The following is a 57,671-nucleotide window of genomic DNA, read 5'->3' on the forward strand; positions in this document are numbered from 1 at the left end:
ACAAATAATTGAAGAATCAAATGAATCTAATGATTTACCGAATCTTAAACAGAATTCACCTAACCCTTTTAATAAGATTACTAAAATAGGCTATTTTTTGCCTGAAACTATTAAAAAAGCATCGCTTTTTATATATGACATGAACGGTAAACAAATTAAAAATATGCCTATATATGAAAGAGGAAATGGATATATTACCATTAATGAATCTGACTTGCAACCTGGCATCTATATTTATTCATTAATTGTAGATGATAAAGAAGTAGATACAAAGAAAATGATTTTGACAAATTAACATTTATAAAAGCAAGCAATTTTAATTATTGCTTGCTTTTATTAGTTTTGTCATAAATACACATTTGAGTTTAACGCTTAATTTATAATTTATTTATTCAAAAATGATTAATAATAAGATTATTACAGTTGTACTTCCTGCATATAATGCATCAAAAACGTTGGAGATCACTTATTCTGAAATTCCATTTGATATTGTAGATAATGTTATACTCGTTGATGATTGTAGTAAAGATAATACACATGAAATTGCTGAAAGGTTAAATATTCAGCATGTTATAATACATGAGGAGAATAAAGGTTATGGTGGAAATCAAAAGACATGTTATAATAAGGCATTAGAATTAAATAGTGATATTGTTATTATGCTTCATCCTGATTACCAATACACACCTAGGTTAATTCATTCTATGGCGTTTTTAATAGCAAACGATTTGTACGATGTTGTTTTTGGATCACGTATTTTAGGTAAAGGAGCATTGAAAGGTGGAATGCCAATTTATAAATATATAGCAAATCGTATTCTTACATTTATTCAGAATCTGTTAATGAATCAAAAACTATCTGAATACCATACGGGTTATAGAGCGTTTTCACGCAAAGTTTTAGAATCTATAAATTATCAAAATAATTCTGATGATTTTATTTTTGATAATGAAATAATTGCTCAAATATTTTTTCAAGGCTATGATATTGCAGAAATTACATGTCCAACAAAATATTCTGAGGGCTCATCATCAATTAACTTATCTCGGAGTATTAAATATGGATTTGGTGTTCTTCGTGTATCTTTCTTGTATTTTTTTCAGAAAAAGAAGTTGTTTAAAATTAAACTATTTACATCCAAATGATTTTTCAGTAATTGGAAGTCAATTCTTAAACCTTTGATAAAAACATTTTTAAATATATTGAAATCATAATGTTTACAAAATATAAAAAATGAATAATTACAAATTCAAATGGTATAAAGAAAGCAACATTTTTTACTTTGTTTTTATTGTAAATCTTATTTTAATCTTTACTGTAAGGTTTTATCCATCAATTGATGGGCCTTCGCATTTATATAATGCGAATATTATAAGTCACTTAGTAAGTGGCAATAATACTCCTTTGAATGATTTTTATATTCTTAATAAAATTCCTACTCCAAATTGGTTAAGCCATTTTTTGTTGTCATTATTTATATTTGTTTTCCCTGCATGGTTGGCCGAGAAGTTATTGCTGATTATCTATTTAACAGGATTAGTTTTTTCATTTCGATTACTAATTAAAGAATTAAGCCCTGATAATGTTGGTTTGAGTATATTTATTTTTCCATTTGCATATTCGTTTTTATTTTATTTGGGTTTTTATAACTATTGTTTATCCTTTATACTCCTGTTTTTTTCACTTTACTATTGGTTAGGAACCAGAGATAAAAAAGGCTATAGAAAGCATATTGTTATGTTTTTACTGCTAACAATAACATATTTTTCTAATATCCTAACATATGCGTTTACAGGCTTTTGTTTAGGTTTATTTATTGTTGCATTTTCAATATCAAACTATTTAAAGAACCAAGATAAGTGGTTTGTAATTAAGTCAACTTTTAAAGAGTTACTATTTTTATTTATATCTGCTATACCAAGTTTGATATTATTTATAATTTTTTATAGTAATATAACTTTTTCCTCGTCAGATCACAAATATACAACAGATGACCTTTTCAATTGGATAGATGTTGTAAGACCTTTGATTATTTACGATGGGAGCGAAGGAAAAATATCGTCCCAATTTCTTCATCTAATTATTATTATTGTATCGATTTCTGTTTATAGAAGGTTTAATAACCCGTTTAAAAGCTATTTTTCACTTATAAACAAAAATGATGTTTTGCTGCTACCTATTCTTTTATCCTTAGTATTACTTTTTATTGTTCCAGATGGTTCAGGTGCAGGTATGATGTCGGATAGATATTGTATTATGTTTTATATGCTACTTATAATTTGGGTTGCATCACAACCTTTAAATGATAAAATTAGGCAGCTAATTGTTCTGATAATTGTCTTTCTCCATTTTGCCTTACTTTTTAAGCACACTTTTGGTGTTTTAAAAATGCTAGATAAAGAAGCAATTTGTATTTATAAAACTTCCGATTACATAGAACCAAATACTATTGTTTTACCTGTAAACTTCTCGGATAATTGGCTTGAACCCAATTTCTTTAACTATTTGGGTGTGGACAAACAAATTATTTTACTTCAAAATTATGAAGCAAGTATTGGTTGGTTTCCAGTTAAATGGAATATGGAAAAAATGCCTAAAGTACTACTTGGTAATAGAACAACGATTTCTTCTCTTCACTGGTTGAGCAATACAGAATCTAATAAGGTAAGAAAGATTGATTATGTTTTTTTATATGGAAATACCTTGATGCTCAACGATCCAAGATGGAAAGAACTAAAAGAAATATTAATATCTGATTATAAATTGATTTATATCTCAGATAATAAATGGATTGAACTTTATAAACTGAGATGATTTGTTATGTGGTAGTATGATTTTTGATTCCGCTCAATGTTTGGCTTTTACATATCTGATTTTATTAGAAAGTACTCATGGTTTAGTTTGTTATTCAACTCCCTTCGGGTGGGGTGTAAGAAAGGTTGTTTTTTGAATAATAAATATCACCCTATTTTGCAAACATTTCCTTTCTTCGCTTCAGAAGGGTCTTGCCAATATTGGCATTCCCCCATTGTCTTAACTCCTTAATGGATATGGTTTCTAGGGCTTTTTTTATTTCGCTTTTGCATCCAAGGTCAAATGTAAAAGCAGGTATACACAAAGCAAGGTCTGTTATCCCAATCATTTTGTTACTACTTAAATAATTTTTGTATTTACCGAACGAGGATTCAATTATATCGCTTGTTATTACCAATGTTTGTTTGGTTACTCTGTCAACTACCATATCAAAATATTCTTGCACTTTTTGTGCGAAAACTTTGAGCCTCCCTGACGTGAAAGTTTTTAACTCGTTCATGCTTTTCTTCATAGTCTTATGGGTTAGACCATTATGTTTTAAAATTTTCATTATCAAATTATTTGCCCGCATAATTTTATCAATTTCCTTGACTAAATCTCGCTTCTCCACCAGCCAAGATAGCTCCTCTTTTATCTGCTGGTTGATGCTGGAAAGCTCCCCTGTCAGCTGATCGTACGTTTTCATTGCGGTCATTGCCCAATCAGATAGGAACTTGATATTCATAAACCTAGAATCAATTCTTTGTTTTGGGGGTATTATGTGAGCAATTTGTGAACAACAAAGCCTAAAACGCATCTGTGATAGGGATTTGGTAAACTCTTCAAATTCCGTGTTGTTTGCATAAATACTTTTAAGTATGGATGCGAACCAATGTGAGATATCTGGAACATGCTCTATTTCCTGGAGACATGCGGTTTTTTTCAAATTGTTGCCACAATCCGACAACAGGTATACTATTTCCCCGATTTCATTCTTCAGCTCATCAATGATTACAGAGATATCTTCCGCTTTCCATTTTGATCTGGCCATGCTGCACAGCGGAGTTAAATCTCCGTATTGTAAAGGTTTTTTAAAATCAACCCTGCTCAGCTGTACTCCCATTATAATAAGAAGCTTCTCTTGCCCAATCTGTATGCTCTCATCAATAATAAGGATCCAATCGTTCGATCTTTCCTTACTCTTATTCAGCTGGTAAACTCCAATTTTCTTTACCCAGGAAAGTATGGTAGAGTGGGTTGGTTTGCGTGTGGTGGTATTTATATATATGTTTATAATCACTCCAACCTTAGCTACAGCACGAAAGCTTGCGGATGTTTGTAGCTTTATCATCAATAGTACTTGAATTAAAGTACAATCAAATCGGCTATATCTGGGGTTGTTATTTTTATCCGCTACGCAAGTATATTCTCTACCTTTTTTTTTATAGCTTCAAGTTCTCGCTGAAGGCTATCAGCCTTATGTTTATGTAAGAATGCTTTTGCCTTCCATTTTTCCCTACCTGCTTTTGTTTCTGACAAACGCTTGTTTAACTCCTTATTTTCAAGCCTTCTTGAAATAGCTAGTTTCTTCCAGTTGATAGTTTGTGATGGTTTAGTGTCTGTGGATTTCTTTGCCATAATGTTTTTTTGGGCAAGATAAGAATAATAAATGGGGTGATAATATATTTACATATATTAACCTTTCTTACACCCCACCCTTCGGGCTTTTACTCCCCTTTGGCTTTTGTGTTTAAGCCTTTTGGTAACTTTTACAATTTTATTTTCAAATATATAAAAATAAAGGTTTTCATTTATAATCCCAAAGGGATTGAATTTGAATAGCCCTGCATTGTATGCGGGGTGTGGTATTATATAAAAGCAACCACGGAGTGGTTGAATGTTATTGGTATAATGAAACCTGAGAAAGTAGGGTTTTTGTTAATTTGAGTTGGGGGTCTGGATATCTCTGTTTATTTCCGACGTAAATAGGCTTCACTATTCTACGACGAGTGGGTTAAGAACTGAACATCTATCAAACGTTAGAACTTTAGTTAAAGGTAATAAAAATGCTACATCTGCAATGTCAAACCCCCAATATTTTTTGCTACGGTTTAGGCAAAGTAACTTTATCTTTTTTAAATGTTTTCCAATCTAAATATTTACTAAGACCTTCTAAATCTGGGAAAATAGAATAACTATTTATTCCAAAGGTATTTAATTGGGATAAAATTTCATTGCTAAAACTATCTGATTTGTCTTGAAATGTAATTTTATATAAATGTTTCCAATGTTTAGATAGGTTATTCAAGGCAGAATATCTATTTTTTACATCACCATAATAATGACTTGTAAACCATCCTGTTTGATTTGTAATTCGTTTAGTTACATGATTTGGTTGATAAACAATAGTGCGCTTGTGAGTAAAAAAATCAGCATTTGTCGGTTTTAATATATCAGATTTATTAAAACCAAAGCACCATATAACCCTTTCAGTATCTTTATTCATTTTTTCATTAAATGCAAACCATAATGCAATTAATGGATTTTCTGTCCAATCTAATAATCTTGTTGGTAAGTAGTAATGTTGCGCAAGAGCAAGCATTTCCCAGTCAGATATTTTAATATTGTCTAAATGTGGAAGACAAAGCCTTTTAAATTCTTCGAAAATATCTTTTTCTAGACTAAGCATATCGGGCTGGATATATTCTTCTCTTCCAATTTTTGGTAACAGGTCTTTATCTAATGGTTGACCCCTGAAAATTAAAAAATCAGCATTACCATCAAGTTTTATATATCGTTCAGCGACTTTAATCTCTTCAAGAAATCCAGAGAAGTCTTGAACTTTAGTTGATTTAATATTTTTTGAAATTCCAATCATCCCTTTGTTATTTTGACTAATTCGTTTATATGTATGCTTTTTGTAATCTTTATCTCAAAGTTAGCCAAAATAATTTATAATCATAGGTATTCTATTATAGAATTATAAAACATTCCATTGCCCTATTCTTTAATTCACATTGATATTATGCCTTATGTGCAAAAATCCAAATAATCACCAGCCCGCACCCCAAAACAATCTTTTTGACGGAGATAATTGACGATTATTTGGTTTGAAGGAAAAATATATTACTTTCGATATGGAAATTATAATTGTGGAGAAATGAAGTATTTATCGGTTGTTTTGGTGGTGCTATTATCATTTGGTTTTCTTAATGTTCGGGCACAAAGTGATTGTTTGAAAGGGTTTAAAGCCAATAGGGTATTTACAAATGAGGTTGAGTTTAAGAAGTGGTTATCCGCATATAAAAATGATACCGTGGCTGTTCTGGAATGCTTAAAGTCTAGTGTTTCGGATAGTATTGTGGTTGATGATTTTACAGGTTGTATTTGGGTTTTAAAGGGTTTGTCGACAAGTCAATCGAGTGCAAAGGTTAAGAAAGCAGCTATTAAGCTACTGTTAACCCTGAGTAGATCAAAAATCTCATCTTTATCTACATTATCAATTAATTCATCAAAAAGTTATCCTTCAAAGTGTTTTGATGATTCTGACTTGGATTCTATTTCATCTTTAATTATAAAAAACAGGGCTGTTTATAAAGAGTCCGTTGAGCTTGCGGGAGGTATAGGTGATCCGAGGTTTATATCGGTTATACAACAGGTGTTTCCTAATTCTAGGGATTTTTCAAAACCCGAAAGGTGGGCTTCATACAAAGCCCTTGCCCGACTTGGCGATAAGGATGCTTTGGATTATTGTATTCAGCGGGTTTCATCGCTGCCATTGAACGATCAGGTGGTTGATGTTCTGTATCCCGATCTGATTTATATTGGCAAAAAGGAGGCGTTTGATTTAATGATTAAGGCGTTGAATTCTGATGAAACACTTTGCTCATCGAGTAATCCTAACTCGGATAGTAAAATTGTGTGTGGGTATAGAATTATGGAGCTGCTTGCACATGCAATAAAGGATTTTCCGGTTAAGGTTCTGCCAAGTGGCGATTTGGATTCAAAGGATTATAAGAAAACGCTACAGGATGTAAGGGCATGGTTTAATAAAAGAGGCGATAACTACGAAATATTGAATGATTTTTAATAACGTAAGTTTGATGAAAGAAGCAATGTATTAGTCTAATATCAATCAATTTATTTTATTTGAAACAATGGAAAAATGGAAAAATGGAAAAATGGAAAAATGGAATGATGGAATGATGGAATGATGGAAAAATGGAATGATGGAAGACATAAGCAAAAATTTAACCTCTTGTTCTCCATTATTCCATTATTGGCTTCGCCGAACTCGTAAACTCGGTTCCAACCTTCCATTATCGCACTAAATAATTATATATATCTGCAAATGAATGTATTATTACATTTCTTATATCGAACTGACGTTATAATATGCACAAGTTTATCGTCCGCCTATCATTGCTTTTAGGTATTGTTTTAATTACGGGGAAGGCCTTCAGTCAGGATCTTTCAACTATTCTTGAGCAGAAACCATTCGTGTTTTCGGGATCGCTGAATGTTAACCAAATGGCCTCGTTCAGGAATGTTAGCTACACAAGTTCAAATCCCTATTCGATTTTTGTGAATGGTAATGCTTCGTTTAATTTTTACGGAATTGCAGTTCCATTCTCGTTCTCGTACTCAAATCAGCAGATAAACTACTCGCAACCATTCAATTTCAACCAGTTTGGTATGCAGCCATCGTACAAATGGGTTAAAACTTACTTTGGCTATAACTCGATGTCGTTCTCGCCATACTCGCTCAATGGTCATCAATTTTTAGGGGCGGGGATTGAGCTAACACCACCCAATATCGGGCTAAAATTTGGGCTGATGTACGGGCGATTGGTAAAACCCGTGGAGTGGAATTCTGAGAAACCAACTATTCTGCCTTACTATGAGCGGTATGGATATGCAACAAAATTGGGCTATTCGGGCAAGGTGGGCGATTATGAGGTAACGCTTTTTAAGGCGTGGGATGAAAAAAGTAGTATCAGCTCAGTTCCAGATTCTTTGGGTGTGAACCCGCAGGAGAATATGGTTTATACGGTAAAGTTTGGAAAGACTTTTATTGATAAGATTAAAATATCGGGTACTTATGCTGGTAGCGCACTTACTCGCGATACAAGGCAATCAGAAAACCTAGAGCAGACAATTAGTAATGAGTATTTTCTGATTAAACCGAATGCTACAACATCATACTCGTACGCTTTAAAAGGATCGGCGGATTATTTGGGGAGTGGTTACACCGTGGGGATTGCTTATGAGCGGATTCAGCCCAATTACACTACGCTTGGGGCTTACTATAATAACAGCGATTTGGAGAATATCGCTCTTACCTTTTCCAAACAATTAATGCAAGGGAAGCTGAATGTTGCAGGGAGTGCAGGTGAGCAGCGGAATAATCTCGATAAATCAAAATTATCTACATCAAATCAATTCTTGGGCAGCCTAAATGTTTCGTACGCTCCAACGCAAAGGGTAAACCTAAGCTCTAGCTATTCGAATTACTCATTCTTTACGCATATGCGAACCCCGTTCGATCAGCTAAATACTACGAATCCATATAAAAATCTTGATACACTAAATTTTACGCAGATATCACATTCAGCATCGCTTAATAGCTCAATTATACTAGGATCTTTGGACGAAAAGAATAGGAAGATGCTGCTTATGGCAAACCTTTCCTATCAGCAATCGGCAAATAGGCAGGAGGGTGTTGGGATTCTGAATAGCTCATATTTTTATCAGGGGAATGTGGCCTATTCTTACAGTATTGTGCCAATTAACCTATCGTTAACAACATCGCTACTTGGTAGCTATAGCTATATGCCTAATGTTCAGCGTTTGCTGATGGCTGGGCCTGTTTTTGGGGTTGGAAAATCATTCTTTGATAAGAAGTTTACCACAAGTACCAGTTTGGCCTATAATATCTCGATGAAAGATGGTGATTACACTGGAGGCGTTTATTCTATTAGGATTGGTGGGGGGTATTCGCATCAGAAGGTTCATCGGATTAGCTTCAGCTTTGCATTTGTGGGTAGGAATAATAAAGTTGATACTGTAAAGCCCAAGACGTATGAGTTTACAGGCAATTTAGGATATACATACTCTTTTGATCAAAAATAAGGTAATATGATGATAACAATGGTTCGGTAAACTTTTTGGTGTATTTTGGTGACTTGGTGATTTTGTGGCTAATAAAATTTTTGCCACCAAAACACTAAAACACAAAATATCACAAAAACAAATTTCTGTGGAACTCTGTGCAATTTTAAAATTATTACACAGAGTTCCACAGAGAAGTCACAAAGATACACAGAGAGAAAAGAGAGTAGTTTTTAGATTTAGACAACTGAGATTACAGATAATTATAGGATATACATACTCTTTTGATCAAAAATAAGGTAATATGATGATAACAATGGTTCGGTAAACTTTTTGGTGTATTTTGGTGACTTGGTGATTTTGTGGCTAATAAAATTTTTGCCACCAAAACACGAAAACACAAAATATTGCAAAAACAAATTTCTGTGGAACTCAGTGGGATTTTAAAAATATTGTTACACAGAGTTCCACAGAGAAGTCACAAAGATACACAGAGAGAAAAGAGAGTTGCTTTTAGACTTTTTAGACAACTGAATTTACAGGTAGTTTAGGATATACATAACGTGTGCTCAATGTAAGATGTCATCCTGAGTGAAGCGAAGGATCTAATTATCTATAAAACAGATGCTTCACTCCGTTCAGCATGACAAAGCAACAATCTGTTGTCGTATTGAAAGTCAAGATGTTGTACTTAGATCGAACTCACGTTACATACGCTTTTGACCAAAAATAAGGTTAATATATATGATACAACTTATTAGAAAGATATCAGTACTAATTTGCTTCTCTGGCTTGCTGTTTAGCCGGCTTGCGAGTGCCGATAATACTGAAAATGGTAATTCATTCGCGCTGGATTTAAAAAGTAAGATACCTTTCTTTAGCATCGATCAGGCAGTAATTGGAGAGGACACAACCAGTTCGAATTCAATTGATATCGATCAGATTGCAGATTCGCTTACACAGAAGGTGCTTAAAGAGAATAAGATTGTTGATTTACTTGATCCAGGTAAGGTTTACACGCTTCCAATAGGAATAGGCAAGAATATTGGCGGTCTCTACTACATCGTGGTGCTCGATGAGCTAAGATTTACGCCAACAGGCTTAACTGCAAAGGCATATATGAGCCTTTCGTTTCCCGGTTCATCAAAGAAAATAGGGCTGATGGCAGATAATGTGAAGATTGGCATTGGGGGAATTCAAGCCGCACAACTTAAGATGCTAAAGGATAAGCCGATTGATCTGCCAGGAGGAAATAGCCTACTGATAAAGGCCGATTCAACTTTTATTGAATGGGATTGTAACGGCTATAAGGGAACTCAGCTTGCCGCTAAGATATTACTTGATGAGAAAGTGTTTTTTAAAGAGAATCCAACCACAAGAACTATAATTGATGGGGCAAAGGTTAAAGGTAATATTCTATGCTCGGTAGTTGATTTTAACGATATTATGCTAAATATTTCGCTTGAACCCTTTCAGGTAAGCGGGTTGAAGGATTTTAGCTTTTACCCCAAGGAGATTGTTCTGGATTTAAGTGATACTCGTAACCCAGCATCGATAGTGTTTCCATCGGGTTACCAATCTGCTCTGTTCGATGGTTCGAACCAGAATTTATGGAGAGGTTTATATATCAACTCATTCACCCTTAAATTTCCTAAGAAATTTGCAAAGAATGGTTCTGCTCCAGCGGTTGAGGCTCGTAGATTTTTGATTGATTTTGAGGGAATAACAGGCGCAATAAGTCTCAACTACCCATTAATTAGCCTTGAACAAGGCGATTTGGGAGGTTGGAAGTTCTCAATTAACTCACTTTCCCTAGCACTCGAAAAGAACAGTATTACTGGGTTTGGGATGTCGGGCGGAATAGTGCTTCCAATCACAGAGTCAAATAAGCCGCTAAACTACAGGGCTTCAATTGATGCCAGTAAGAACTTCCTGTTTCAGGTTACACTTCCGGGAAATATCAATGCACCTCTGTTTGGTTCGGGATCGAGTTTGACAATCAATAGTAACTCTATAGTATCAGTTTCATCGAGGGATGGGGAGTTTTATCCCAAAGCGGTGCTTCATGGTAAATTGAAAATTGGAATTGAGGGTTCAGCAGGTGCATCGCTTGCCGATATTACATTTCAGGGGTTAACCATTCAACGTGTAGATCCTGTGATTGATATTCAGAGCCTTTCCATGCAATCGGGCGTAATGTCGGGCTTTCCTGTGCAGATTAATAGGATATCGCTTGAGCGAAAAAGTAAAGACTTAGGGTTACTCTTTGATGCCAGCGCAAATTTAATGGATGGCAAAATTCAGGGTGCTACATCATTTGTTGTTTGGGCAAGCAGGAGTAGTGGTAGCTGGGCGTTCAAAAGCCTTGAATTAAGAAAGATAATGGTTGATGCCAATACTGGGCCAATTAGCATAAAGGGGCAGCTTGCCAACTATAAGGATGATCAGGTTTATGGGAATGGTTTCTTTGGCTCAGTTGCAATGTCGGTAACACCAGGAATAGCCGTAAGCGCAACCGCCCAGTTTGGTAATGTTACTGGTTACAGGTACTGGTATGCCGATGCTAGCTTAACCGTTTCATCAGGGATTACCGTTTTTCCGGGCTTTGGTATTTATGGGTTTGGAGGCGGTGCATACTATCACATGCAACGCAATGTCCCTGTAACCATTGCAATGGATACAAAGGCTGATACATCAAAAGCAGTGAAACCGGGCAAAACGGACTCAGGAATTACATACACGCCGAACTCAAACATATCTCTTGGTTTAAATGCAAAGGTTATAATTGGTACGCAGCCATCGCCCAATGCATTTAACGGGAGCGTGACCTTTGGAATGGAGTTTACCCCAAGCTTCGGGTTAAGCAAGCTCTACTTCAATGGTGATGGACGGTTTATGACCGAAGTTACCAAAGATGGTAAGGATGCAAAGGTCAAGGCAAGTGTCAATATTCAATATCTACCTGAGAAAGGAGAACTATCAGGGTTTGCCGATGCATACATTAACGTAGCCAACGTAATTAAGGGGAATGGGGGGAATAATCTTGCGGGTAGAGTGGAGTTCTACTTTGCCAAATCGAAATGGCATATTTATGTAGGAACACCTACAAGTCCCGTTAGCGTTAATCTGATGAGCTCATTAGCAGCAACCAGCTACTTTATGGTGGGAACTGAGCTACCCGATTTTCCTTCGCTGCCTGAAAAGGTATCATCACTATCAAGCAAAATTAATTTCACCAATATGCGAAACGACAACCTTACCCGTTCGGGAGGTGGTTTTGCATTTGGTGCTTCTATAGTGGCTTCAACAGGGGAACAGAACTTTTTAATCTTCTATGGGAAATTTGAATTAGGAGCAGGATTCGATCTCATGCTTAAAAATTTTGGCACCGATGCCCGATGCGAAGGGTTTAGCGGCCCACTTGGAATAAATGGTTGGTATGCGCAGGGACAGGCTTGGGCTTATGTTGATGCAAATATTGGGGTAAAGGTTAAAGTGCTGCGGAAAACGCGAAAGTTTAATATTATGAGTGCTGGATTTGCCGCTGCACTGGGGGCACAACTACCTAATCCAACATATTTTGCTGGTGCGGTTGAGGCTCATTTCGCTGTGCTTGGTGGTTTGGTTAAGGGCAAATGTCACTTTGAATTCGACTACGGTACGCAGTGTAAATTGGTAAATGCAAGCGCAGTTGATGGTATTGCCGTAATTGCTGAGCTAACACCCGCTGAAGGTGGACGAGATGTTGATGTATTTATCACCCCACAGGTTGCGTTTAATATGCCCATAAACCAGCCGTTTAGTATACTCGATACCGATGGGAAAGAGAAGTCGTTTAGGGTTGCGCTCGATTACTTTAAGATACTTGATAATGATCAGGAGATTTCTACCGCCCAAAATTGGAATGATAATAATGATGTCCTTGCGTTAAAGCCTGTTGAGGTGTTGCCAGGTCAAAAGAATCTTAAGGCAAGCGTTAAGATCCATTTTCAGGTTATGGAGAGTGGCGGGGCTTGGGAAGATTATAAGGTTGCTGGCAATGTTGAAGGGGAGGAGAGGATAGTTCCTTTCACAACAGGTGAGGCACCAGATTATATCACGGAGAGTAACGTGAAGTACACCTATCCTGTAAAGAAAATGGTAAACTTCCTAAAGAATGAGTACGGAAAGAGTTACATTCAACTAAATCAAGGGGTCGATTATCTTTTCAGTAAACCCGGAAATTGGACATATTTGGCTCGATTCAAATCGGGGGGCAATACTTTGAATATGCAAATTGCCTATAATAGTGCAACCAAAAGGGTTGAACTTGATGTGCCTGCAAACCTATTGAATAGTACAATTTATCAGATGCGAATTCTTAGAGTTCCTAGTAACTCAAGCACCCTTGTTGTCGATAAAAATGTTAAGAATAACGAGAATAGCATAAATGCCGATCAATCCGTTACCACCAAGGATATTGAGGGCACGCTTAGCGAGGAGGGGTTAACCGAACTCTACTCGTTACATTTCAGAACTAGTAAGTTTAATACTTTCCTTGATAAGATGGGTAGTTTTAGTCAGGACAATAGGCAGCGGTTTGAGGGTGCTGGTATTGCTTTGCTGGCAAAATTCTTAGAAAACTCAGAACTGTTCGGCAAAATGGAAACTGAGAGCATAGTTATTGAGGCAGAGCTAGATAATATTTGGTATACGAAAAACTATAAAGACCTAATTTACACCAATTACCCATTGCGAAGTGATGTTGTAATAGATTGGCGAACACCAAATGTTGCGGGCGTTCCACCAATCAGATCGTGTAGGTTGATACAATCATCAACCCCAATTGAACTTACTCAGGAAAACATCACTACAGGTAGTTTTGCTTTTGATAATACTGTAATTCCAAGGCTTGAGTACTACCTCAGCTATTATGTAATTCAGGATTTTTGTAATCTCCGAGATCAATCGTTTAGATTTGCCGGGAAACCTGGATTCGATGCAATTATCAAATTTGATCTTGTTGGGTTTAAATCGAATGAGAATTACAATTATAAGCTGAAGTACTATGTGCCCGGATTAACTGAGCCTACATCAACATATCGCACATCAAATCATTATTTTTAGTATGAAGAAGTTAATACTTTTTATATCGATAATAATCTCCATATCTGCCATTGGGCAAAACAGTAAACCTAGCGATAGACTTCAGGTTGCAGGGTTTATTGATGGAAATATTGTGAAACTCCGATGGGCTCCCGATAATTCAATATCGTGGCAACGGGCAAATAAACTTGGCTATTCCGTTTATCGAACCGCTGTACTCAGAGATGGAAAGATTATTAATAATCGCGATAGCATCCTTTTAGGTACATTCAAACCGCTTCCTCTCGATAGATGGGAATCTTTTGCCGATAGTAGTCATTTTGCAGTAGCCGCAGAGGCTATCTATGGGAAAAACTTTGAGGTTACCACCAAGAGCAATAGTTTTATTGAGATGATAAACAAATCTCGTGAGCAGGAGAGCCGGTACTCAATGGGATTGCTCTGCGCCGATCAATCGTTTACAGTTGCCCGTATGATGGGTTTAGGCTTGGTTGACTCTACCGTCAGGACGAATGAAGTGTATCTTTACAAGGTTGCTATTGACTACCCCGATTCATTGAGAAATCAGGAAAAGGGATTTGCGTTAGTCGATTTTAAATATGGAAACTTCCTCCCACGACCTTTTGGGCTAAACTATCAGGTGGTTGAAAACAACGTGACTATAATGGTTCCCTACGAGCCATTTAAGGGCATCTACAGCTCGTTTGAACTACAACGCTCCGATGATGGCAAAATCTACCACACAATTAAAGATAAATCGTTCTACTCGCTTTCCACAACCCCAGATGACCCTAAGTACAATATCTACAGTGATACTGTGGTATCGCAAGCATCAACGGTTTACTATCGGTTGAGGGGACGAACACCCTTTGATACCTTTGGTTCATATTCCGATACGCTTTCGGTAAAAATTATGCCATCGCTCAAAGGCGAGCCGTGGATTACTGATATTAAGGAGATTGGCAATGGCAAGTTAACTATATCGTGGGATGCACCTAATTACAAAAAGGAAAACCTTAAGGGGTATATGGTGTACTCTGCGAGCAAGTACGATGGGCCCTATATTGATTATCTTAAAACGCTCGCCAATGCTGATGTTACCTCAACAACAGTTGATGCACCCGAAGGATTTGCATACTTTAGGATTGGTGCATTAGACCAATTCAACAGCCCATACATCTCGATGCCAAGGCTATACCAAGCAGTTGATTCAATTCCACCATCTGCACCCGTGGGATTATCAGGAATTTTTGATACAACAGGGGTAGTTAGTTTAAAATGGAGATATGGAAAGGAGAGAGATTTACTGGGATATCAGATGCTCTACTCTGCAAATGCCAGCTCTGAGTACTCGTTGATTGGTAAGGATTTTATTTACGATTCCACCTACAAGGCATCTTTCCCAACCGATATGCTAAACTCGGAGCTATACTTTAAAGTTGTTGCGCTCGATACCCGCTATAACACCTCCAAAGCATCAGAACCAATTAAGTTGATAAAACCCGATAAAATTCCACCAAGCGCACCAGTCATATTTGTAGATACCGATAGCACTGGATTAACAAAGATCTCTATTGCCCCAAGCAGTAGCACCGATGTTACCATGCACTATCTCTACCTCCAACCCGAAACCAACAAATCTGAGATAACGGAGATTTTTAAGGGTAGGATAACGAGCGATACCACGATTACTCTATCTCCTAATTATGGAAAAGGAGAACTATACTGTGTAGCCACCGATATCACAGGTCGTAAAGGTTATAGCAATAGAATCTCTTTTAAAGGAACGCAGAGTAATAATGAAGTTCCGTTTAACGCCGTTGCAAAGCCCTTGATTGATGATGGCTTAGTCGAATTGCTCTGGGACAAAACAAACCTTACAGGCAACATTATGATATACAGAAAGGATAACACCCACAACTATAGCCTAATTGCAACTGTTGTATCGCAATTTGCGATATTTAAAGATAGAAACGTAACCGTTAACACCAACTACACCTACAAACTCGTTGCATTTGACAGGAATGGGAAGATGATTTGGAGGGTTGTGGTTGTAAAGTATTTGTAATGACCTTTCAGAGTCTGCAAGACCTGAAAGAGTCTGTTGGGGTAATAAAAACAACATAAAAAACAAATGATTGGAGTCATGCCGATTATCACGGATTTATGTATTAACAATTTTCAGTTTTCTTTGCGTTTTAGCGACTTAGCGTTAAAATACTCAGTATTTCTCTGTGCCTCCGTGTCTCTGTGTTGTTTTTTTTGCGTCTTTGCACCTTAGCGTTTAATATATTTTTTGAAATTTGAACTTTGTCTTTTGAAATAATAATATCGAGTATGGCCTTTATAAACAATTTACTAGGAAGAAACATAAAAACTTTAGGACTACTGTTTACCATAACCCTATTAAGTTTGAGTGTTTCCCATGCCCAAACCTTCCCCGTACAGGCAAACATCCACATCGCCCCGCCATACTCCGTTTACCTTAGCCAGTACACCTCGCCCGAGCAGGAGAAGGTGATGGTCAACATCCTCCTTCGAGACCCGGTCATCACATCTCTCGACGTTAAATTCCGTTTCACCATCGAGGGAGGAGGCATCAAACTCACAACAAACCCCGCATGGAATCAACAACCATTCAGCTTAGCGGGAGGAATAGTCACCACACTTTCACAGGATATCGTTGCAGAATACCTAAAACCTCTGAACCTACTCGTTGAAGGAGTAAACCCACAGGAATTCTTCCGAAGCGGCAAGCTCCCCGAAGGGTTCTACGAATTCAAAGTTGAAGTAATAGAATACCGTAGAGGGATAACTATCTCAAATATAGGGCGAGCAGGCATTTGGCTTACCCTTAACGAAGCTCCTCGTATCGTGTTCCCGCTTGCAGGTCAGAAGGTAAAAGCAACCAACCCCCAGATGCTTAACTTCACGTGGATTCCTGGGGGTGCATCATCGCCGCTATCGAACCTTAGCACCATGTACGAGTTCACACTCGTTGAGCTGCCCGATAAAAGCATCGATCCAACAGTTGCCATAACCACTGCCAGTAATGCCAGCAAATTCGTAAAAACGCTAGATCAAACCAGCCTCTTCTATGGCCCTAGCGAAATGCCGCTAATCCCAGGAAAAACCTACGCCTTTCGGGTTAAGGCTTACAATACACAAGGATATGAACTGTTCAAGAACGGCGGTTACTCCGAGGTTCGCACCTTCACCTTTGGCGATGCCTGTAATGCCCCCGTTTCATTCTCCCTACAAAACCCAAAACAGAGTTCGTTCGATATTAACGTCTACACCGATCCATCCAATACGGCATGGAAGTCGAGATTTCGTGAAAAAAATGGCACAGCTGGCGCGGACTTGCAGTCCGTGCCAAATAATTCCGAATCCAGCTGGTCAGAGCTGAAAGCCGAAGATGGCACTAGCCTAAAATCCATCATGGGGCTAAAGCCAACCACAACCTACGAAGTACAGGTAAAAGGGCTTTGCAGCGATATCGCTAGCGATTATACCCAAACCCAGACCATCACCACCAAACCCATGGTCGATGCCAATCGATCATGTAGCAATAATCCGACCCCTTTTGCAGTGGATAATGTAGGCTCGTTAGTGCAGCTCAAAAAGAACGATATATTCCTTGCAGCCCTATTCCCCATTAAGGTAATCGATGTTAAATCGCAGGGTGGTGGTAAGTTTAGCGGGAGAGGTATAGCCACGTTACCACTGTTCAACACAGGCCTTGCCGTTACATTCGATAACGTTGGCATCAACCAGTTAATGCAACTTACATCGGGTGAGGTTAAGGTGGTGCGTGATGAGCTTAACATCACCCTCTTTGGCGATACCCCAACACCTCTCGGTGGTGGCGGTACTGGCGGAACAGGTGATAGTGGAGGCACTACTATCATCTACCCACCAATTAACGACACTATTGTAATACCAGCTGTTTACGACTCGCTGGTGGTAAACAACAATACTGTGATTATTTACCCACCCAACGGCGGATCACCTGTAACTGTTGACCTCGGCGGAAATGCCTGCACCCTTCTAGTCCCTGCCAATGGCAATATGGATAACGCCCAAATTGTATACGATGGCGCAGCACACCCTTACCGCCCTGGGCAAGGGAACATCAATAACGATGACCCGAAGAACTTCACAGGCCTGATTGCCCACTTTAAGCCAAATAATAGCTCTTTACTTGGCTTCGATACCCTGAAATACAGCGTACTGGCAAACCACTACAAGCAGCTCACCGTTGCGGGAAAGCAGCGCTACCTACCGTGGAAGGCAGTAAAGGATGGCACACCCGAAATGGTGAATCTCTGGGTAAAGCAGGGAACGGATAAGATGCCATTCTCCAACCTAAAAGTTAAGCAGATAGGAATGGGCGACCTCACCCCAAATGCAGGCGCAGGAACCCAATCACAAACCTATACGCTTTTGGGTAGCTACAAAGGATTAGAGGAATCCGTAATTGCCTACTATTCTGCCGATGGCAAAGAAAATTATGCCGGAGGGCTTTATATAGCAACCTATGAACAGAAAAAATACAAGTTATTCTTAATCCCATTTCCGGGAGTTAATATCCCTGATGATACTAAGGGACGATTGACCAACGAAATCAGCACAATCTACTCACAGGCAGTAGTATCATGGAATGTAGATATTCTGAAAGATTTTAATGGTGTTGACCTCGGTGATAATGGCCTCGACTGGGCAAATAAGGATATGCTCAGTTCCTACAACGGCGAGATGAACAGCGTGATATCCGCCTTTAAAGGTTGGAAACCTGATGTCGATCCAGATGCTTACTATCTTTTCATTGTCCCAAAATTCTCCGAGGGCAACGTTGAGGGCTTTATGCCCCGCAACCGCCGCTTTGGCTTTGTAACCCAATCGCAGCTCGATGGTCGAACCATAGCACACGAGCTAGGCCATGGTGCATTCAACCTCAAGCACACCTTTAGCCCCAGCGACTGGAACATCCAGCAGTCCACCACCGATAACCTGATGGACTATCCGTCAACAGCTGGACAAGCTGGCAAGAAGCTCTGGAAACCCCAGTGGGACTTTATCTGCAACCCCGAAATCACAACTGGGTTGTGGGATGGGATGGAAGAGGGGGCGAGTAAGGTGAATTCTAGCGAGTTCGTAAACGCTTTTCTCGAGGACTTTAGGTTTGCCTACTACAATAATAGCAATTTCATCCCCAGAACCCACTACACCCTTAGTTCTCTGGATGGTTTAAATAAGGCAGAAGTTAGCGATATCACTCTGAGCGATGGGCATCAATACAAACGCATCTATGTAGAATCGACAATTGGGGAGAGTGTTGCGGAGAAGTATTTTAAACCCTACATATTCGCTCGGGAGGAGGATGTTCAGAATTACAGCGAGATAAGATATGAGGACAAGGGGAAATGCTTAAACAAAAATGGTAATACTATTGATTGTGTGTTTAGAAGGCTTGTTATTCAAGTATCAGCGGAGGATAAGAATGTGTTTGTAAACTACATGTTCCATAGCAAGGATAAGTTGACTGCGCAGTTGGATAAGCAGGTGAGCGAATTGGAGAGTTTTAAGGATTGCAATTCATTTCAGGATGCTTTGGATAAGCTGCCGGATTGCGCTTATGAAAAGATCAGCCTTGTCAAGAGGATAGAGTTGCTGAAGTGTTTGTCTAGTGAACCAATTACCAATATAAATGATCAAACCCACATCGAAAAACTCTTACAGCTTATCCCAAGGAACGATGGATCGTATCAAATGGGCTTAATTGAAGGGCTCAGAAAGGATAACCTGTGGTACAATCTGTTATTTAAAACCCCGATGGTTTGCGATATACTTGTCGAATTCTCGAAACTGAAGTTGAATAAGGAGGCAGTCAGCAATGCCTACATCCTAAACTGGGATATCTCCAACGTTTTTGGAATAGCAAGCTATGGCGCATCGGTGGATGGGAAAGGTATAATATTTAGTATAAATGTTAACCGCTTTAAGGGTAACTCACCAATTGATGCTATTGGTGGAGATTCTTATACACTTAACAAAGAGCCGATCGATCCATTCTTCTTTATGTGGGTGAACGTAATCAATCCCAGCGGGGTTTACAGCGATGCCTCACCTGGAAAACAGGCATCCCTACCAGCACTATGCCTCGTTTACTTGCTCAAGGAGAAGGAGAAGGAGGACATAGGTAAGGCGCTCGGCGTGATGCTTGATCTTTTCGCCACTGCAACAGGAACAATAGAGATTAAGGCCGCCACGGACATAGAGCGAATTTGGAGAATTGCCCAGCTTGCCGTACCTTTAACCCATCAGGTGGTATCTGTTGAGCCTGTAAAAGCGTTCTTAGATAAGTATGAGTCAGGCAGGGAATTTACTAGTTCAATCTCCAAGTTGGACAAGGTCGTTGGCTTCCTTTCCGTAGCAGAGTTAACGGTTGCAGCCCCAGAGATATGCAATTCGGTTGTTAAATCATGGGGAAATGCGAAGAAGATCGATGGAATTCAGGGTGAGTTTGGAAGAAATTACGATGAGATTGATAATTTTGTTAATGAACTGGATGGTTTTTCAGGAACAGGGGCTTTGGTTAAGGAGGGGAGTTATTTAGACAACTTGCCAAGATACCAGCAATTATTTAGGGAAGGGGAGATTGACGAATTGTTTTCTGAGTTGAAGAAAACAACTGCTTACCCTAAAATGGGAAAAACAGTACCTCAAAACCACAGTAATCTTTATAATGAATACAAACTAAAATATCCTAACTATGATAATTATCCTTATTCAAAAGTTAATTCTGTTACAGATTTTGAATTAGAAGAAACTGGATATTTTGTTCGTATCTATGACGAAAACAATATTGTTTCAAAATGGATTTTCAGAATTGAAGATTTGCGACAATACAAAACTGTTGATGAAGTATTAGAAAATCTTGCCATTCCTTATGGAGGAGCATTTGGGAATAAGCCAACCAAAATTGCATTAGTTGAAGTGCCAGCTGGAGGACAGTTACGAAAATCGGTTGCAGGTGAACAAGAATGGAAACTTCCAAATGGCAATATTTTAAAACAAACGGGTGGTGGAATACAATATGAACTAAAAAATTATAACGATAATATGTTTCAACCTTTGGGAGATATTAATGAATTATTTAAATAACTTATGTATATTGAATTAAGGAGTATAAATCGAATTGGTGATGGAGGTAATGAAATTGTTTTACCTTCAGATATTATCAGGTATTTAGAATTTGACAATAGTGTTGCATTATTGTTGAAATCTGAAAACAATAGAAATCATTTAGTATCAGTGAAGTTTAAGTTTAATCCTAATGAATTTTATATTGCATGGAACTTTGTTTATAAATCACAGATATTATATTTAATAAAACACATTGAAGAAGGGAAGGAATACATTAAGATTAAAACTTGGGATGACATGATTTTTATATTAGATCCTGATACTGGAAATATAATATTTGAAAGTCAAACAAAAGGTTGATGTTTAATCCCCGCTAGCGCGGAGTTAACGGTTGCAGCCCCAGAGATATGTAATTCGGTTGTTAAAGCATGGGGAAATGCGAAGAAGATCGATGGAATTCAGGGCGGGCCTGGAAATAATTACGATGAAATTGATAACTTTGTTAAGGAACTGGATGATTTTTCAGGAACTGGGGCTTTGGTTAAGGGGGAGGATGAACTGACAACTTTGTTTGCTGGAGCCAGACAACGTGCTATTACTAAGTTCGGAAAGGAAGCAGAAGATCTTATTTACATCAAGTTTAACAAAGACGGTGGTGCTGCTGCTGAAATTATTAATTGTTATGGACAAGAGGGAATAGATGTTTTGAAAAAAGTAACCATCATACAGGATGCTGCAAATGAATTATTAAAAGGGAAAATAGCTTATCGGTATATTGATGGCAATTCTCCTTATTTAAATTCTTTAAAGAGTACAGGTAAAATCCCGGAAAATTCAACAAAAACTTATTTTTCATTAGATAAGTATGATAGTCAGATAAGTATGATAGTCCAATTGAGGCATCTAAAAAAATGCAACTTCCTGACAACGATGCAACTTGGAGATTAGAATTTGAGACAGAACAAATTGTTGGTAAATCTGAATTTCCTTACGCCAAACATCAAAATGCTGAATATTTAGAGCCTATTTGTCGTAGTTATCCTAATTTGCCAAATGAAGGTCAAGGCAACGGAGGAGCTACACAATTTTTAACTACAGCGGAGATTAAACTAAAACGAATGATAAACTTAAAAACAGGGGAAGTTATTCCCTTCTAATTTTATGGCATCAGCAAGGAAAAAAAGTTTAAAACTTATCATTGAGGATTTATATCATGATATTTATGGGAGAAACCCTAAAAGAAGTTGGTATGTATTAGGGAAGTTGATTAAGGATAATTATCCTAAAATTAGACCCACCTTATTACATTGGCAGGAAAAGGGTTACATAACACTAATAGAGGATAATGATAACATATTTACAGTACATCCCGATAAGTTGCCATCAAAAGAAGAATTATTGCTTTGGTTAGAAAATCTGGAATAGACCTCTGATGAGCCGAGGCTGTAAGCAAATAAACAATACATATTATGTTAGACGATCGACTATGACTGGGCTCATTTAAAGGTATAAAGATTAAATTTGTTTCAGGTAAAAGCCTGAAAGAATATATTCGACTTAGAAATGCAGCCTAAGCCGAACGGGGGAAACGGTGGTGGAACACAGTATGAATTTAATGAACAACCTCAAAATTCTTGGTTTATTGGAGAATTTGATCTTAAATAATGGTTATGATTATAGCGTATTCTGGAAATACAATAACATGGAATAAAAATTCTGAGCAGAGAATAATTATTTCACTTACATATGATATTGTATGTTTTGCAATAAATGAGAATTATATTGCAGTTATTGAAGATTGGCAATATCTTGAAGGGGAAGAAAATTTATATATTTATAACACAATGGGAAAATTACTATTTAAAGTTAAAGAAGCTCCAAATGCGTTTTCTGGAAAAGGGTATTATACATCAGTAGGATTTAAATCAGATTATATTTTGGGTGCTCATACTTTTGATTATAAATACGAGATAGATTTGAGAACAAATGAATTTATAAACGAAACTTACACAAAATAAGAAAAAGGTATGCCTTTTGATCCTAAGTTGGAAATCTCAAATAAAAATGTTTTTAGTTCTAACTAGTTTAATTAAGCATACCTACATCCATTTGTTATTAGTAGGTTGTGTCTGCCAATAGTATGTAAGCCCATATACATAACCAGTCAAGCAAAATGATTAACTTTATAGATTACGATCTTTTTTTTCCTAAGAATGAACAGTTTTTCGCAAGAGAAATAAATTATTTAATTGACTTAAAAGTTAAAGATTTTCAAAAAGTTGGAGATTTATGGAAGGCGATATGGTAAATTCTTTTTCTAATGCCAATAATTATTTAGTTGTTGATTTTTTCAGGAGAAACTTACCTAGTTATGTTTTTCTCTCGGAAACTTCACATGGCTCATATTGGGGAGTTACATACGCAGAAGGTGATATTGAAATTAGAATTGGCGGGGATATAGGTTTTGGCATTGATATTTTTATTGATAAAAAAGAATATCACTTGTGGCAGTATGATAGAAGTGTTAATAGTGCTATGGATACAACGGAAAAAAATATCTTATATCAATTAGATGTTTTAAAGAAATTCCTTAGATAACTAGATTAAAAGCGTTCCAAGATACTCCTTGTTGCGCAGAGGCCGTAGTCAAATAGCCTTCAGTTTCTATGATCTTTTCAAAACAGGTCAAACTTACTCCAACCCCATAAAAAAGGAGCTTAATCTAAGCACCTAACCAAAAATATATTCAATGCAAACAGAATAGATCTAATTCTGAATCCCAGAAAAATCTGACCATCCTGTTACATTTATGGTGTTACTATCATGATTGTAGGCGATGGTCACCTCCACCGACCGATCATCGCTTCCCCAATGGGTTATGGGAAGATTTGTAAACCCGTCGTACCCTGGTTGATCGTAAAGCATCACGGTAACATCTTGCCCGTTATCCACTCCCAATCGGTATTCAACCCATTCACCTGCAGGTATATCAAGGGTAAACAAGAAATGAGCTCCTGGAGCCAATGATTGCCCTGCAGCAAGCAGATTATTCCCCCAACTATCGGTAGGAGTGGTGTTCACCTGAACTTTACCTCTCTTCCTGATCTGTATGGTTGTTATCGTATAGGTAGATCCTGTATTATTCTTAAACTTTACATTTAGCGAACTCTTTGTTGTATCATCTTTATCCTGATTCAATAAATCTTCACAACTTGATAAAAGTAGAAAAGCGAAAAGCACTGGAAAAATAGCTATAGGTGCAAAGTGTTTTTTCATAATTCAAAATCGTTTTTGTTTAACAATATTTGCTTTGCAATATATAAAAAGAAAAGAAAAAATGGATTCTTACAAATAGTTGTTTTTATGAATTTGCATTATTAATTGATCGAAAATCAATAGTAAGAAACGAATGAACAATTATTCTAGAATCTTAAACCATTAATATTCATAGAGAGTTAAGGATGCTGACTTCACCTTTATTCTTTTAAATCCTTCCAATGTAGGTGTTATGAGCAATAGAAATAATCTTTATGTTCATAGACCCGCTGTGTCGCTAGTTTTATCAATATTAGGTTGTATATTAATGAATAATATCTATTATTAACTCTTATAATAAAAAACACCCACAACTTATCCAATTAGTAAAAAACAAAAAATAATTACTATCTTCACTCTCCCAAATAAAAAGTTGTTGAGCTAAACGAAAGCCGATAGTAGAGCAGAATTCACTAACTCTGCCCTTCAATGCGGAGATATAAATGATAGTAGAAATCATGGGCTTTAGCCCAACAAAATTTAATACAAAAATTAAAAACTAAAACATAATCACCAATGAAGAATCATCTTACCCACACCCTCATTTTTTTATCCATTATCAGCATTCTATTTAGCAGCTGCAAGAAGAAGGACGAGGCTATAGCCCCCACCGTAACTACCACTGATGTTACCGAGATAACCCAGAACACCGTTAAAAGCGGTGGCACAATAACCAGCAATGGCGGTGCGGAAATCAAAACGTATGGGGTATGCTGGAGTACCAACCACAACCCTACAGTAGATGATAGCAAAACAAGCCAGTACACAGATATATTCGTTGTTACCGCTACTGGGCTTACTGCCAATACCACCTACTATCTGAGAGCCTACGCCACCAACAGCGCAGGTACAGGCTATGGGAGCGAAGTGTCCTTTACCACCCTCGCAGCAGTGTTACCCATAGTTAAAAGCGTGTACCCTGCCAGTATAACCCAAACCACTGCACAATGTGGGGGAGATGTAACCTCCGATGGCGGTGCACCCATTACCCGTGGGGTATGCTGGAATACCAGTGAGAACCCCACAACTGCTAATAGCAAAACAACCGATGGGACTGGGGTAGGGACATTTACAAGCAACCTTACAGGCCTCACCGCCAGCACTACCTACTATGTTAGGGCATACGCCACCAACATTGCAGGAACGGCCTACAGCGATGTAATGATGGTGCGAACCATGCAGGGCACCGTTACCGATATTGATGGTAATAGCTACAAAACCGTGATAATTGGCACTCAGGAGTGGATGGCCGAGAACCTAAAGGTTACCCACTACCGCAATGGAGATCCTATTACCAACATTACCGACAACACTCAATGGGTTAATGAAAGAACACAAGGTGCATGGTGCAGCTATAACAACGATGCAGCCAATAAAACCACCTACGGTTTGCTCTATAACTTTTATGCCATTGCCGATAGCCGAGGGATATGCCCAACAGGATGGCATGTGCCTAGTGATGCTGAATGGGATATACTAATTAGTTACTTAGGTGGCGTTGATATTGCTGGTTATAAGATGAAGAAAACAGGGAATAATATTGATGCCGATAACTCTAGTGGATTTTCAGCCTTATTGGGAGGACTGCGAGAATATGATTTTGGTACTTTTTATGCATTAAATGACCGAACTTGCTGGTGGTCTAGCACAGCCATTCCGAATTATAGTAATGCATGGTCAAGGTTTATTAATAGGACAGAAAAAAGCATTCATAGAAATGGAAGCCTAGATTTTTCTGGACTATCTATTCGATGCATAAAGGATTGATGTGGTATATTGATAATATTTTTTGGATTTTTTACTTGTTTTATTTTGAAGTAATTCTTAGGAATGAAGTCTCTTATTAGCATATTTGGATTATTGCTTATTGTTTTTAATTCATTCTCTCAAAAGTACTATGTGTATTGGGAAAACCATGTTGGTTTCACTACAGGCCCATCTGGTGGTTCTCCGTATGTAACAGAGATTGATCAGGAATCTTGGAGTGTTTTAAATGGTTGCGCAGGAGGCTTGTACTCTACTCCAACCAGCGATGGAACATTTTCAATTGATGCATTACCCAAAGCCTTAAGTTATGATAGGAAATTAAGGAGTTATAGTGTTCCTGGAGGAAGGACTTCAATCCAAACTTTATCATTTCATTATCTGCATGAGATTAGCAACCTTTCGATGGGGGTTATTACAGCCTATAATATTGATGATAATACCAATCCTGGTTTTAACTGTTCTTTCTCAGGGTTGAATGTAAGTGGTGGTGTAGAGATAGGTATATCCCCTCCTCAACCTAAGTCTGTTTTAATTAAAGATTCATTGGCTAAATATGATGTTATTAGTGAACTTAAAAGAAAGACGATAACGCTAAGTATTGATTATATTGAAGGCGATTATAATACTACTAATAATCCTAAAAGCAACTTCACATACGAAATTCAATTCAGTTCAAATAATGGTTCAACATGGAATACTATTTGTTCAGGACAACCGCTTGATGGTACAGTTTCCTATACCCTTCCAGATGTGGTAAGTGGATTCAGAGATACCCTCCTTTTCCGTTCTAGGATTCACCGTACAAATGGTGTCGATCCAGTGGCCTACTCTCCTTGGAGTATACCAAAACCTTTTACTGTCTGTGATTTCCCCGATGTTACTATAACACCCACATCTCCAACATGTGTAGGTGAAAACGGGGGTACAACAACTATCCAATTCAATGTTGGACCATTCGATCCCTATTTAAAGTACATTGATATATTTTCTAAAACTACCAAAGGCGGTGAAACTTATGATGATACGCTGGTAAGCCTGTATTCAATTAAAGCAGGAGATACCTATACTTCACTTCCAATGGCTGCTGGCACTTATACTATAAAGATAAGGGCGAAAGATAAATTTTTTAAAATAATACCTACTACTTATACCATCAACCAACCCCCTGCAGCACCTGATTTTGATCAGAGTTGTCCTACCAATGTATGTGTGGGTAGTACTCAGAAATATAGCGTTACTAGTGTTGGTGCTGATTCCTATAATTGGAGTTTTCCTGCAGACTGGACAACGACAGGCACAACCAACACTGCAACTTTTGCAACTGGTAGTACATCGGGAAACATTACAGTTACCCCTAGTAATCTCTGTGGGAATGGATCTCCAAGAACTCTTGGGGTAACAGTCAATGCAAACCCAACCATCACCCTTGGTGCAATGCCCTCGGTATGCTATGGCTCCAATACCGCTACCATACCATACACAGCAACCACAGGAAGCCCAGATCGGTATAGCATTGACTTTGATGCAGTTGCTAATAATGCTGGTATTAGCGATGTTAACAATGCAACTTTGTCTTCCAATCAAATATCAATAAGCCTGCTAAATAACCTTGCAGTAGGTACTTACAACGGAACCCTGATGGTGAGAAAGAGTAGTGCAGGCTGTGTTTCTGGAAGTTATAATATTTCCGTAACGGTAAATGCGAAACCAACTATCACGTTAGGCACAATGCCTTCGGTATGCTTTGGCATCACTACTGCAAATCTACCTTACTCTACAACTACTGGGACTCCAAATACATATAGTATTGATTTTGATGTTGCTGCCAATAATGCTGGAATCAGTGATGTAGCCAATACTAGCCTGCCGTCAAGTCAAATACCAATAAGTTTACCAAATAACATTACAGCAGGTACTTACAATGGAGTCTTACAGGTGAGTAATGCTAATGGTTGTACTTCTAATGCTTATAATATTTCTGTTACAATTAATGATCTTCCCGATATTAAAATTACTGGATCTTCAAGTGCTTGTTCAGGTAGTGTTGGTAATGTATACGCTACTGAACTTGAAAAGACCAATTATACCTGGACGGTGGTTGGAGGAACAGTGACGGCTGGTGGCACTTTAGCTAGTAGTTCGGTTACAATTACATGGAATTCAGCAGGAACAGGTCATGTTAAGGTGAACTATAAAAACGGTAATGGTTGTAGTGCAATCACCCAAACAGATAAAATTGTTACAATAAATCCCTTGCCTAATAACTCCTTCACACTTAGCGATCCTATCATTTGTAACGGTCAGTCGGCGACTATTACCCAGAGTGGGAGCGAGAATGGGTTCATCTATCAACTACAGCTAGCATCCAATTCCAATAACGTAGGCGATCCAGTCACGGGTACTGGTTCACCAATCAGCTACTCGGTTAGCCCAACGAGTACATCCAATTACAAGGTTGTGGCTACCAACAATATTACAAGTTGCTCAGTTACCCTAACCGATCAATCAGCTGTCACGGTTAATCTTTTACCAACACCCACTTTAGCTGGCCCAACAATAACCTGTGCAAATATTTCTGGGAATGTTTACCAAACTGAACCCAGTATGACAGACTACCTGTGGAGCGTTTCGGGTGGTACTATTACCTCTGGTGGAACAACAAATAGCAATACTGCAACAGTAACATGGAATGCAGGGGGAGATGCTGGAACTGGTGTAGGAACTATTAGTGTGAACTATAAAAATGCTAAGGGTTGTTATGCTAGTAGTGATAAGAACCTAAATGTAACAATTAGTAATCTGTACTTTAATTCTCCAACGCTAACTCACGTTAAATGTTATGGAGGTAATAATGGGGCTATCGTAATAGTAGCAAACGGGGGTAGTGCTCCTTATACCTATACTCTAAAAAAAGGCAACACAACTGTGACCACTAATAGTACAGGGAACTTTGCTGGATTGTTTGCTGCGTCTGATTATACGGTTACTGCAACAGATATTAATTTCTGTTCGGTTACCTCAGATAATATTAGCATTAACCAACCTGCAGCAATTTCGATACTTCCCAATAGTATTACTCATGTGAATTGCTTTGGCTTTAATACGGGTGCAATATCGCCTACTGTTACTGGGGGGACAAATCCCTTGTCTTACCTATGGAGCGGGCCAAGCGGCTACTCATCTCCTTCTAAGAACATCTCTGGATTAATTGCAGGCTCCTATACAATTAAAGTTACGGATGTATATAATTGTACAAACGAATCAACTTTTGTAGTATTACAGCCGACATCCAAACTAACACTTGACACTCCCTCAATTACCCCTGTTTCATGCTTTGGCGATAGCACAGGCCAAATTTCCATTATCGCCAGTGGTGGTACTTCACCATACAGTTACAGGCTAACAGGCGGTGGTATTACCCCAAAGGTGAATGCTAATGGACTATTCACCAATCTTCCAGCAGCAAACAGCTACTCCATTACTGTAACCGATAACAATGGATGTACAGCTACTATAGGAAGTATCACATTAACCCAACCTGAACAATTCATTCTTACCGTAAGCGGCTCCAATAACCCAACCTGCCCAGGTGGCAGCGATGGTTGGGTGGAGGTAACAGTTACAGGGGGAACTCCTCCCTACTCATTTAGCAGGGATGGTAATACGTGGATACCAGCATCATCGCCGTACAGGTTTGAAACCCTTATAGCAGGTAGCTACACGTTCAGAGTAAAGGACGCAAACGGGTGCGAGGTGACAACAGCATCCTATATTGTTTCTCAACCCGATCCTATTACACCCACGGTAATAATTACCAATGTTACATGTAAAGGGGAGAGCAGTGGGAAGTTGAGCTTATCAGTAATCGGGGGAACAGGTCTGTATACCCTTACGCTTACTGGGCCAAATTCTTACAGCCAAACCATTAGTAATGTTACGCTAGCTGCAAACTTTAGCGGACTTGCTAAAGGTACTTACAACCTCATAATTGCCGATGCTGTTGGTTGCACAAAGAGCGTAGACTATGCGATTAGTGAACCCTCATTACCCCTTGCTCTTTTAACTACAAACACCATTGATCCGAGTTGTAATGGCTTTACCAATGGTCAGGTTGAACTTAGTGCCTCCGGCGGGTGGGATAGTTACAGCTATACGCTACTCCCTAACGTGGCAAACAACTCTACTGGAACATTTACTGGACTTGGTAAAGGAACATACAATTTTGAGGTAATCGATGCCTTGGGTTGTACCGCTAACGTTTCAGCGATGCTTGGTGAACCAGATATTTTGGAACTATCAACCCCAATCGTAACCAACCTGCTTTGCCATGGCGATGGAACCGGGGCAATAAGTATTTCAGCAGCAGGTGGAACATCTCCCTGCAAGTATAATTTTGGTAGCGGATTCAGCTCACAAAGCCAAGCCAGTAATTTACAGGCAAACACTTATAGCATAATCGTAAAGGATAGTAAGGGTTGTGTGGCTACAAGTCAGGCTACAGTTAACCAACCCGATACGCTCCAGCTAAATATTTACAAAAGCAACCATAACGGGGTTAACATAAAATGCTTTAATGGTAAAGATACCGTAAAGGTTGTACCTATAGGCGGAACAGCTCCCTACACTATTGCATTTAATGGGCAAAACATCAGCTGCCCAATAGGTGGTTATACTTTGCATAATTTGGCTAAAGGTAACTATGATATCACTGTAACTGATTCACATTCTTGCGCTTATAGTACAAGTTTTACGCTTACAGAACCTGCTTTATTTGCGTTGGATGTTATTGATGTCGATTCTGCGCTTTGTAACGGGACAGCCACTGGGAAAATGGATATTGCTTTGAAAGGGGGAATTCCTTCATACTCCTTTAACCTTCTGGATAGTAATGATGACCTTGTATCTCAGGGAATTGGGGTTAACCATCTGTTCACAGGGCTTGCAAGCGGAAGTTACACCATCAACGCCGTAGATGGGAATGGATGCGGATTTACCATTCAAGATATAGTTTATCAGCCAGAGCCAATCACTGTAAACTTTGATGTAACAAACGTTTCGTGCTTTGGGTACGCCGATGGCAATGCTGAGGCAAAGATCACTGGTGGAACAATCCCCTATACCTGCCGATGGGTAGGAGAGAATGGTGCGGAGATTAGCCAAACTCTCATGATTTCTGATGCCAAAGAGTTCAATTACCATTTCCTTTTAACCGATAAAAACGGCTGCTCAAGCGGGAGAGGGAGAATGGGTCAACTCGATACGTTGGTGAAAATCAGCAACCCCAAACTTCCATTATCGCTCAGTGCTAGCATTACTAAAGTGCTTTGCCATGGCGAGAGTACAGGGGAAATAAATTTTGTAGGTGTAGGTGGATGGAACAAGTACAGCTACTCAATCAATGGTGAGCCATTTTATACTAACCCAAGATATAGTGGATTAATAGCAAATGTTTATAGTTCAAGGATAAGAGACTCGCTGGGTTGTGTTGTTCAAAAAGATTTCACAGTTGAGCAGAACGATACGCTTACCTTCACCACCAGTACGCTTGATGCTACCTGCTTTGGTGGACATAACGGGCAAGTTCAAATATCTGCATTGGGCGGATCCCCAAGTTACACTTACCTAATCGATAACAAAATATTTAGCGGAGATACTACTACTCTGGGTGCTGGTAGCTACACGCTAAAGGTGAGCGATATGTATAGTTGCGTAGTTCCATCTCAAACCGTTACAATAGGAAGTCCTACACAGATTGGCTTTAGCGCAATTGTTATCAACTCCAACTGCAATAAATCCAACGGAAAAATTGAGGTTATCCCTTCGGGAGGTGTGGCTCCATATAATGTGGATTGGTATCAGGGAAACACGGTAATATTTAGTGGGAATACGATAACCAATCAACCATCGGGATTATATAATTTCAGGATAACCGATGGCAATAGCTGCATCAAGGATTTCTCGCACAATCTTCCTGATGATGGTAGCCCAACTATCACCCTAAATTCCAATATAAAAACGTTCTGCCCCGGTAGTAGCGATGGCAGCATCAACCTTAGCGTTGATCAAGGGGTTTTACCCTACAATGTATATCTGTTAAATGGGAGTACAGAGTTGGATGCAAGAAACTATCCTACCAAACCGAGCGAAATTAGTTTTACGGGTCTTAACGAAAATAAGTATTCGGTTAAAATAATTGATGGGAATGGTTGTCAGGTGATAGAGCAGTACGATGTAGAGTCACCTTTGCAAATAGCTGCTACGGCTACAACAACCAATATCGCTTGTTATAATGGAAGCAATGGATCGGCTATGCTTACCGTTAGCGGGGGGACAAGCCCATACCAGATAAAATGGGTAAACTCCTCTAACCAGCAAATTGGAACAGGGGCTAGTATCGAAAATTTATCTGCTGGGAACTACACCCACCAGGTAAACGATAGCCATGGTTGCCCACATATACCAACAAACCCAGGGGTTAGCAATAGCATAAGTATTAATGTTCCATCAGCACCTTTAAAGGCAAGCATCAACACAATCTCAAATGTATTATGTTATCGGGGTCAGGATGGTGTAGTGCAGCTTACGCCACAGGGCGGATGGGGCAACTATAGATTTTCAATTGATCTAGGAGTTTCTTGGAAAGTAAGCCCAAACTTTACGAAGCTTAAAGCAGGGGATTATAGATTTTTGCTCTCAGATAATCTTGGATGTACCGATACCATTGATGCAAAGGTTAATGACGGAACTCCTTTAAACATCAATATCGATGAACTTTATGATGTTACATGCTATGGTATTAGTACAGGTAAGTTAACCCTATCTGCATCGGGCGGTGGAGGAAGCTATAGTTTCTCCGTTAACGATGGCTTAACCTACACCTCCAACCGATACTTCACGGGTTTGGCTTATGGCGTTTACCCATTAAGAGTGAAAGATTTCAATGGGTGCGAAGGTTCCTCAAAGCAAAAAATTGAGCAACCTTTACTACTTGAGGCTTCCATAAATCAGGTAGCCAATACCGCCTGCGATAAATCCATTGGAAGCGCAACGGCAATAGCCACTGGTGGCACTTTGCCATATAGCTATCGATGGAGCAATGGGCAACTAAAAAACAAAGCGGTAAACCTTGCCTATGGCTCGTATAGCGTTGAAATTACCGATAAGAATGGGTGTAAGAATAGTACTACCACCAGCATCCAAAACCTCCCCGGACCCAAGCTAACCCTTTTATCTAAAAATGATGTAACCTGCTCGTACCTTACCAATGGTAGCATAACCACATCGCTAAGCAGCGGAACAGCACCAGTAATACTTACTTGGAGAGGAACAAATTCGAGTAATACGAGTATTAACAACCTTAAAAAGGGCATTTACACAGCCATTGCCACCGATTACTACGGCTGCCGCGATAGTGTAACCGTTAACATCGCAAAACCCGATTCGTTGATGATATCGCTTAAGAAACAATTAGACCCTCTTTGCTATGCATACAGTAATGGTATTTTGGATGTAACCTCAAATGGGGGAACATCTCCCTACACCTACCAATGGTCCAACGGTTCGCGGGTATCATCCACAGGCGAAATTCCCTCGGGAAAATATTCAGTTACCGTAACCGATAGTAAAGGTTGTGAGACAAAAACCTCCTATACCTTGGTAGATCCTCCATTGCTCAAACCTAACTTGCCCAGTTTAATCGTAATATGCTCAAATCAAACCTACTATGCCGATGCTGGTATACCCAATGCCACCTATCAGTGGTATTCCGAGAATGGATTTCAATCAACCAGTAAAACTGTCTCATTATCAAGATCTGGGATTTATAACTTGTTGGTAATTGATAGTAAGGGCTGTTCGGGCAGAGATACCCTAAACCTAGTGAAATCGGAGAACATTATTGACGCTAACTTTATGATAGCCGAAAAAGCCTCCGTTGGCGATACCCTTGTACTCATAGAGATGTCGTGGCCAATACCACAAGCCATTGAGTGGCAATATCCAGCATCATTCATGCCTATTTACCAGAACGACTATTCGGTTTACCTTGTACCTCAAATGGTAGGGAAATTTAACATTGGCCTTACTTCTTTTGTTGGCCCTTGTTCGGAGTCTGTCGAAAAGGCAATAACTATTGAACCTGCAAAAGACAGGAAAAACAAGCCCATTTCTAAGCAATCTATTATCAAAGATGTGGTAGCTTATCCCAACCCCAATCGTGGCGATTTTAGCGTTGAAATTGCCTTAAACCGCGAGTCGGATGTGCTGGTTGAGGTATACTCAACGTATGGAAAAAGGCTATTTGCTAGGAATGTAAGGGGATTAACAAGCTATAAAATTGATATTAACCTATTCCAAACCCCAGGAATCTATCTCGTTAGGATTACCGCTGGGAATGAATTTAGAAGTTTAAGGGTGGTGGTTGAATAATATTAAAGAAAAAAGTTATCCAAATTAATTCATTGAATAACTTTTTTCAATGCATTAGTTGTTCACGATAGATTTATTAGTTTTCTTAATCTAAGCAAGAACTTCCATTTGGACGACATAGACCATTACAGCAAAAAGATCCTGTAGGACATGAATAATTTGGATAACGACAAGCATAACCTCCAACAATGGATTTTTGCTCAGTTTTGCTAAGGAGTTTAACTCCTTTTAATTCTTTTAAATTTTTCATAGTAACATAAAATTAAGGTTTTATACTGAAAATAATAAGATCGTCAGTACATCGATCTTTTATAAAAAATGGATTATCGCAATTTGCGATAGTCTCAAAAATAGCCTAGGGAAATATTAGCTCCCTTCCATTATTATAACGTCAGCTCGACGTAAGAAACAATGTATTGATCTATATATCAATCAATTTGTTTTATTTGAATCAATGGAATAGTGGAAAATTGGAAAAATGGAGGGTACAAGCAAAAATCTAACCCCTTGTTCTCCATTATTCCACCATTCCAACCTTCCATCATCGCACTAAATAATTATAAATATCAGCAAATGAATATATTATTACATTTCTTGTATCGAACTCACGTTATTATAATGGGCTCAAAATGCAAATACCTTCTACGCAAACATAAGGTGCAGGGCAATACATGCCATTTGGACCCATTAAACACATTTTCTTTCCACCACTAATTCCTTGTTGCTCTTTTTTGCTGAGTAATTTTACCCCTTTTAAATTTTTCATAACAAATTAATTATAAGATTATAATATACCCTGAACTTATTTAAGACACTCAGGATTTGTGTCTATTTATTGTTAGAGAATATTTTTACTCCTTTTTTTTGTTAAATTGCTTGCATACTTTCTGTTTCTTCTTCATGAACTGATATTTGTGAATTTACTTTTTCCACTTCCTCCTCAATAATTTCGTCAATAAAATAAAGCAAATCGCTCCTGTTATACTCCTTGGGGAAAGATCTACCATTTACTAAAATCTCAGGTGTAAAGTTGATACTATGCTGATTACACCATTCCTTGGCGATAATTATTGTTTCTTTGTAGATTTGTTCGTTAGGTTCTCCCCAATTGTTTAGCCAATCGTTAGGTTTAATAGTGCTGTAAATATCATGCATAGCTTTAAGAGATACTTGCTTACCCTCTTTATTGTAAATCTCTATAAGCCTTAAAGCAATTCTTGTGTCAATTGAATTGTAATCCCCACTAACATTAAACCGAATCGTAACCTGAATATTTTTATCTTCTATTTTCAGCAGATTTTCAACCAGTTCGTGAGCCTCTTTACAAAATGAACACAGCGGATTTGTGATGACTACAATTTTAAGAAGAGGATTTTCATTATTGCCTAAAACTATTTCATTCCTGTCATTAACGGAGGTACTAATTTCATCCGATTTTTGAATTATTGATTTAAAAATATTGTAGTTTCGTTTAAACTTGAAATGCTCTATTTTCAATGCCTTTAATTCCTGCTCTTTCTTTAGTTTAGGTGAAATAAATTGCCATAACGCAAAAACTATTAGAAAATTGAAAGCCGTTAATATCACACTTCTTAAACTAAACTCAAAAACTGTATTATTCAATTCAATAAATAGCAATGAGAATGCCTGTAACCAAAGTATGGAAACTACACTCAAACAGAGTAAACACCATTTTTTAACAATTTTATATTGATAGAAGATAGAGAAAAGTGTAAATGGAATTGCAAGTAAGGTAATTAAGACTATAGAATTGTAATTTGTATTGCTGTTTACCAATGAAAACCATGTGAGGGTTAAAGAAACAAAATAGATAATTCCAATATCACTAAATTTAAGAGATCTAAAGAGGGTTGCTCCTTTTGAATTTAGTACTGCATTACAACTTGTTTTTTTATTCTGTTCAGAACAAAATTTATCTAATATCTTCGAATGTAAACCCAATTCGTGTTGTAAAATTAGTACACATATTGCAATACCTCCAAAGGATAATAGAAAATGGATTGCTTGGAACAGGTTAACCTTATAAAGTAAGAATATGAGCAGTAATGCTATTGTAATATACAAAATACATTTCGTGAAATTTGTTTTTTTTACATCTGGAGCAAGGTTCTGCTTATCGTTTTCAACACCTACGATAACACCTGTCCAAACCTCTAAAAAATCAATTTTCGAAAAAAACCTTTTTTTATTCCCATCAAAGGATAATTGGAAACCAAGACTATGCCTGCTTACCATTACAAAACCATTGTGTTCCTCGGTTTTAACAACTGCTAAGAAAGAATTAGGTAAGAGATCTAAAGTTTCTATCTCTTTAGGAACATCTAAAGCATAGTTTTCAATGGCAAAGTGATCCAACACTCCTGTTATAGAATGTAAACTCGGATAAGAAGGATGACTTAGAAGTTGAAACTCTAACTCTGGTTCATTAACTCTTATACCATTTTTTCTTAAGAGTATTATTAATAAGTTGACGATTGGTTCTTTCAAGTTGCAATATTTTAATGGTATTATTATTCGTATTAACTTGCTGATATCTAGTAAATAATATACAGCAAAAAATTTTATTCCTACCACAATCACTGTTTATCCATCTACAAGGATCAAATGGTACCTGTTTTGAAAATGGAGAAGTAGAAAAGTTCATAAAATAAAATATGTTATTCAAATTATTTCAATGTAAATATATAATAAAACAGTAAAAAAACAAATCATTCATAATAATTAATTATAATAAAAAATAATAACATTAAATATAATTAAACAATGTAATTAAAATGAGCTATTAAAATAGATAAAATATATCATAGTATATTTTAATGTGAAAAAAGTTCTTTACAGAATCAAGATTAGAAAATATTTGAATGAAAAGTAACGATTTGAATAGTTTGTTTTTTTAAAACCTTATAATCATCACTTTAACAGGATATTTGCAAGTAAAAAAGTGCCCTAGGTTGTTCATTATGAGTTAAGCAAATTTTCAGCAACTCATATTTCAACTATGAAGCGATAATTGAATCATTGGGGGGGGCATTAAAACTAATAATTTTGATGATTAATTACTCAGTTTTATGTTTTGAGATATATTGATTTAAAAAATCTATTACCATTTGTTAAAAGTGGATTAGTAAACCTTGATGGAGTTTACTGTTCTTGAATTAGTCACTTTTGTGATTGATTTCACTGCTTCACTTATAGATATAAACCTTTTGACATGATTTGATCTTTATTAGCAAGTACATTAAATACCGATTTCAATTGCAATTGATTGGACAATAAAAAATAAAACAAGTAGGGGTGAAACGTCCTCGTGAAAAATTTAATGTGTTGGACGAAAAAATGCCAAAGTCTATAGTTTTTATGATGGAATAGGATTAGGTAAAGCCAAAAAAAATATCGAAATTTGTCTTCTCTGTGTGTAAATAGATGAACTACCTAGGGCTTATTGTTAATTAATCAGTTTTTATTCAATGGGTTTTATTGATTTCTGTTGATGTTTTATTTGAATTTTCAATGGCAGAACACTTTTACAAAAGCAATAATATATAAATGATAAAAAATATTTAATTAATGTATGATTATAACGATATATTATATAAATTAAAGTAAGAATCAATCTATAAACTCACTTGTGAGCAAAACATGCATTATATCGTTTTAAGGTCTTGTAAGAATTTAAACCTAGAAAAAACGTATAAACTAGCTCAAAAAATTGCATCTTAAATCATTTTTTATATATTCGTGCCTAAGTAAAATTTACTCTACTGCAAAAACCAATACTGTGAGTTTTGTTAGCGGAGCTGTATAAAAAATGAAGTAATTTGTTTGTGTTATTTAATAGTACATACTCTAGTGAATGCTTAGTTTTGGAATTGTGGGTAAGATGGCACGTTGAGAAAAATTTCCCTTATGATAAATATTTCGAATAATACTAAGAAATGGTATGTGTTTTATACTTACCCGAAATCTGAGAGAAAGGTTTATGAATATTTACAAGGAAATAACTACGAATCATTTTTACCTTTATATTGGATTGTAAGACAGTGGAGTGATAGGAAAAAAAGGATGAAGGTGCCGTTATTTTCGGGTTACATTTTCGTAAATATTGAGAAGGACAGGATATACGAAGTTTTGAAGACTCCAAAGATCGTTCGATGTGTGACTTTCAATAGGATGCCTGCTAGCCTGAGACAGTCTGAGGTTGATAGCATCATACAAATTACAGAGAACGATTACCCTCTTGAGGTTAGTTGTGATTTAAAGGTGGGAGATCCTGTTGTAGTTTCAAAGGGAGCACTTATTGGTATGGAGGGTGTTTTGGTGGAAGAAAGGGGTAACCAAAGATTCGCTCTTAGGATAGAATCGCTGCATCAATCTATGCTAGTGAACATTCCAACAGACCATTTGGAGTTTGCTGATATTGCTGTTTAATCAGCTATACCGATAAACTTATTCCCATGTTTGCTTAATAATTGAATATTAGATCGCCATTTTTATAAACCTGGTTTGGACTTCCTAGCCTAAGGCTGATATAAAATAATCTAAATACCCTTATTGTACAATAACATCCTTGTAAATACTAAAGAGAATAGGATAATTAAGATTTATAATAATTGGTAATTGTTGTGTTACTTAAAATAAAGTACAAGTATAATTAAGTAAGATGAACATTGGTGATATTAGGTAGATTATCTTATTGAATTTATAGTGATTTTAATATTATAATAAATTGATTTTATCTTTAATTACTCTGACAAAAGCAGTGCTCTTAAATGTTAAAAAAAAACAATAACGGCCGATTAAATAATGAAACAGGAAACGAAGTTCTTACCCATTTCTGAATATCAGAAAAGATTTTTCTTAGAATGGACTTTGGCTCCTAAGGAAATCCTTTATAACGTTTCATTAGTGAATAAAATTACTGGCAATTTAAATAGAAACGCATTAAAACAGGCTTCTGAAGAAGTTATAAAATGTAATGAGGTTTTCTTTGTTCGTTATTCTAAAGATGGTGAAACCTGTTGGTATTGCGATTTTTCAATAGACGACTTTTACCAAGAATCAACCTTCGATCCAAAACAGCCATTAGAATTACAATTAAGGGAAATATTGAACCGAACATTTGATTTAACCAAAGGTGTATTGGTTAGGTTTTATTTAATTAAAAATGAAAAAGCTGACAATGAATACTATTTCATTATGTCAGGTCATCATATTATTGCGGATGCAATTCACGCATTGCAAATATCAACACAAATACAAAACGCATATAACGAATTAGTTGAAGGCAAGAACATATCATTAAATATTGATAAAACATTTACCAAAGCAGTTGAAGCCGAACAAAACATCTTAACTCAGGAGTATAAAACACAAGCACAAAAATTTTGGTTAGATTTTATTGGTGACTTTCCATTAAACGTTGAATTGCCATATCGCTCAGATGTTGATGTTTCCAACTTTAACAATTTGTTAGCAGACAAAACGGGTGAGTCAATATTTTTTGATCTTACCAAAACACAATCTGCCCAGTTAAAGGCTTATGCAAAAGAGAAAAGAACGACTCTGTTTATTGTTTTCTCAGCTTTGTACGGGTTGGTACTGTCAAAGTATTGCAATCAGGACAAACTATTGCTTAGCTACCCAGTGAATATGCGTTCGAAGGGTTTTAAAGAGGTTACAGGATGTTTCGTGAATAATGTACCCTTAAAGCTGGACTTTGCTAGAATAGATAAATTCGATGAACTTTTAGAATTATTAGGCGAGCAGCGAAAAGAGGCTAAGCATTATCAGGGCTATAGTTTAACGGATATCATTCATGATCAGCGAAAAACCAATGATCGGGAAATTAGCTCGTTTTTTAATGTGGGATTTACTCAAACTAGCCTTAATACAACCTCTTTAAAATTAAATGGGTTAGATGTTTCTCCCATCGATATCTCCTGGAATGAAAAAATTGTTAATGAGATCGGATTGCTATATGATGAGTATTCTTCAGAGGTTATTAAGTTTAGATTTGAATATAGAAAGGCTCTTTTTGATAATGACTTAATTCAAAGGTTTGTTAATTCCTTTAAAAAAGCGGTAGATGATATAATTAATTCTGGTGAATTATTAATCAAAGAATATTCATTACTAAATACTGAAGAGCATAATCAAATAATTTACCGATGGAATGAGACCGGTAAGGATTATCCAAGAGACAAAACGATTTGTCAGCTATTCCTAGAGCAGGTAGATAAATCACCTGATGATATCGCAGTGGTATGCAATGATCAGAAATTAACCTACAGTGAGCTCAACCATAAGAGTAATCAGCTAGCCAGATATATCCGAAGGAATTATAAAGAGAGGAAGGGTGCTGAACTTACACCAGATACATTAATCCCCTTGTTCATGGATAGGGGGCTGGAAGTGCTAGTTGGAATGCTGGCGGTATTGAAAGCAGGCGGTGCTTACGTTCCCATTGATATTACTTACCCTAAAAAAAGGGTTGACTATATATTGGATAATACCCAGGCAGAGATCATACTTAGTTTAAGGAAAATTGTTGAAAATCCAGATGTTGAATTGCCTCCAAATAAGGTGTTATGTATTGATTTAAAAGAACAATTGTACATAAACGAAGACAAAACCAACCTCACTTCGCTTTGTAAATCTACAGATCTTGCCTATGTGATATATACTTCGGGTACTACAGGCAATCCCAAAGGTGTATTAATAGAGCATCAATCACTAGTAAACTATGTAATCTGGGGTAGCAAAACATATGTTCGTAATGAAAAGGTCTCATTTCCTCTCTATACCTCTATTTCATTCGATTTAACGGTAACTTCAATATTCATACCACTAATCTCAGGGAATTCAATAGTTGTTTATCCAGAAAATGATAATTCATTGCCAATTGAAGATGTAATTAGAGATAACAAAATACATATACTAAAAGCTACCCCTTCCCACCTAAAAATTCTTAAAGAATCACACTTGTTTAAAAATGAGAATTATACTAGTAATATCAAGCGATTCATAGTTGGCGGTGAGTCTTTTACCACCCAATTAGCAAATGAAATTAATGATATATTCAAGGGGAATATTGAAATATATAATGAATATGGTCCAACAGAGGCAACTGTGGGTTGTATGATTTATGAATTCGATACGGAAAAGGATAAAAATGAAACAGTTCCCATCGGGATTCCGATTGATAATGCACATATTTATTTACTAGACAATAACTTAAAACCACTTCCTGTTGGAGTCGTTGGTCATATGTATATATCGGGGGATTGTTTAGCCAGAGGATATTTATTTAGGCCTGAATTGACAGGAGAAAAATTCCTTATAAACCCCTATTTTGCTGGTAAAAGAATGTATAAAACGGGAGATCTGGCAAAAAGATTGCTTAGTGGCGACATAGAGTTCATCGGCCGGTCAGACCAGCAGATCAAGGTGAACGGGTATCGGGTTGAGTTGGAGGAGATTGAGTCGTGCATCCAGAAATTTGATGGAATTAAAGGCGTTGTTGTTTTGATGTTAGAAAAAAGTGATTCATCAAAACTATGTGCGTACTATACGGCTGATGTAGAGGTTGATAGCGGGGTGTTGCGAGATTTTATGCAGAAACAGCTGCCATACTATATGATTCCATCGTTACTACAAAGGGTGGATAGAATACCATTAACTACAAATGGAAAGGTGGATAGGAATGCTTTACTCTCCCTCGATGCGCTAGAAAATCAGAGTGAATTTAGGTGTGCGGAGAATGATCTGCAAGGGCTTCTCATAAATGTATTTCAAGATGTTTTGGGTGCTAGCAATATCGGTATTGATGATAAATTCTTCGAGCTAGGGGGCGATTCAATCAAAGCGGTTCAGATAACCTCTCGATTATACGATAGGGGTTATTCGTTGAATGTAAAGGACATCCTAACGCATCAAACAATATCTCAGATTAGTATCCTCGTCGAAAAATCAGAAAAGGATTATGAGCAAGGAGTGGTGTCAGGAGAAATGATTCTTACTCCAATTAAGCACTGGTTCTTTGAGCAGAAATTTGAGAATCAGCATTTCTATAATCAGTCAGTTCTCTTGGAGTTTAAAAATAGAATAAATAAAGAAACCATTGAATTGGCGTTCAGTCACATAATTAGGCATCATGATGGATTAAGGCTAAACTATGACTTTTTAAAGAAATGCATGTTTTATGAAAATGCATACATGGAAAATCCTTTTACCATTAAGGAATACGTAATAGATGAAAATGAAGATTTAATACAAACTTGCGAAGAGATAAAATCAAGTTTTAATATTGGAAATACTTTATTGATAAAATGCGGCATACTAAGAGAGAAAGGTAAAAACGATTATTTATTGATAACTGCACATCATTTAATAATTGATGGCCTATCCTGGCGAATATTACTTGATGATTTAATTGTTATTGTAACTGCTTTAAATAATAATAGACCCATTAATCTTCCAAAGAAAACAGGAAGTTTAATAGATTGGGGAAATACTTTAGCCGAATATTCTACTTCAGATACACTATTAAAACAACATGATTATTGGAAGGAATTCGAAATTGATATTCCTCCAATTTTTCCTAAAACCCAACAAAAAGATAACTCAAAGCAAAATTTTGGAATTGCACATATTATTTTAGACCAGAATCAGACCGATTATCTTATCAAAGATGCTAATAAATCTTATAATACTGATATTCAAATTTTACTTGTAGCTGCTTTGGCTAGGACACTAAAAGAATGGACCAATAAAAGTAGTTTAGCTATTGAATTGGAAAGCCATGGTCGCAATTTGGACTACATAGATGTATCTAGAACAATAGGATGGTTTACTTCTATATACCCAATAATGATTGATGTTAAAGATGATAATTTTGAAAATCTAATTAAATCTATAAAAGAGCGAATAAGAAAAGTGCCAGATAGTGGCATTGGATATGGCATTTATAAATTTATGCAAAATAAAAAATTAGATATTAAATGTCGCAGTGATGTTAGATTTAACTATTTAGGACATTTTGGAAAAGAACTTTCAAATGATTTATTTTCATATTGTAACAGAAGTACAGGGTTAGAAATGTCGCAGAGCAATACTATTAATGTAAATCTTGAAGTTAATAGTATGATTATTAGTAATGAATTAGATGTAATGCTTTATTATAATAAAAATGTTTTTAATGATTTAGAGATTGAGAAGTTCAAAAATACCTATTTAAATAATATCGAAAACTTAATCTCTCATTTGCAGTATGATAATGACATTCATTTCACACCATCAGATTTTGATTCACTGGAAATCTCTGAAGAGGATTTATCTCTACTATTTAAGGATTAGTTATATAAAAGTATGATTTTGGATTAAGAATACAAATTTGGAAACGATCCTAAAAATTGATTTGAATATCATAGGTAATATGTTACTAAAAAAAATATAAACACATGAAAAAGGTTGCTGTAATAGGTGCAGGAGTGATGGGTTGCGATGTTGCAATTGATTTAGCCTTTTATGGATACGAAGTTATCCTTAAAGATATCAGCCCTAAAGCACTAGATAATGCAAAAGGTATAATAGAAAAGAACTTCCGATTCTTTAAAATGATGAAAAGTGATTACAAATCAGTTGAAGTTTCGAACATTCTAGAAAAAATAACATTTACATCAACTTACAGTGAATTTAAGAGTGTTGATTATATTGTCGAAAATATTAATGAAAATTTAGAAAGTAAATTAGCATTATACGCTGAACTTGATAAGGTCTGTAGTGAAAATGTGCTCTATTTTGTGAATACAAGTTGTATATCAATTACTAATATTGCATCAGCTGTAAGAAATTGTAAAAACGTAATTGGTATGCATTTTATGAATCCAGTACCTTTAAAGGAATTGGTTGAGGTTGTTAGGGGATTTCATACATCGGAAGATACCATTGGAGTGGCAAAGGAGTTTGTTAAATCGCTAAAAAAGCAATCGGTTGTAGTAAATGATTATCCGGGATTTGTTGCAAATAGATTATCACATCTATTTATGAATGAGGCTGCATTCTTAATTCAAGAGAATGTGGCTAAGCCCAATGAAGTAGATCTAATTTTCAAGAAAGGGTATGGTCATAAACTAGGACCACTTGAAACAGCAGATTTAATAGGACTGGATACAGTTGTTAACTCTTTGGATATATTATACCAAAGTTATCAGGATCCAAAATTTAGATGCTGTCCTTTGCTTAAAAAGATGGTTAATGCTGGGTTATTAGGTAGAAAATCAGGAAAAGGATTTTATGAATATTCTTGATAGAATAAATTTAATATCGTGTAATTAAATTCTTTATAATTAGAATATAAAATTGTAATTCAATGAACAAGAAAGAAGCTAAATGTATTGTTTGGGATCTTGATAATACAATTTGGGATGGTATATTATCGGAAAATAGCAATGTTTCTTTGAAACCAGAAATTGAGAATATAATTAAAGAATTAGACTCTAGGGGGATTCTACATTCAATTGCTAGTAAAAATAATTATAACGATGCAATGAATAAATTGAAAGAGTTTGATTTGGATCAATACTTTTTATATCCAGAAATACATTGGAGTACAAAATCCTCATCAATATTAAATATTCAAAAAAATATAAATATTGGTATAGATACTATCATATTTTGCGATGATCAGCCTTTTGAAAGAGATGAAGTATCTTCAGTATGCCCTGATGTTGAATGTGTGGATGCAGCAGACTATTTAAATTTATTGGACATGAATCGCCTCAAACCCAAATTCATAACAGAGGATTCAAAGAGAAGGCGATTAATGTACCAGGAAGATATACAAAGAAAGGTTGAGGAGGAGAATTTTAACGGTCCGAGCGAATTATTCTTAGCATCATTAAAGATGAAATTTATAATTTGCGAGGCGGAAGAGGAAGATCTAAATAGAGCAGAAGAGCTTACGGTTAGAACAAACCAACTAAATGCCACTGGAATAACCTACGATTATGATGATTTAAACTTTTTTAGAAAATCTAAAGACCATAAATTATTGGTTTGTGAATTAATTGATAAGTATGGATCCTATGGCAAAATAGGATTAGCATTAATTGAATTAAACAAGGAGAGTTGGCACTTAAAATTATTTTTAATGTCGTGCAGGGTTATATCTAGGGGAGTAGGTACCGTATTCTTATCCTATATTTTATTTGAGGCTAAAAAAGCAGGTGTCAAATTTTATGCAGATTTTAAAAAGACTGATAGGAATAAAATGATGTATGTTAGTTATAAGTTTGCTAATTTTAAAGAGATATCAACTGATAGTGAGGGAAATGTTGTATTTGAGAATGATTTAACCACTATTCAAAAATATCCAAATTATATTGATATTGTAATTAAAAATTAATCTTTTTACATATTCGATTGTAATTTAAAAGATTAAAGTAATAAACTTTAATAGACCAATGAAATGTATATAACAAAAAGTATTACAGGTGATATTGGTGAGAATTTTAATTGGAATGAATATTTTTCCTCAAAGTCTATGCCTTCCGATTCCCCTTCTCAAATATTTGATATCATTCAAGCGGTTAAAAAACACCTTAAAGAGGGCGGATTTAATATGACAATTGCTATGAATAGGGTTATGAATATATTATTAAAGGATATAAAAATTCATGAACCTAAAGTCTTAGAGTTAGGTGCTGCTACAGGATTTTTTACAAAATGGATAATTAGCAAGTATGGTGGCAAAGGTCTTTTAATTGATAATAATTATTCATCATATGAAGCATTTTGCAAGGACAGCAAAGTAATTCAGGATCTTATTTCATATAAAGTTGAAGATATTTTTAAGCTAAAACTTGAAGAACAATTCGATATTACTTGTAGTTTTGGGTTAATTGAACATTTTGTAGATAAAAAGGAGGTATTGGATGTTCATAAAAAATATTTAAAAAATGATGCACTATCAATAATAATAGTCCCTTTAGATAGTCCACTTACCAGAACATTTTTTGAGGTACACCCTGAACTTAACCTTGGTTATAGAGAATTACTAACCGAATCAGAATTTACCAGTATATTGAGTTGTAATGGATTTCAGGTTATAAATACTGCTATTACTTCAGGATATGTTTATGATTTTATTGCAGCTGCATGTAAAGCCAATAACTAATAAATGATTAATTAATAGATAATTAAAATGGAGATCAAAACTAAGATTAGAAATTTTATTAAGGCGAACTTAATAATTTTTGACGATGACGTTGAATTTACTGATAGTGATAACATTTTTGAAATGGGATTTGTAAATTCTTTGTTTGCTATGAAATTATTAAATTACATTGAAACTGAGTTTAAAATATCCATTGATAATAGTGAAATGGAAATATCAAATTTCAGTTCTGTAAACAACATTGAGAGACTCATTGAAAAACTTAATAAGTAAATATGGATACTTTAGATTTGCAACTGCAATTCTTATTGGAGGCAGAGCAATTTGCTAATGTAGAAATCCGCCCTTTTGCTTCACAATTCGAAGAAAATGAATGTCTCCCAAAGGAGTTAATAAAAAAAATGGCCGAAAAGGGGTATCTGGGTAGCTGTTTCCCTCAAAAGTATGGAGGACAGGGATTGAATGCCGTTAATTATGGTAGGTTAACAGAGATAATAGGTAAAGCAGATCCTTCTGTTCGCGGATTACTAACGGTAAATACCTCATTAATTGGTGAGGCAATTATTAAATTTGGAACAGAGGATCAGAAAGATAAATGGTTACCTGCTATTTCTAAAGGCGAAAGAATAGGTGCATTTGCTTTAACAGAACCTGAAGTTGGAAGTGATGCAAGAAATATAAAAACAAGTTATAAGAAGATAGGAAGCAAGTACGTTTTAAATGGTAAAAAGAAATGGATTACACTAGGTGATATAGCTGATTTTTTTATTGTTATAGCCTCAAATGGTTCAAGTGTAACAGCATTTATTGTTGAGAGAGAAAATGGCGTGATAACGAAACCTATTAAAGGATTACTTGCTGGAAGAGCTGCTCATGTTGCTGAAGTTGAGCTAAATAATGTAGAGGTTGGTGAAGAGTCTATTCTTGGAAAAGAGGGAAATGGATTTTCGTATATAGTATCAACTTCTCTTGATTATGGACGTTATAGTATAGCATGGGCTGGTTTAGCGATAGCTCAAGAGGCATTAGATGCGATGGTTTTATATGCAAGAGATAGGATCCAATTTGGGAAAAAAATATATACCTACCAGCTAATTCAAAAAATAATAGCAGATTCATTAACGGATATTCATGCTGCTCGTGCATTGTGCATAAATGCAGGGGAGATGAGAGATCAAAGAGCTCATGATGCTATTATGCAAACGACTATAGCAAAATATTTCACATCAAAAATTGCAATGACCATAGCGGTTGATGCTGTTCAACTTCATGGGGGGAATGGATGTTGTAATAAATATCCTGTTGAGAGATTGTTTAGAGAAGCTAAAATTTTAGAGATTATTGAAGGCTCCTCACAGATGCAGGTTGAAATAATCTCAAAGTATGGATTGCGAAAATACTATAAAATATAATATGTTTAACATTTACCTATTTATAGCTAAGTCAATCTACTACATCAATTTTGTTTTGATTTTTTCAAATTAATAAGAAAGATAATTTGAAAAAGAATAGTAGTAGTTTCATTAAATTACTTTCTTCTTGTTCTTCCTACACACCATACCGAAAATATTTCTATTAAATTAGACAATTGATGTTTTATAAAAAAACTTTGGTTGATATTCTGAAATTATTAAGTCATTAACAACCTTACCTAAAAATGGATGATAAATTATTTGCCAAACAACTAAAAAAACCTACGGGTAATATTGGCAAACATGTTGGGAATGTAATGAACGATATAAACTTGTTCATGAATTCTTTTACATTTAAAAGTATGAATATTAAAAATAATGATAGAATACTCGAAGTTGGTTTTGGTAATGGTAAATTCATTCAGAATATATTAGAAAAGGCCGATAATGTTACCTATAAAGGTATTGAACTATCAGAAACTATGATAGAAGAGGCAATAATTAGAAATCAATCCTTAATCAATAGCGGAATTGTTGAATTAAAATTGGCTAATGTATATAACATACCATTTGAAAAAGAAACATTTGACAAAGTGGTTACAATTAACACAATATATTTTTTTGAAAATATTGATGCTGCAATCAAAGAAATAAGCAGAGTTCTTATAAAAAATGGTAGTTTATGTATCTCAATAAGAACAAAAGAAAAATTTCAAAATGTCAGTTTTTCTCAATATCTTACTAACCTTTTTGATTATAATGAGCTCGAAAGCATATTATTAAGTAATGGATTTGAAAATATAAAGAAGGAGTATTGTATTGAACCGAACTCAGAGAACAAACTTGATGTACTTTGTATATTAGCAAATAAGAGAGTAGAATAGAAGCCTAAAAGATTTAGTTAAAATATTAATTCTAAACCGTAAGTAATATGATTAAAAACTATTTTACAACAGCTTTTCGGAATATATTAAAATTTCGATTTCATTCTGCGATAAACTTTATTGGTATTGCAATTGGAATGGCTGCCTCATTACTGATTTTTATTTGGATTAAATATGAAATGAGTTTCGATAAATTTCATAAACAACTCGATAATATATATCAAGTATCAATAGTATGGCATACTCAGAATAGGGAGTTGGAATCATTCGATACAAACTATGCTTTAGCACCTGTTCTTAAAGATAAATTTGCGGATGTTGTTGAATCGTCAAGTTATGAACGAATTCGGATGCGAATAAAAATAACATCAAATGAAGAATTAAAAACATTTTATGAAGACGATCTAATTTTTACAACCCCATCTCTTTTTAAGATATTTAACTTTCCTGTACTTACTGGCGATTATGAAAAACAATTACTAGCTCCAAATGTTGTATTCCTAACAAAACATATAGCCTTAAAATACTTTGGTAGTCTTGATGTTATTGGTAAAAGTATTTCAATGGGGTCTGCGGATTATCCTGATGCAAATTATACTATTGGAGGAATATTAGAAGATTGTCCTGAAAATTCTTCAATAAAATTTAACATTGTAGCATCCTATAAAACTCTTGATGGTCTATTTCAAAGATTCGTTGAAAATTGGCATGGTGAATATGGTGATACTTATATAAAACTTAGGGATGGAGTTAATATAAAGGACTTTAATAAAAGAATAAGTGAATTTTACCAAACGTTACAACAACCTGGTGTTATTAAATCATTAAAAGTCTATCCATTTAAAAGAATTCATTTGTTCACACCTCGTGGCGCTGGAAATATTCAAAGTATTTTAATATTTATAATGATAGGAGTGTTCATTTTAGCAAGTGCTTGTATTAACTATATAAACATGTCTATAGTACAATCAATTTCTCGAATGAAGGAAATTGGTGTAAGAAAAGTTAATGGTGCTGGGAAAATGCAAATAATAAAACAATTTATTACAGAATCCTTTTTATTATCTTTTGTCGCTATTCTATTAGCCATACTGTTAATCCGTCTTTTTATGCCAGTATTTAATGAGTTAACGGGTATTAATTTTAATATACTTAATAGGATAGACGTATATTTTTATTTATTTATTATTGCACTAATCACTAGTATTGGTGCAGGATCGTATCCTGCGTTTTACTTATCTTCTGTTAATGTAATCAAATCATTTAATAATACTACTGCATCGAAAAGTACATTAAGAATGTTTTTAGTAATTGTACAATTTATTACTTCCATTGTTTTAATTGTAAGCTCTGTTATTGTTACACAACAGTTGAACTACATTAAAAACAAAGATTTAGGAATAAATACCAAAAATGTCATTGCTTTTCCGTTGACGGGAGATAGAAGGAATTATGATTATTTTAAAGCCCAACTTTTAAAGGAAGAGGGTGTACTTACTGTTACATCCGCATTTTTCTTGCCTAATAATATTGAACTTTCAGATAATCAAGTTGAAATATATGGACGATCGGATATCCAAAATGTAAACGTGAATTTCAATTGTGTAAATTATGATTACATAGAAACAATGGATATAAAATTAGAGCAAGGTCGTGCTTTTTCAAAAGACTATGCAAGTGATGAGCGAAGTGCTATATTAAATCGCAAAGCTGTTGAACTATTAAATTTGAAAAATCCTATAGGCCAGAGATTTAAAGTTTGGGGATGGTATGAAGGTACTATAATTGGAGTGTCTGATAATTTCCATTTTGAATCTCTTAAAAATAATATAAAACCCATATTTTTAGTTAAAGGTATTGAAATTCAATTTGATAATATTTTGATTAAAATATCTCCAAATAATATACCTCGAACCATTAAAAAGATTGAAGAAACCTGGAAAAAATTGAACCCTGAATATCCGTTTGTCTATTCATTTATTGATCAAAAATTCGAGGAAATGTATAAATCTGAACAAAGAATGGGAAAAATATTTAGCTATTTTACTTTTATAGCAATTATAATATCATGCCTTGGATTATTTGGTCTGGCATCTTTATTATCCGTCCAAAGAGCAAAAGAAGTGGGTATTAGAAAAGTTTTAGGGGCTAGTGTTGGAAGAATTACAACCATTATGACAATGAGGTTCGTTAAATGGGTTGTTATTGCAAATATACTGGCTATACCAATTGCATATTATTTTATGAATAAATGGTTACAATCATTTTACTATAAAATTAGCATAAGTATATGGGTATTTATTATTGCTATTATAGTTTCAATATCTATAGCAGTAATTTCAGTAATATTCCATACCCTGCGATCTGCCAATGTAAACCCGGTTAATGTGTTAAGCCAGGAGTAATTAAAAAAACACATTATTTATCTTAAAAGTTTAATTATTATATAATAATTAAATTCTATAAGGACATTCAACTTGGTTTGGTGAAATTCTTTGATGAGTTCCATTTTAGATGGTCATATTTTTTGTTTGCAGTTTGGCTATTATGTAAACAATAGTGTTGATTAAATAATAGTGTTTATTAATTCTAATCGGAGGAGCATCATATCTATTTTCATAAACAAGATTTGCACAATAATTATTTAAATTATATTATTTAGAAAATATAGTTTTCCTAGATTTTGAAATGAGTACAAATATCAAAATAGAAAAAACTAATATCGAAGATATATATGGATTAACTTCTTTACAGGAGGGAATGCTTTACTATTACCTCAAGAGTAAAGAAGAAAAAGCCTATTTTGTTCAATTATCATTAGATATTATTGGTTCTGTTGATATCGATTTATTATCGAAAGCATGGCAACATGTTGTTGAGACAAATGAGGTATTAAGAACAATTTTTAGATGGGAAAATATAAGTAAATCTATTCAGATTGTATTAAAAAAGTCAAAATGTGATATATTATTTGTTGATTTATCATTTCACGATTCAAATTATAGAAACCAAGAATTTGAAAAAGTATTAATTAAGGATTATGAAGAATCTGTAAAACTCGACGAAAACCCAATTAAACTAACCCTATGTAAAATAGGAGAGAGTAATTTTAAATTAATTATTAGTAATCATCATATTTTATATGATGGCTGGAGTAATGGTTTAATTATTAGTGAATTAATAAATAATTATGAAGCTTTAATAAGAGGAGAAATAATTAAGCAAATAAGTAAAACTAGATTTAAAGAGTTCATAAAAATAAACAATTTAAAATCTTCAATTGAATTAAATTATTGGAAGAACTATTTAAATGACTATAGTGATTTTAAGACAATTCAAACAAAAAATAGTATTTTAAATGCAAATACTAATGAGATAATTAAAATATCCATTGGAGAGGAGAGTAAGCAACTACTAAAGAATATTTGCGATAATAATAATGTCACAATAGCCGATATACTCTATACCTCATGGGGAATATTATTAAACCGATATTCAGGGAAAAATGATATTCTTTTTGGCACAACCATATCTGGGAGGAATGTAAAGCTCAAAGGGATTGAAAATATGGTTGGGCTATTTATAAATACAATTCCTTTAAGGTTAAATATATTATCAAATCAAAGTATATTAGATGTCATTAACGAAATTTCTGCGAAAATACGAGAAAGAGAAAAATATGAGAATGTCCCATTACAATCAATACTAGAAGTTTCCGGATTAAAAGGAGAGGATATTTTTGAATCAATATTTGTTATTGAGAACTATCCGATAAGTAAAACTAGTTTAAGTGATAATTTTGTAATTAACTCTTATTCTATTAGAGAGTCAACTAACTATAAGTTAACAATTAGTGTACTGCTAGGTGAGAAAATTGAAATATGTTTTAAATATTCCCCACGGAATTTTGAGAGAATATTGATCGAGAACATCTCAAAACATTTCTTAAAGATAGTTGATTATATTATTAATAGTAACGATACTATTATAGAAGATCTGAACGTACTTTCGGATTCAGAGAAAAAGCAACTTTTATTTGAATTTAATAATACTAATTCAGAGTATCCAAGGGAAAAAACGCTATACCAACTATTCGATGATAATGCTGCAAGATTCCCGGACAGGGTAGCCGTTGTTTACAATGATTGCTATTTAACCTTTAAGGATCTAAAAGCGAAATCGAACCAAGTGGCAAAGTTACTTGGAACATATGGCTTCCAAAAGAATTGTTGTATAGGTTTGGCTGTTGATAGATCTGTTGAGATGATCATAGGCATTCTGGGAATATCTAAATCTGGGGGAGCCTATTTGCCAATTGATCCAACGTATCCCCAAAAAAGAATAGAATACATAAAAAAAGACGCAAGTATAGATATTACTTTAACTCAGAGCAAATTCCAAAATAAGGTTGAAGGTATAGAGCATAAAATATATTTAGACTCTCCATCCATCTTTGCAGGAGAACAGACGGGTGTGGCAATAGACGCTGAGAAGGGCGAGTATGCATATATTATTTATACCTCTGGCTCAACTGGAGAACCTAAGGGAGTTTTGGTTGGGCATAAGGGTGTTGTCAATTTAATATATTCAATAGATAAAGATGTTTACAGTTTAAAGCCTGAAGTTCAAAATGTTTCTCTTGTTTCTCCCATATTTTTTGATGCATCTGTAAAACAAATATTTCCATCACTCGCTCTAGGTCAGTGTTTAATTATTGTTCCTGAAGAATTACGTACAGAGGCTAAAGGACTTTTAGAGTATTATGCACGTAATAATGTAAATGTTGTGGATGGTACTCCAATGCACCTACAAATGATGTTGCAATTTAGGGATGAACTTGAAAAATTGAAAAGTGTCAGAAATTTTCTCATAGGAGGCGAGGAACTTAAATTGGAGATTATAAATGAATTATTTAATTCATTAAAAGGGATTAATTTCAATATATTAAATGTTTATGGACCAACTGAGGGTACTGATATTACAAGCATATTCAAGTATAGTAGAGAAAATATAGGTGATTATGAGTCGGTTGTTACAGTTGGAAAACCCATATCTAATGTACAAACCTTAATTCTTGATTCACATTTTAGACCTCAACCACTTGGTGTATTCGGGGAACTTTGTGTAAGTGGTGATAATCTATCTTATGGATATTTAAATAACCCAGAATTAACATTTAAAAAATTTGTGGAAAACCCCTTTGAAAAAGGGGGTAAAATGTTTAGAACTGCTGATTTGGCAAGATGGTTGCCCGATGGGAACATTGAACTATTAGGACGCATTGATAATCAAGTAAAAATAAGGGGTTATAGGATAGAACTGGGAGAGATTGAAAACGTGTTAATCAAGAATTCAGAGGTAAAATCCTGTGTTGTAAGTGTTTATCAAAATAATGTCGATAAATATCTTTGTGCATATATAGTTGCTTCTAAGGGCTTTGATGTTGATAATTTACGAAACAACCTAATTGGTCAACTACCCGAATATATGATTCCTACATATTTTGTAAGGTTAGATGAACTCCCTCTTACTAATAATGGAAAAGTAAATCGAAGAGCCCTCCCTTCACCTGAAATTGTAGCAGGTAATAATTATGTTGCTCCATCAAATGATATTGAGGTTAGATTGGCTAATATCTGGTCTGAAATTTTGAATATACCATACGAATCAATTAGCGTTAATGCAAACTTCTTCCATATAGGAGGACATTCACTAAAAGCAATGGCATTAACTTCTAAAATAAATAAGGAGTTCAATGTAAAAATAAAATTATCCGAGATATTTAGTCAACCAACATTAAAAGGAGTTGCAGATACAATTCATAGAACCCATAGGGAGGTTTATAAGATTATTCATAAAGTTGAGAAAAAAGAGTATTATAACTTATCATCGGCTCAAAAAAGAATATTTGTTATTCAGAAAATGAATGGCTCAACCAATATCTTTAATATTCATGCAGCATTTAAACTCGAAGGAAAGTTGAACATAGATATTCTTGAGGAGTCATTAAAAAGCATAATTAAAAGGCATGAAGCATTAAGAACATCATTTGTAATAGCCGATGGCAATCCCGTTCAAAGAATACATGATTTTGTTGATTTTAAAATAGAGTACGATAATATTCAAAATGAAGATAAAATAAATCATCGAGTTGTTGATTTTATTAAACCCTTTGACTTTTCAAAGCCCCCATTGTTAAGAGTTTTGTTAATTAAAATGGAGGATGAAAAGTTTATCCTTGTAGTAGATATTCACCATATCATCTCTGATGGAGTGACCTCAGAAATAATTGCGAATGAATGGTTAAAACTTTATGAGGGCAGTAATATTGCAGAGCCTATATTCCAATATAAAGATTTTTCTGAATGGCAGAATAGTAAGTATTATAAAGAGTTAATTAAAAAGCAAGAAGATTTTTGGCTGAACGAGTATAAGATATTACCTCCTTTAATTGATCTTCCTTTGGATTATAAAAGAGGCGAAGTGAATAAATATCAAGGTAACTTTATTGAATGGACTATAAATAAAGAGGTAACCAAAAAAATTAATAATTTGATTGTAAAGTCAGAGGCAACAATGTTTACGGTTTTACTATCAGTTTACTATGTTTTAGTTTATAAATACACTAATATAAAAGATATTGTAATTGGTTTTCCTGTTACAGGCAGGAATGAAAACTCATTTAATAACACTCTAGGGATGTTTGTTAATATGTTAGCCATCCGCAATAGAATAGATGGTAACTGGAAATATTTAGTGTTCCTTGAAGCAGTTAAGAAGAGAGTTTTAAATGCTTTGGAAAATCAAGAATATCCGTTTGATGAATTAGTAAATAGGTTGGGACTGACTGGGGCAGTTGATAGAAATCCACTATTTAATATTGTGCTTGCGTTACAGAATATGGATAAATCAGCGAGAAAAAATTCATCCTTTGAGCTTACTCCATATAACATATTAAATACTTCAGCTAAATTCGACTTAACTTTAAGCGTTACCGAACAAGGGGAGGAACTTCAAATGTATTTAGAATACTCAACCCAACTATTTAATAAAGCAAGAATAGAACAATTTCAGATTCATTTCACGGAAATATTAACTCAGGTAATAGAAGCAGATGTTATAATTGATGAGATACAATTTTCTGGCATCTTACCAAAGATTAAGACTAAGGATATTGCTGTTGATACAGTCGATTTCAATTTTTAAAACTGCTTCTAAAAAACAATTAATTATTAAAATATAAGTTTGTCTATTTTGATAATAGAATCAATTCAATTTACATTAATAATTCATTAACTACCTCATTAATAGTGCCATTTTTTGATATAATGAAAAAAGCACTTGCGCTTCTTACAATTTTGAAACACGGATATTTAAATAAGAAAAAATACCTATATGCCTAATCCAAATTATCAGAAAGTACTACTTCTGATGCCCCCCTATTGGGATCCATTGATTCCACCTCAAGGTATTGCTACCATAAAAAGGATGCTTGAGAAAAATAATTTCAATGTAAAAACCATTGACTTGAATATAGATAGTCAGGTCAAAAAATGCTATGAAGATTATTTTGATTGTATAAGAATAATGATTCCAGAGAGTAACTGGGGTAATTTGTATAACATAGGACATGATGTATTACAGAATCATATGTTAGCCTTTGTTAATATTACAGATTACGATGAGTATATCGCTTTGGTTGAGGAAATTGTTTATCATACATTTTTTATCTATCCGAGCAGGGAAGAGTTAATTAATCTTGATGAGATTATTAAAAATTTCTTCTCCTACCTGAAAAAGTATATAGACTCAATTGTGAAAGATTTTAACCCGGGGGTATTTGGGTGTACTGTTAATAAAACACAATTTCCGGCGGCACTATATATGTTTAAAACTGTAAAGGAAATTAATAGTAGTATATTAACCTGCATGGGAGGTGGCATTTTTTCAGACTCTATGGTTGTTGGCTCTCCTAACTATGAAAATATGCTTAAGTATACTGAATCATTTATTGATAAAATAGTATTAGGAAGAGGTGAAATATTACTGTTAAAGATATTAAACGGGGAATTTGAGAACTCCAAAAGAGTATTTTCAAAGGCTGATTTAAGTGAAAGTGATGTGCAAAAATATAAAGCAGACATACCTGATTTATCAGATTTTGATCTGAACTACTATTTGTATGTGGCTGCTACAGCATCCTTTAGCTGCCCATTTCAATGTAGTTTTTGTACTGCCTCAAAGTATTTTGGAGAGTATATAAAGAGAGATATAAATATAGTGGTTGATGATATTTCAAGAATAAAATCAACTTATGGAAAACAGATTTTCTTTATGACTGATGCTTTATTAAATCCAGTTGTAGATGATCTTTCCAGAGAGTTGATCAGACAAAAACTTTACGTTTATATGGATAGTTATTTGCGGGTTGATCCGGGAGTTAATCAGCAAAATACAATTAGTTGGAGAAAAGGAGGATTATACAGGGTGAGGTTGGGTGTTGAAAGTGGTTCTCAGCGAGTACTGAATATA

32 protein-coding genes and 1 pseudogene (2 of these 33 cut by a window edge) are annotated in these 57,671 nt (G+C 35.4%); 26 read left to right on the plus strand and 7 right to left on the minus strand.

Translation table 11 applies throughout. From position 1 onward, the window contains the following. From HOO91_06220 to HOO91_06230, 3 genes are all read left to right on the plus strand, one after another. Positions 1-295 carry the end of a T9SS type A sorting domain-containing protein gene (locus HOO91_06220; GenBank protein NOU17138.1) on the plus strand. The gene continues 563 nt to the left of window position 1, outside the view, so 295 of the gene's 858 nt are visible here — the last part of the coding sequence; the start codon falls outside the window, past its left edge; it ends in the stop codon at positions 293-295. Positions 296-398: 103 nt separating this feature from the next. Then, positions 399-1,145, plus strand: a complete 747-nt coding sequence (locus tag HOO91_06225) for a glycosyltransferase family 2 protein (GenBank protein NOU17139.1) — start codon at positions 399-401, stop codon at positions 1,143-1,145. 88 nt (positions 1,146-1,233) lie between these two features. Next, positions 1,234-2,814, plus strand: coding sequence for a hypothetical protein (locus HOO91_06230; protein ID NOU17140.1), 1,581 nt, complete (start codon positions 1,234-1,236; stop codon positions 2,812-2,814). A 151-nt stretch (positions 2,815-2,965) separates the two neighbouring features. On the opposite strand, the gene HOO91_06235 is transcribed toward HOO91_06230, so the two are convergent. The 3 genes from HOO91_06235 to HOO91_06245 form a co-directional block, all read right to left on the minus strand. Continuing rightward, positions 2,966-4,144: a hypothetical protein gene (locus HOO91_06235; protein ID NOU17141.1), complete on the minus strand. Its 1,179-nt coding sequence runs from the start codon at positions 4,142-4,144 to the stop codon at positions 2,966-2,968. A gap of 62 nt (positions 4,145-4,206) precedes the next feature. Beyond that, entirely contained in the window at positions 4,207-4,431 is a 225-nt protein-coding gene (locus HOO91_06240) for a hypothetical protein (GenBank protein ID NOU17142.1), read from the minus strand. Positions 4,432-4,897: 466 nt separating this feature from the next. Further along, a complete protein-coding gene (locus HOO91_06245; GenBank protein ID NOU17143.1) occupies positions 4,898-5,671 on the minus strand; it encodes an FRG domain-containing protein in 774 nt (257 codons plus the stop codon). A 282-nt stretch (positions 5,672-5,953) separates the two neighbouring features. On the opposite strand from HOO91_06245, the gene HOO91_06250 reads away from it, so the two are divergent. From HOO91_06250 to HOO91_06295, 10 genes and pseudogenes are all read left to right on the plus strand, one after another. Beyond that, entirely contained in the window at positions 5,954-6,883 is a 930-nt protein-coding gene (locus tag HOO91_06250; GenBank protein NOU17144.1) for a hypothetical protein, read from the plus strand. Between the two features lie 305 nt (positions 6,884-7,188). After that, positions 7,189-8,925, plus strand: a complete 1,737-nt coding sequence (locus tag HOO91_06255; GenBank protein ID NOU17145.1) for a hypothetical protein — start codon at positions 7,189-7,191, stop codon at positions 8,923-8,925. Positions 8,926-9,648: 723 nt separating this feature from the next. After that, positions 9,649-14,010, plus strand: a complete 4,362-nt coding sequence (locus HOO91_06260; protein NOU17146.1) for a hypothetical protein — start codon at positions 9,649-9,651, stop codon at positions 14,008-14,010. A 1-nt stretch (position 14,011) separates the two neighbouring features. After that, entirely contained in the window at positions 14,012-16,057 is a 2,046-nt protein-coding gene (locus tag HOO91_06265) for a hypothetical protein (GenBank protein NOU17147.1), read from the plus strand. Positions 16,058-16,326: 269 nt separating this feature from the next. Continuing rightward, positions 16,327-21,156 carry a hypothetical protein gene (locus HOO91_06270; GenBank protein ID NOU17148.1) on the plus strand — a complete coding sequence of 1,610 codons (4,830 nt, stop codon included), beginning with the start codon at positions 16,327-16,329 and terminating at the stop codon, positions 21,154-21,156. A 3-nt stretch (positions 21,157-21,159) separates the two neighbouring features. Beyond that, the gene (locus HOO91_06275; GenBank protein NOU17149.1) at positions 21,160-21,498 is read left to right on the plus strand and encodes a hypothetical protein; all 339 of its coding nucleotides are present in this window, start codon (positions 21,160-21,162) and stop codon (positions 21,496-21,498) included. Positions 21,499-21,843: 345 nt separating this feature from the next. Beyond that, positions 21,844-22,295 (plus strand): annotated as a pseudogene (locus tag HOO91_06280) (hypothetical protein). Between the two features lie 61 nt (positions 22,296-22,356). Beyond that, positions 22,357-22,563, plus strand: coding sequence for a peptidase (locus tag HOO91_06285; protein ID NOU17150.1), 207 nt, complete (start codon positions 22,357-22,359; stop codon positions 22,561-22,563). 245 nt (positions 22,564-22,808) lie between these two features. Next, positions 22,809-23,156, plus strand: a complete 348-nt coding sequence (locus HOO91_06290) for a hypothetical protein (protein NOU17151.1) — start codon at positions 22,809-22,811, stop codon at positions 23,154-23,156. A 271-nt stretch (positions 23,157-23,427) separates the two neighbouring features. Further along, positions 23,428-23,736, plus strand: a complete 309-nt coding sequence (locus tag HOO91_06295; GenBank protein NOU17152.1) for a hypothetical protein — start codon at positions 23,428-23,430, stop codon at positions 23,734-23,736. Between the two features lie 168 nt (positions 23,737-23,904). Here HOO91_06295 and HOO91_06300 read toward each other — a convergent pair whose 3' ends face one another. Next, complete coding sequence (locus HOO91_06300) at positions 23,905-24,414, minus strand: hypothetical protein (GenBank protein NOU17153.1); 510 nt, start codon at positions 24,412-24,414, stop codon at positions 23,905-23,907. A gap of 555 nt (positions 24,415-24,969) precedes the next feature. Here HOO91_06300 and HOO91_06305 point away from each other — a divergent pair. Together HOO91_06305 and HOO91_06310 are read left to right on the plus strand one after the other, a co-directional pair. Then, a complete protein-coding gene (locus HOO91_06305; protein NOU17154.1) occupies positions 24,970-26,220 on the plus strand; it encodes a hypothetical protein in 1,251 nt (416 codons plus the stop codon). A gap of 63 nt (positions 26,221-26,283) precedes the next feature. Beyond that, positions 26,284-34,647: a T9SS type A sorting domain-containing protein gene (locus HOO91_06310; protein NOU17155.1), complete on the plus strand. Its 8,364-nt coding sequence runs from the start codon at positions 26,284-26,286 to the stop codon at positions 34,645-34,647. Positions 34,648-34,732: 85 nt separating this feature from the next. Here HOO91_06310 and HOO91_06315 read toward each other — a convergent pair whose 3' ends face one another. From HOO91_06315 to HOO91_06325, 3 genes are all read right to left on the minus strand, one after another. Then, positions 34,733-34,897 (minus strand): hypothetical protein, encoded by a 165-nt coding sequence (locus HOO91_06315; protein ID NOU17156.1) that lies wholly within the window; start codon positions 34,895-34,897, stop codon positions 34,733-34,735. Between the two features lie 363 nt (positions 34,898-35,260). Beyond that, positions 35,261-35,413, minus strand: a complete 153-nt coding sequence (locus HOO91_06320) for a hypothetical protein (GenBank protein ID NOU17157.1) — start codon at positions 35,411-35,413, stop codon at positions 35,261-35,263. Between the two features lie 101 nt (positions 35,414-35,514). After that, positions 35,515-37,155 (minus strand): hypothetical protein, encoded by a 1,641-nt coding sequence (locus HOO91_06325; GenBank protein NOU17158.1) that lies wholly within the window; start codon positions 37,153-37,155, stop codon positions 35,515-35,517. A gap of 1,419 nt (positions 37,156-38,574) precedes the next feature. Here HOO91_06325 and HOO91_06330 point away from each other — a divergent pair. The 11 genes from HOO91_06330 to HOO91_06380 form a co-directional block, all read left to right on the plus strand. Further along, positions 38,575-39,096, plus strand: a complete 522-nt coding sequence (locus tag HOO91_06330) for a UpxY family transcription antiterminator (GenBank protein ID NOU17159.1) — start codon at positions 38,575-38,577, stop codon at positions 39,094-39,096. A gap of 375 nt (positions 39,097-39,471) precedes the next feature. Further along, the gene (locus HOO91_06335; GenBank protein NOU17160.1) at positions 39,472-44,022 is read left to right on the plus strand and encodes an amino acid adenylation domain-containing protein; all 4,551 of its coding nucleotides are present in this window, start codon (positions 39,472-39,474) and stop codon (positions 44,020-44,022) included. A 104-nt stretch (positions 44,023-44,126) separates the two neighbouring features. Next, entirely contained in the window at positions 44,127-44,975 is an 849-nt protein-coding gene (locus tag HOO91_06340; GenBank protein ID NOU17161.1) for a 3-hydroxyacyl-CoA dehydrogenase family protein, read from the plus strand. Between the two features lie 62 nt (positions 44,976-45,037). Then, positions 45,038-46,072, plus strand: a complete 1,035-nt coding sequence (locus HOO91_06345; GenBank protein NOU17162.1) for an HAD-IIIC family phosphatase — start codon at positions 45,038-45,040, stop codon at positions 46,070-46,072. Between the two features lie 63 nt (positions 46,073-46,135). Further along, on the plus strand, positions 46,136-46,843 hold the full coding sequence (locus HOO91_06350) for a methyltransferase domain-containing protein (GenBank protein NOU17163.1): 708 nt from the start codon (positions 46,136-46,138) through the stop codon (positions 46,841-46,843). Between the two features lie 27 nt (positions 46,844-46,870). Further along, positions 46,871-47,116: an acyl carrier protein gene (locus HOO91_06355; GenBank protein NOU17164.1), complete on the plus strand. Its 246-nt coding sequence runs from the start codon at positions 46,871-46,873 to the stop codon at positions 47,114-47,116. Between the two features lie 2 nt (positions 47,117-47,118). Beyond that, the gene (locus HOO91_06360) at positions 47,119-48,255 is read left to right on the plus strand and encodes an acyl-CoA dehydrogenase (protein NOU17165.1); all 1,137 of its coding nucleotides are present in this window, start codon (positions 47,119-47,121) and stop codon (positions 48,253-48,255) included. A gap of 245 nt (positions 48,256-48,500) precedes the next feature. After that, positions 48,501-49,139, plus strand: a complete 639-nt coding sequence (locus tag HOO91_06365) for a class I SAM-dependent methyltransferase (GenBank protein ID NOU17166.1) — start codon at positions 48,501-48,503, stop codon at positions 49,137-49,139. Between the two features lie 47 nt (positions 49,140-49,186). Then, on the plus strand, positions 49,187-51,544 hold the full coding sequence (locus HOO91_06370; GenBank protein ID NOU17167.1) for an FtsX-like permease family protein: 2,358 nt from the start codon (positions 49,187-49,189) through the stop codon (positions 51,542-51,544). Between the two features lie 283 nt (positions 51,545-51,827). Beyond that, the gene (locus HOO91_06375; protein ID NOU17168.1) at positions 51,828-56,345 is read left to right on the plus strand and encodes an amino acid adenylation domain-containing protein; all 4,518 of its coding nucleotides are present in this window, start codon (positions 51,828-51,830) and stop codon (positions 56,343-56,345) included. 189 nt (positions 56,346-56,534) lie between these two features. Continuing rightward, on the plus strand, positions 56,535-57,671 hold the 5' portion of the coding sequence (locus tag HOO91_06380; GenBank protein NOU17169.1) for a radical SAM protein. 561 nt of this gene lie beyond the right edge of the window; 1,137 of the gene's 1,698 nt are visible here — the first part of the coding sequence; it begins with the start codon at positions 56,535-56,537; its stop codon lies beyond the right edge, outside the window.

Source organism: Bacteroidales bacterium (assembly GCA_013141385.1).
Taxonomy (GTDB): Bacteria; Bacteroidota; Bacteroidia; order Bacteroidales; family Tenuifilaceae; genus UBA8529.

Bases quoted from the DNA above. Each gene is read 5' to 3' on its own strand.
- HOO91_06225 (NOU17139.1), top strand. From the start codon at position 399: ATGATTAATAATAAGATTATTACAGTTGTACTTCCTGCATATAATGCA.
- HOO91_06230 (NOU17140.1), top strand. From the start codon at position 1,234: ATGAATAATTACAAATTCAAATGGTATAAAGAAAGCAACATTTTTTAC.
- HOO91_06235 (NOU17141.1), bottom strand. From the start codon at position 4,144: ATGATAAAGCTACAAACATCCGCAAGCTTTCGTGCTGTAGCTAAGGTT.
- HOO91_06240 (NOU17142.1), bottom strand. From the start codon at position 4,431: ATGGCAAAGAAATCCACAGACACTAAACCATCACAAACTATCAACTGG.
- HOO91_06245 (NOU17143.1), bottom strand. From the start codon at position 5,671: ATGATTGGAATTTCAAAAAATATTAAATCAACTAAAGTTCAAGACTTC.
- HOO91_06250 (NOU17144.1), top strand. From the start codon at position 5,954: ATGAAGTATTTATCGGTTGTTTTGGTGGTGCTATTATCATTTGGTTTT.
- HOO91_06255 (NOU17145.1), top strand. From the start codon at position 7,189: ATGCACAAGTTTATCGTCCGCCTATCATTGCTTTTAGGTATTGTTTTA.
- HOO91_06260 (NOU17146.1), top strand. From the start codon at position 9,649: ATGATACAACTTATTAGAAAGATATCAGTACTAATTTGCTTCTCTGGC.
- HOO91_06265 (NOU17147.1), top strand. From the start codon at position 14,012: ATGAAGAAGTTAATACTTTTTATATCGATAATAATCTCCATATCTGCC.
- HOO91_06270 (NOU17148.1), top strand. From the start codon at position 16,327: ATGGCCTTTATAAACAATTTACTAGGAAGAAACATAAAAACTTTAGGA.
- HOO91_06275 (NOU17149.1), top strand. From the start codon at position 21,160: ATGTATATTGAATTAAGGAGTATAAATCGAATTGGTGATGGAGGTAAT.
- HOO91_06290 (NOU17151.1), top strand. From the start codon at position 22,809: ATGATTATAGCGTATTCTGGAAATACAATAACATGGAATAAAAATTCT.
- HOO91_06295 (NOU17152.1), top strand. From the start codon at position 23,428: ATGGAAGGCGATATGGTAAATTCTTTTTCTAATGCCAATAATTATTTA.
- HOO91_06300 (NOU17153.1), bottom strand. From the start codon at position 24,414: ATGAAAAAACACTTTGCACCTATAGCTATTTTTCCAGTGCTTTTCGCT.
- HOO91_06305 (NOU17154.1), top strand. From the start codon at position 24,970: ATGAAGAATCATCTTACCCACACCCTCATTTTTTTATCCATTATCAGC.
- HOO91_06310 (NOU17155.1), top strand. From the start codon at position 26,284: ATGAAGTCTCTTATTAGCATATTTGGATTATTGCTTATTGTTTTTAAT.
- HOO91_06315 (NOU17156.1), bottom strand. From the start codon at position 34,897: ATGAAAAATTTAAAAGAATTAAAAGGAGTTAAACTCCTTAGCAAAACT.
- HOO91_06320 (NOU17157.1), bottom strand. From the start codon at position 35,413: ATGAAAAATTTAAAAGGGGTAAAATTACTCAGCAAAAAAGAGCAACAA.
- HOO91_06330 (NOU17159.1), top strand. From the start codon at position 38,575: ATGATAAATATTTCGAATAATACTAAGAAATGGTATGTGTTTTATACT.
- HOO91_06335 (NOU17160.1), top strand. From the start codon at position 39,472: ATGAAACAGGAAACGAAGTTCTTACCCATTTCTGAATATCAGAAAAGA.
- HOO91_06340 (NOU17161.1), top strand. From the start codon at position 44,127: ATGAAAAAGGTTGCTGTAATAGGTGCAGGAGTGATGGGTTGCGATGTT.
- HOO91_06345 (NOU17162.1), top strand. From the start codon at position 45,038: ATGAACAAGAAAGAAGCTAAATGTATTGTTTGGGATCTTGATAATACA.
- HOO91_06350 (NOU17163.1), top strand. From the start codon at position 46,136: ATGTATATAACAAAAAGTATTACAGGTGATATTGGTGAGAATTTTAAT.
- HOO91_06355 (NOU17164.1), top strand. From the start codon at position 46,871: ATGGAGATCAAAACTAAGATTAGAAATTTTATTAAGGCGAACTTAATA.
- HOO91_06360 (NOU17165.1), top strand. From the start codon at position 47,119: ATGGATACTTTAGATTTGCAACTGCAATTCTTATTGGAGGCAGAGCAA.
- HOO91_06365 (NOU17166.1), top strand. From the start codon at position 48,501: ATGGATGATAAATTATTTGCCAAACAACTAAAAAAACCTACGGGTAAT.
- HOO91_06370 (NOU17167.1), top strand. From the start codon at position 49,187: ATGATTAAAAACTATTTTACAACAGCTTTTCGGAATATATTAAAATTT.
- HOO91_06375 (NOU17168.1), top strand. From the start codon at position 51,828: ATGAGTACAAATATCAAAATAGAAAAAACTAATATCGAAGATATATAT.